The following is a 56,827-nucleotide window of genomic DNA, read 5'->3' as shown; positions in this document are numbered from 1 at the left end:
GCGCCGCACGTTTTCCAGTTCACACAGCTGTTCATACACCGTATCGATCGTCTCAAGCGAATGGAAAGGATACATCTGCCGCCATTGCTGTTCAAGTTGCCGCCGCTCTTCCTCCAGCCGCTGCTTTTCAACTTGCAGCGCTTCGATGTCCGCCGCTATCCATTGGCACGCTTTCTCCGCTTCGCGCCGCGCTGACTCGGCTTCATTCCATTGGGCAAGCACCCGGTAGGCCGCTTCTTTCAATTCAATGACATCTTGCGCAAGCGCCCGCACTTCCACAGTGAGGTCGACGACCTCCTCCACCGATCGGCTTTCGGCAAACACAGGCGGCGCTTCATGGCCTGCCGCCAGCTCGGCAAGCTGCTCGAGCTGCGCCTTGAACGAAATGATCATTTGCCAATCTTGTTCATACCGCTGCCGCTCTGCCTCAAGCTCGGACAGACGCTCAAGTTGGACATCGTGCGGTGCGGCGGCCGGATGCGGATGCTCGCGCGATCCGCACACTGGACACGGCTCGCCGGGACGGAGCCGCTCAGCCAAGGCGGAGGCGAGTTGCGCCGTCCGCGCTTCTTCGGCTCGCTGTCGCTCCGCCTCCATGGTTTTCTGCAACGTATACAATTGTTTTTCAGCGTCCTGCTGCCGCCAGCAGACGAAACGATACGTCCGCTCCACACGCCGGAACAGCTCTTGAAGCCGGGAGCCGACAGCGGCTGATCGGCGTTCCCGCTCCAACTTTTCCTCTTTCGCCCGACGCCAAACGGCCTCCTTTTGCTGAAGTTGGGCATCGACGCGAGCGATGGCTGACGCCGCTTGCTCAATATGCTGCTTCTGCCTGTACGCCCGCTCTGCCTCATCTTTTCCATCCAGCGCCTCTTCATGCTGTTTCAGTTCTTCTTTCAACTCCCGCTGCCGCTTCGCGCCGCGCTCATACCAGACCGACGCCTCTTCAAACCGGCGTGCAGCTGCCTTCTCCTGGGCAATGAGTCGCTTCCTCTCTTCACGAAGAGCTGCGAGCTCCTGTCCAAGCACTTCCATTTGCTGCTCAAGCTGCGCCGCCTGCCGCAGCCGTTCCATCTGGACGAGCAATTCCGGTTCGCGCTGCGCCTTTTCTTGGCGCGCCCGTTCATAACGCCGCGCCGCTTCTTCATAGCTCAATTGGGCTTCTTCTAACCGACGCGCCAGTCCTTCATACCGACGAAACGCCTCTGCCCGCAAGCGACATGCCTGCTCGCACTGCTCCCAATACGGCCAGATGCGCTCTGCTTGCTCGGCGCGCTCCTTTTTCGCCTCAAGCTCGCGGATGGAGGATTCATGTTGGCGCAGCGCGGCGAGCTCTTGTTCGACCGCTTCTTTTTCTTGCTGCCATGCCCATCGTTGTTTTGTTCGTTCCACATCTGCTTCGACTTCCTCAAGCTCTTTTTTTCGCTTGGCAAACAGCCCCGCGAGCTCCCGCACATCCGCCTCTGCCTGCTCGAGCGCTGCTTTTGAAGCATCGCCAAGCCCCGCTTTTTCCGCTTCGATTTTTTCCCATTCTTGCCGAGCGGCGGCAAGCCGGTCTTTCAACTTTTTATTCAACTGATCGCCATACCGCTCAAGATGGAAGAGGCGCTGCAGCATTTGCCGCCGCTCCGACCCTTTGAGCGATAAAAATTCGGCAAATTTTCCTTGCGGCAAGACGACCGCCCGGGTGAAATCCTCCATCGTCAAGCCGAGCAATTGCTCGATCGCCTTGTCCACCTCCGACAGTTTATCGGCGAGCACGACCGGCTCGGACCGATGCTCGATCAGGCGGCAAACGGCGCTGCGCGTCCGCCATTCGTCCACTTTTTTTAAGCTTCGTTCGACTGTATACCGTTTCGCTCCTGCCGCATTTTCCAGCTCAAACGTAAACGAGACAAACAACTCTTGCTCCGCGTGGTTGATGATCGCCTGCGTGCGGTTGGCCGCCCGCTCGACGCTGCCGAACAAGGCGAGCGTCATGGCGTCTAAAATCGTTGATTTGCCGCTTCCAGTCGGCCCGAAAATGCCGAACACACCGCCCTCACACAGTGCGGTGAAATCGATCGTCTGCTTTTCACGAAAGCTATGAAGCCCGGCGATCGTCAGCGAGATCGGCTTCATTCTCCCTCCCCTTCCTTCTCTTCTTCCGCCGCCAGCTCCAAAAAGAGGCGGACGAGCTCTTCATCCGGCGTTTGTCCCCCAGTCTGCCGTTCGTAAAAGCGGTGAAACATTTCTTCAAGTGAAAGCGGCTCGCGGCTCATTTCCATCATCTCTTCCACCCGATTGGGAAGCACCGGGCGAATGTGGACAAATCCGGGATGAAGCTTACGCAGCCGATCAATTTCTTCCATTGTCAACGACTCGGTCACATGAATCTCCAAATCGATCCAGCTTGATCGGTCTCTTCCTTCCTCACACCAGCGGTATACTTGAGCGAGCCCCTCTGTCGCCTTCCAACGGATGAGCGGTTTGCCGGCAACGAGCGGTATCTCCGCCACCTTGGCCGCCCCGCCTGGATGCACGTCAACGACCGTGACCGATTTGGCTTGACCGGCTTCGGAAAAGCTGTACGCCAACGGCGAGCCGGAATAGCGCGCCGCCGTCTTTGCCTGCTTGACATCCTGCGGCCGGTGCAGATGGCCAAGCGCCACATATTGCGCGGCTTTCGGCAAGCTCTCAGCCGCCACCGTATAAGCGCCGCCGACTTCAATCGGCCGCTCGGAATCGGACGTACGTCCGCCGGCAACGTAAAGATGGCTCATCGCGATATTGACGGTCTCCGCCGTGAACGAGGCGGCCATCGCCGCTAATAGGGCGCGGATGCGGTCATCGTACCGATCGCGCATCGTCGTCTCTTTACAGTCGGATGACAACAGCTCGGCGAGGCGCGATTCGGACGGATAGGCCAACGGAGCAAGCATCATCGTTTCGCCGCACGATGGAACGTCAATCCGGCAAACAGCCGCTTGCGGGCGGCCGAAAAGAAAAATGTTGTGCGCACACATCAACGTCCGGGCAGCGCTGATCCGGTCGGGGTGGTCGTGGTTGCCGCTGATGACTGCCACCGGGCGGCGTCCTTTGTCGGACAGGCGGGCGAGGCTTTCATAAAACAGTTGTTCCGCAGCCGCCGGCGGATTGACGGAGTCGAATACATCGCCGGCCACAAGGATGATGTCGATTTGTTCTTTCTTGACAATCTCCACAAGCTCATCAACAAATGCCTCTTGCTCGGCCATCCGACTCCGCCCCTCGAGCGTTCTCCCAAAATGCCAGTCCGCGGTATGCAAAATCCGCATTCTCTCTTTCCCCCCTTGCATCACTCAACAGCCACAACAAACCCGCCGTCAAACGAATACAAATAGCATTCCGCCACCGGCGCACGCCAAATTTGCTCGATGGCCCGCCGGTACAAGCGCATTTGCGTCCCGTAGCGGCCGAGCAGAAAACGAGCCGCTTCTTCCTTTTGCCCAGCAAAACGGTGGACGACTTCATCCGTTTTATAGTCAATCATCACATAGCCGCATTCGTCGGCAAACACGCAGTCGATCACCCCTTGCACGAGGACGCGCCGGCCGCTTTCCGTCCCTTCGCCGCCGTACAGTTCAGCCGCTTTAAGCCCCAAGCTGAACGGCACTTCACGGTGCACTTCGCGGGCGGCGCAAAGGCGGCGGCCAAGATCTGCAGTGAAAAAGGCAGCGATGGCCGCTGGATCGACCGCCTCTGCTTGTTCTGCCGACAGCAGCTCTTTTTCGACAAGGCGGACGATCTGACTGCGGATCCACGATTCATCAAGCGGCGCTTGCAAATCGAGATGGCGCATGACGACATGGAGCGCCGTCCCTTTTTCGGCCGGCGTCAACGTTTTCTCCTGCATAAAACGCGGCCGGGAAAACACCGGAGCCGTCCCTTGGCGCGGCCGCCATTCGTCCGCTTGCTCGCCAAAGAGCGCGCGCTGTTCTTTGAGTTCTGACACCGATTGCTTGGCGCGCACGGCCGTTTCTTTCTCATACGAATACCGCCACAACAAGCGGCGTTTGACCTCCTTCTGCCACCCTCCTTCTACGGGAACGGGTCGGCCTTGTTCGAGGGCAAGAAGCACGCCGCCATCCATCTCCTCCCTCGCAGCCTCTGCGCCGCGCAAATCGGCGGCCGGCACGATGGCGACACGCCATACAGACGGGTGAGAGGCGACCTCTTCAGGCGCCTTCGTTCCCGCAAGCGCCCCCCCATCCCGATGACGGATGAGCGCCCGGCCGATCCAATCCAAGTAGGAGCGGGCCGAAGCCCGCACATCGTCGGGGAGAAGCCAGCCGCGTTCCGAAGCAGCGCTTTTCCATTTTTCAATCTCCTTGGCCGCATCGTTGACCGACGCCAACAAATACAGCTTCTCTTTTGCCCTTGTGAGCGCGACATACAAAATGCGCATCTCCTCAGCGAGCAGTTCAAGCCGCTTTTTCGTTTGGATGGAAAGCAGCGGCAGCGTCGGATAACTGATGCGCAGCCGCGGGTGGACAAAGCGGGCGGCAAAGCCCAGCTCTTTATCGAGCAAATATGGGTGGTGCAAATCACGTGTATGAAACGGACGAGCCAGCCCAGCGAGAAACACGATCGGAAATTCCAATCCTTTGCTGCTGTGAATCGTCATGATGCGCACGACGTCTTCCTGCTCGCCGAGCGGCCGGGCCGCCCCTAAATCGTCGCCGCGCTCTTGCAGCCGCTCGATGAAGCGAAGAAAGCGAAACAAGCCGCGAAACGACGTCGACTCGTACTGCCGCGCGCGGTCGTACAAAGCGCGCAAGTTCGCCTGCCGTTGCCTGCCGCCCGGCAGTGCGCCGACAAAATCGTAAAATTGCGTATCGCGGTACAGCTGCCAAATGAGATCAGCTAATGAGCGGCGGCGCGCCATCGTACGCCAGCCCTCGAGCCGCTCTAAGAAAGCCGCCGCTTTCCTTTGGGCGTTGGCCTCCTCTTTTGTTTCCGCCGGCTTTTGCCGAAACGAACAGAGCGCTTCATAAAACGTGCCCTTTGGATCGGCGAGGCGAATCATGGCGAGCTCATTCTCGTCAAAACGAAAGAGCGGCGACCGGAGCACCGCGGCGAGCGGAATGTCTTGGTGCGGGTTGTCGATCACTTTTAACAGTGAGAGCATGATCGAAATTTCCGTCGCCTGAAAATAGCCGGATGACAAATCCGCGGCCGCCGGGATGCCTTGCGCCTGCAACTGCTCGATCATCTGCGGCGCATTCGTCATCGAGCGGACAAGGATGACGATGTCACGGTACATGGCGCGCCGCGGCTGCCCGCTCGAACGATCGTATACATAAAACGGAGCGGAAACGATCTCTTTGATTTTTTTCGCCATCAGCCGCGCCTCGAGCTCCGCCGCTTCCCATTCAGCCGCTTCCTCTTCGTCCTCTTCCGCCGCACGCTGCCGGTTGATGATCATGACTTCCGGCGCCGCATCCTCCCCTTCCGGGTAATCGGCGCCGTATTTCAGCTGCGCCGCTTCGTCGTAAACCATTTCGCCGACGGTTTCCCCCATGAGTTGCGCAAACAGAAAATTCGTCCCGTCAAGCACTTCGCGGCGGCTGCGGAAGTTGCTCGCGAGGTCGATTTTCATCCCCCCTTCTTCCCCGTCGGCGGTGAATCGTTTGTATTTGTCCAAAAACAGCATCGGCTCGGCAAGGCGGAATCGGTAAATCGACTGTTTCACGTCGCCGACCATAAACAAATTGCCTGTTCGTTCACTTCCTTTTTTTACCATCCGCAAAATCGCTTCTTGAACGAGGTTCGTATCTTGATACTCGTCAACAAGCACTTCATCAAACTGCGCCTGGTATTCCAAGGCGGCGGAGGAAGGCTGCCATTCGCCCGTTTCCGGATCGCGCCGCCGCAAAATATGCAAACAATAATGTTCCAAGTCAGAAAAATCAACGATTCCTTTTTCCCGTTTCGCCGCTTGGAACATGACGGCAAAACGGCGGACAAGGTTAGCGATCGTTTCAACGATCGGCTTCATTTCCCTCATATGGCGGAGCCAAACGGATGGATCGAGCGAAAACACATTGTCGCGCAGCGCCTCCACTTTCTTTTTCGCCTGATCGCGCAGCGATTTGGCTTCGTCGATCAGCCGCTCGTCATAGTCCTTGCCGCGGCAGGCCGGCAGCCGCCCAAACGACAGCGCCTTTAGCGCGCGATGCAGCTCGGCCCACGGCCCGGAAAGTTGCGCCTCTAACTTGACGATCATCTCCAGATCTTCGCGCAGCCGCTCGGCATACGGCCGCGGCCCGCTCGGTTCTTCGGCGAGCTCAAGCGCCCTTCGGATCAGCCGTTTGGCCGCCGCCAGCTCCATCGCGGCATGTTGCGCGATATAGCGGGCTGCTGGCAGCGTCTTGATATCCGTCCGTTCATCGACGTCATACATCGAGGCCAAACCGGCCAACCATTCATCTGGTTCCGGATGGGAGCGGGAAAATTCATAAAGGGCGACAATCATCTCCTGCAGCTCGGCGTCGCTCCGGTCGCCCGTATAGGCATCCACGACGGCGAAAAACCGCTCGTTGTCCGGCTTTCCGTATTCCTCCTCAAGCAGCTCTTCAAGGACATCCTCTTTCAACAGCTCGATTTCCGTTTCATCCGCGATGCGAAACGACGGATCCAAATCGAGCAAATAGTAATATTTGCGAATGACATCCAAGCAAAAGGAATGGAGCGTCGAGATCGCGGCGCGGGGAAGCAGGCTGAGCTGGCGCCGCAAATGGAGCGAATGCGGACGCTTGGCCAATTCCCGCTCGAGCGCCTCACCGATTCTTGCTTTCATCTCCGCGGCTGCCGCATTGGTAAAGGTAACGACAAGCAGCCGGTCGATATCGACCGCTCCTTCTTCCGCCGTCACTTTTTGAATGATCCGCTCGACAAGAACGGCCGTTTTCCCGGATCCGGCCGCCGCGGCGACAAGAATGTCTCGGCCGCCCGCGGCGATCGCCTTCCATTGTTCATCCGTCCATCGGCTCCCAGCCGGCTTCGGGCGAATCGTGGCGTTCATTTATCCTTCCTTCCCTTCCGCTAGTTTTTCGATGACCGCTTCCTTCGTTTGCGGGGCAAGCTTCCGGTATTCGTTGCCGGAGAGTGCCTCATCAAATTGGCAGACCGGTTTGAAGACGCAAAACTCGCACGCTGTTTTATCTTTCAACTTGTACGGGGCGATCGACACGACGCCGTCGGCGATTTGCCCGCCGATGTCGATGAACAAACGGCGGACATGCTGGCGGAGCGCGGCAAAGTCGGATGGACTCGCCACCGACGAACGCGAATGGATCGATCCGCTTTTCGTAAGCTGAGCGGGCACAATCAGCGACCATTGTCCGTCTTCCGTTCGGTTGTCCATCAACCGGATCGCCTCGACGTCAGCGAGCAACAGTCCGCGCATCCGAAACGGTTCAAGCAACTTTTTCGCCATTTCCACCTCATCATCCACCCATTGCTTCGCTTGAACGATCGGATTGTGGATGTGAAAATAAAGCACCCCGGCTGGCAAGGCCGGCTGGCCGACGAGCTGTTCGGCATATGTCAGCACGATGTCCAGGTAGGTGAACATTTGCAGCGCCAGGCCGTAATATACTTCCGTCAAATCGAGCGTTTTCGCGCTCGATTTGTAATCGATAATGCGCAGAAGCACTCCTTGGCTGCTTTCCGCCTTATCGACGCGGTCGATCCGCCCAACAAGCTCCATCACTGTTCCGTCGGGCAGCCGAAACCGAAGCGGCGGCAGGTCGCCATTGGGGCCGAATGACAGCTCAAGTCCGATCGGAACGAAACCGCTCGCCCGCGCATGCTCACTTAACACATGGGTTGTACGGGCAACGACGTGTTTCAATTTTCGTTTCATATATTCATAGCGATGAGAGCTTGAGAGCACTTGCTGCTGGATGAGCGGGGCGATTCGCTCGACCGCTTCGGCCGACAGCCGTTCACAGTCTGGTCTTGACAGTTCGCGCCAATCAAGATGCTGTTCGCGCAGCCGGTCGGCGATTTGCTTGATGGCGGCATGGAACAATTGCCCAACATCCGGCGCCTCAAGTCGGAAAACGTTGCGCTCTTTCAACCGCAGCCCATGCGATGCGAAATGGGCGTACGGGCATTTTTGAAACTGCTCCATGCGCGAGACGCTCGCCTGAATTTTTTTGCCGTACAGCCGCTGGCTCCACTGTTTTTTGAGCGGCGTCGCTCCGTTTGTATAAAAGAGCGCGGAGACGGCATGCCGCACCTGCTCCTTCCAGTCCCGATGGCCGATGAACGTGTTATACACATCCCACCAAAGCGGATCGATGCCGTAGTTGCGCTTCCATGCTCGGAGCTGGCTGATCAAATACGTTTGCGTCGCCCGCGGCGCGGTCACGAACGCCTCTGCTTTTTCTGCCGGGGCGTCGAACGGGTCGTTGCCGCACAGATGCACCGGCGCATGCGGAAACAGTTCCGTAAGCTGCTTGATGAGCGGCGACGGCATCAACGCTTTCCCTTCTCCATCAGCAAGCGGATATGTAACATACAGCCGCCGGCTCGGACAAACAAGTGCCAAGTAGACAAAAAACGGGTCATAAAACAGCTGCTCCCGTCCCCCTGGGGCGAGCGCCACCCCCAACTCACGCAGCTGCTCGCGCTCCACTTCCGCCATCAGCCCGTCTTCCTTCACTTTCGCTGGAATAACGCCATCGTTGGCGCCGATGACGAACGCATACTTGATGTCAATTAAACGAGAGCGATCAAGCTGAGCGACGATCACCTGGTCCATCGCCGGCGGCACAAGGGAGAACTCCAACCGATCGAGCCCAGCCTCGATAATCTTGACAAACTCAGCGAGCGGCAGTGATTCTGTCCCGAGCATTTCTACATATTGGTCAAGCAAATCGACGACGGCGTTCCACGCCTGTTCATGCTGGCGCGCTTCAACGAGGCGGCCGTCCGCTTCCGCTTGCGCGCTCATTTTCTCTAGTTTTTTTGGAATCTGCAATTCTTCCAAAAACAGATATAATGCCATACAAAACCCGCGTCCGTCCTCCGCCCGGCGCAGACGGCGCTCCAACCGGCGAAGCGGAGCGGCCAACGCCTCGCGCCATTCATTGAGCATGTCCTCAAACTGCCGCTCTTCATCCGTTTGTGGTACGTTCAAACCGTCAAGCGCCTGATAGCGCCGATACGCCCAGCGCTCATTGTTTGTCCACTTATCCCCTTTGATTCCGTAAGCAAGCACATAGTTTTCGAGCTTGTCGGCCGCCTCGCGCCACATGTGCAGATCGCCGTCCGTTGGAAAAAGCAAATCCGTTTTCACCGCCCGAAACACCGCTTCATATCGCCAACGCGTCACGACCGTCTCTAAGGCAGCGCGCACGAGTTCAATGAGCGGGTGGTGGTGCATCGGTTCTTTTTCATCCATAAAATACGGGATCCCAAAATCAAAAAACACCGTTTTTACCAGATCGCGGTACGCCTCCGTCTGGCGGATGATCAGCGCAATGTCGCGATAGCGCGCCCCTTCATCGCGGACAAGGCGGATGATTTCGCGTGCGACCGCTTCGATTTCCGCTCGGCGATTGGACGCCTCATAAAGATGGACGGCATCGGTCTTTGCACCATATGGAAGCAACGGGCGTCGGTGAAATTGCGCCTCAAGATGAACGAGCGCCCTGTCTTCATGGCGTCGGTTGGCCGAAAGCACGATCGGCTCTTCGATCGCAATGTCATTGCTTAGCGCCAACTCCCTCAGCTGGCGGTACGTTTGCGCCGGCAAATAAAAGAGATGAAGTTCGTCCGGCATTCCGTCGTCATACGGGCGGTCGATCGTCAAACAAACGGTGACGCGCCGGCAATGGCGAAGAAGCTGTTCGATGATCATATATTCTTGCGGCGCGAAATGATGAAAGCCGTCGATGTAAATATCGGCATCCCGCAAATAACTTGAGCGCGGAATATGCTCAGCGAGCAAGCGCAAATAATCTTCCGAATCAAGATAGTGGCCGGAAAGACTTTTCTCAAGTTCCTCATACACAAGCGCGACATCGCTCAACTTGTCAGCGAGCAAGCGGCGGCCCGGTTGATCAGGCCCATCCTCGAACGCCTCAGCATGTCGGCGGAGTTCGCCCGGCGTCAGGCAATACCGTTTGCATTCGGTGATCATTTCGTTCAGCTGCTCGATAAACCCATGTTTGTCCGCCGCGCGGCCAAACAGTTTCAGCTCTTGTTTGCGTTGCTCAATAATTTTGCGGATCATCATCTGCACGCCAACATCATGAATGTGGTACCGGGTCATGCCGCCTGTTTCCTGCAGCACGCGCCAAGCGAGACGGGTGAAGCTGAACACTTGGGCGCGAATCATCCCGTCCACTCCCTCGGTATGTATCAACGCGTATTCGCATTGAAATGTCATTTGCTCCGGAACGAGATAGACGATCACCCTTCCTTTTGGATCCTCTTGCAACTGGCGGCGAATTTCTTCGAGGCAGACAGCCGTTTTCCCACTTCCTGACCGTCCGAGCAAAAACCGCAGCGACATTGTATCCACCACCATTCGTTTCCTTTATTTGTTTTATTTTAGCACGTATGTTCGCTTTTGGGAAGAAAAAAACGCCCTTCCGGCCGCGGGTTATATAGAGGCAATCTGAAACGTTAACGTTTGTTTCTTTTTGTGGATCCAGCCGACATGTCAGCGACTGTCGGACGACTGAACAACCTCGCTTCGAAGGATCCATTTATTGGTCTCTGAAGCTTCACTTCGTTATAGAAGCGGAAGACTTCTTTCGAGATTAAGGTTAAAATTGAAAGGCGAACTGTTTAAACGGCCAGTAGCGAAAGTCCACCTTGCCGACAATTTGGTTGATTTTGACAAACCCAAAATGGCGGCTGTCCCAGCTGCTAAGCCGGTTGTCGCCAAGAACGAAAATGCAGCCGGGAGGCACCCGTGTTTTCCCGGTCACCTCCTCAAGCGTAAAATCCCCGGTCAGCCTGCCGTCAAGCAGCTTTTGCTTATACGGGCGCAAATACGGTTCGTCAACTTTTTTTCCGTTGACATACAAGATGTCATTTTTGTACGCGATCCGATCGCCAGGCAGGCCGATAACCCGCTTGACGTAATCTTCCTTTTTGTTGGCGTGAAAAACGATAATGTCGAACCGGCGAATAGGCCCGATGTCGTAGGAAAGCTTATTGACGATCAGCAAATTGCCGCTCTCTAGCGTCGGCATCATCGATTTTCCTTCCACCACGTAATTGCTGAACACGAACAACCGAAGCGTGGCGACAACACAAACGGCAACAAACCATGGCCATCGGCGGCCTCGTTTTTCTTTTTGCTTGGTCACTCCCCGCCCTCCTCGCCGCCTTGTTCTTCCGTCAACGAAAATCGCGCTTCCACCCGTTTTCCGGCGTACCAAAGCAACAGAACGACTGCGGCGATCATCGCCGTGCGCAACGGCTGACGGATGAGCGCCTTCAAGTCATAGCCGATAAAACTGATGGTAAACACCATGATCATCTTTCCTAGCAGCACCGCCAATACAAACTGCTGGCGGCTGATGCGCGACAGTCCGGCAACAATATTGACAAGCGCCGATGGGGTGAACGGAAAGCAATACAACAAAAACAGCGGACCAAATCCGTGTCGCTCAATCCAATGCATAAACTGCCGCACTTTCGGGTGGCGGCGGACAAAGTGAAAAAAACGCTTCTGCCCCACTTTCCGCGTCAGCCAAAACACGATGAGCGAGCCAAGTGAAGCGCCTAGCCAAGAGATCAGAAACCCTTTCCATAGTCCAAACGCCGCTGCGTTCGCCATCACGAAGACGAACATGGGCAAAATGGGAAAAAACGACTCAAGCAACGTCGCTGCGATGCCGGGAAGCACGCCGAAAGAGCGGTATTGTTCGAGCAGGGAAAGGATGCTGTCGAGCGTGAACCATTGTTTGATTGTTTCCATATCCATGTCTATTCCCCATTCAAATGCCGTTTATATCTTTATTTTACACGTCCAGGCGCCTAATTTGAACTCATCTTTAGGAAAAACCATTTTTATCAATTTATTCAGCTAACTCTGTTTTTCTTGCTGCATGCGAAATATGTATTGGAGTTTGCGCTCCCTCGCTTCCATCCGCTCGGATAATTTTGTCCGCAGTTGAGCCGTTCGGTATAACTGGTTGATGAACGATTTGCAGGAAACATCGAGGGATATGCTTTTTCCGTTGCGGAAATAAACGATGGTCCGCTCATATTTGGCAGGCTCATACCGATAAACGTGCATGTGCGAGAGCCAAACGCAGCGGGAGTCACGCGGAGAGGCGGTTGGAAATACGTAAATTTCATTGGCTGGTTCAATGGCGATCGGCGCTTTATGGGTGATGCCAATGACGGCTTTTGTTCCTTCTTTTCTCCCTTGAAAGCTGCTTCCATAGTAATCGCAACTATGTTTAATAATGTCCATCGGCGTTTGTTTGATGATATATTCGCCGTCCTCCTCAATGACTTTCGCATACACATCGCTGTTTAAAAAGTATGGGAGAATCGCCATCGTATAACGGCTTACGATGAATTGCTCCAAGACAATGAATTCATTGACTTTCATCCGTTCGTCTCCTCTCTTAATCAACTCACCCACTACTCCTATCATACCATCAGAAGTTATATTTTTCTATATTTTGCAAAAAATCTATTAAAAAAACCCATGACAATCGTCATGGGTGTTCTAAGAGTTTTCAAACGTTTGACCGATTTCTTTGGACGCTAAATATTCATTCGCCTGTTCCAACGCGGTATGCTCGCCGACCGAGTCGCCAGCATACGTCTCTTCATCCATCAACCATTGCTCAACATGAAGATCCGTGCTGACGCGAAACTCAGCGGGCATCAGCTCCGGCAGGTCGCCTTGATTCTTTTCCATCACATCGCCTCCCTATGTCTTATAGGATGCTCCATCTTTTTCCTTTTTATACACGAAAAAAGCCCGGCCACGCCGGGCTTTCGTCTTCGTTTGTGATCGGTTTGCATTAAGCTGTCGTAAACTGTTCTTCTTCGGTCGATCCTTTCAAAGCGACTGTTGACGATTGGCCGCCAGAGATCACTTGGGCGACTTCGTCGAAATAGCCCGTGCCGACTTCGCGCTGATGGCGCGTCGCCGTGTAGCCGTACTTCTCGGCGGCAAATTCCGCTTGCTGCAGCTCGGCATACGCCGCCATGCCTCGCTCTTTGTAGCCGCGCGCCAGTTCGAACATGCTGTAGTTGAGCGCATGGAAGCCAGCCAAAGTGACAAATTGGAACTTGTATCCCATTTTGCCGAGCTCTTGCTGGAATTTGGCGATCGTTTCGTCGTCCAATTTTTTCTTCCAGTTGAACGACGGTGAGCAGTTGTACGCCAGCAGCTTGCCTGGGAATTTTTCATGAATCGCTTCGGCAAACCGGCGCGCCTCATCCAAATTCGGCTCGCTCGTCTCACACCAAATGAGGTCGGCATACGGCGCATAGGCAAGCCCGCGGGCGATCGCTTGATCCAAACCGGCTCTTGTGCGATAGAATCCTTCCGGTGTCCGTTCTCCAGTGATAAACGCTTGATCGCGCGGGTCGATGTCGCTTGTGATCAAGTCAGCAGCGTTCGCGTCGGTGCGTGCGATGAGCACCGTCGGAACCCCCATGACATCGGCGGCCAACCGCGCCGCAATCAAGTTGCGAATCGCCGTTTGCGTCGGCAAAAGCACTTTGCCGCCTAAATGGCCGCATTTTTTCTCCGATGACAGCTGGTCTTCAAAATGGACGCCAGCCGCTCCGGCTTCAATCATTGCCTTCATGAGCTCAAAGACGTTCAGTTGGCCGCCGAACCCCGCCTCAGCGTCAGCGACGATCGGCACAAAGTAGTCCACGTCCCCGCTGCCTTCTAAGTATTGAATTTGATCCGCGCGCTGCAACGCTTGATTGATTCGCTTGACGACATGCGGAACGCTGTTGGACGGATACAGGCTTTGGTCCGGATACATCTGTCCAGCGAGGTTGGCGTCGGCCGCCACTTGCCAGCCGCTTAAATAAATCGCCTTCAAGCCTGCTTTCACTTGCTGCACCGCCTGATTTCCGGTCAGCGCGCCAAGGGCCGCGACGTAATCCTCTGTATGAAGCAGCTTCCATAATTTTTCCGCCCCGCGTCGAGCGAGCGTATACTCGATGTCAAGCGAGCCGCGCAGTTTAATGACATCCTCCGCGCTGTACGGACGGACGATCCCTTTCCAGCGCTCCTCATTTTTCCAACTTTCTTCTAATTGCCGGACACGTTCAGCAAATGACGCCATTTTTCCTTCCCCCATCTCTCTATTGTTATATTACATTGTTTATATTTACGATTTTATTATATAACAGAAAAACAAAAGTGCAAGCCTTTTTTTGAAACTTTTTTTAATTGGGAAAATAGTCGCATATTGTTCATAAACATCGCGATTTTTTCGCTAATCTTTTTGATATGATCATATTGAGGAGTGATGAATAGTGAAAAAATGGTATACGTTAGCTGCCTCTCTTGTCATCATCGGCATCAGCGTCGGCATCCTGTACTTTGCTGTCTACCAGCCATCGACGATGCGGCTTCCAAATGACGTGACGATGGAAACAGCATGGGGAAAATCATACGAGTTTGGCGACCTTCCGCCGAAAGTGCGGCTTGTCGAGTTTATTTATACAAACTGTCCGGATCTTTGTCCGAATACGACAGCACAAATGGCAAAACTGCGCGATCGCCTAAAAAAAGCCGGGGTATTTGGGAGCAAGGTGGAATTCATCACGATCACGATCGACCCGGCGCGCGATACGAATGAAAAGCTGCAGACATATGCCAATGCGTTTGGAGTCATGAGCGACGGACAAGGTTGGGTGTTTTTGCGCGGCAGCGAAGCAGACACGAAAAAAGTAGCGGACGCCTTCCACTTTCAATACCGCGACCCGGGCAACGGCATGATCGTACACACGACGCTCGCCTACTTGCTTGGCCGCAACGGGCGTGTCGTCAAACAAATCGGCATGGGGACATCTCGATTTCATGTCGATGAGGTATACGAGGCGATTATGGAGGAATTGTCATAACCATGCAGCAAGTTTGCATACCTGTCGCAAAAGGAAAAGAGGAAGCGATGTCCGCTTCCCTTTTTAAACAAATAACGAATACAGGCTGAGCGCCGCAACCGCCGCAAGCACGACGATCATGACATTGGCCCCAAGCCAAGCTGTGATGACGGCCGCTACAAAACCGATGACACCGAACGAAAGATCATCTTGGATGAAAAAAACGTCCGGAATAATGAGCGCCCCAAGCACCGCATACGGCACATTTTTCAGCACTCCTTGCCAAAACGACGGCAGCTCGACGCCGCCGAGCAACACAAACGGCAACAGGCGCGGCAAATACGTCACGATCCCCATGCCGATGATCATCCATACGATCGCGCTATTCACCGCCGTTTCCCCCTTCCTTCGTCAGCCATTGAACGATGATGGCCGACAACAATGTAGCCAACACGATCGACCAGCCTTTCGACAAGTGAAGGGCAAACGTGCCGATCGAGTTGAATAAAGCCGACAGCCCCGCCAGCCAGACGATTTTCCGCTGCTTTTTCAACGCTGGAACGAGCAAGCCGATAAACATGGCATACAAGGCAATGGACATACTTTCTTGCAAACTTTCCGGCAAACCGGACCCAGCGGCATAACCAATGCCCGAGTTGACGACCCAGCTGCCATACGCCATGGCAATGAGCCCAAACATATACGAGGCGTTGATCGTTCCTTCTTTCATCGCCGCCACCGAAAACGTCTCATCGGTAATGCCAAAGGCGTACAGCGCTTTTTTCCAAAGTGCGTCCGGCTCAGCCTTTTCATTAAGGGACGCCGACATTAAAAAATGGCGAATGTTCAATACGAATGTCGTCAACACGATTTCAAACACCCCGGTGCCAGCGGCAAGCAGACTTAATGAGATATATTGCGAGGCGCCGGCGAAGACGACGATGCTCATGAGCACGGTCTCGGCGAACGTCAGTCCGGTTGTCTTGGCGAGCAGCCCAAACGCCAGCGCGATCGGCATGTAGCCGATGGCAATCGCTGCTCCTGCTTGCACCCCTTGGCGAAACGGCGCCATCTTGCCGGCTGCCCATGTCGTTTCCATTCATTCATCCCCCCATTTGACCATATAAGTTGAAACTTTGTTTTACATCCAGTAGAGCGCCCGCTGCATTCTATCAAAATGACTTGTTATGAAGGAAAACAGAATCGAACAATCGGAAAATCTTTATTGCAACTTATATAGATTGATAACTTTATTATCTAAAAATTCGTCTCATTTCGCAACCCGAACGTCCATCCATTGTTTCTGCTCACGCCAAACACGAGACAAACGCAGAGAGAGGCCAATCTATGATATAATCAAACTGATTCATGATTGACGGCAACAGAAAGGGAGTGCACGTCCATGTCAGTGAAACCGTATGTATTAACCGACCGCGGCATTTTCCGTTATGAACAAGTCACGTATCCGATGGAAGAGCGCGGCTTGCAATTCGGCGATGGCGTCTACGAAGTCGTCCGTTTATATAGAGGAACATACGTTTGGCTTCGCGAGCATCTTGACCGGCTGTACCGTTCAGCGGCCGCCATTCGCCTATCCGTTCCGTTTGGCTGCGAAGAGCTCATCGAACAGCTTGAGGAGCTTCGCCGCCTCAACGATGTGCAGGAAGATGCGATTTTGTATTTGCAAATGACGCGCGGCAGCTTCCCGCGCAACCATGCGTTTCCGGCGGAAAACCGGCCGAACTTGTACGCCTACATCCAGCCGATGGCGCGGAAAACCGAGGAAATGACACATGGGGTGCGCACGATTTTGACGAAAGATGTCCGCTGGGAATACTGTTACATTAAAAGCTTGAACTTATTGCCCAACGTATTGGCGAAACAAGAAGCGGTTGAGCGCGGAGCGTTTGAAGCGATTTTGCATCGCGACGGCGTCGTAACCGAAGGCAGCTCGTCAAACATTTTCCTTGTCAAAAATGAAACGGTGTACACCCATCCGGCCACCGCACGGATTTTAAACGGCATCGTCCGCACGAAAGTGAAGCAGTTTTGCGCTGAGCTTGGCATTCCATTTGTCGAAGAAGCGTTTTCCACCAACGACCTTAGGGAGGCGGACGAACTGTTTTTAACGAGCACGACGTCAGCGATTATCCCGATTATTCAAGTCGACGAAACGGTGATCCGAAGCGGCGCGCCGGGGGCGGTGACGAAGGCGCTGCAAGCCGCCTACCGACAAGCGACGCAGCGAGAAACCCAAAATATCTGACCGGCCGGCCGAACAGAAGAGGTGTCCCCCAGCCAAAGAAGGACACCTCATTTCCTTTATGAGCTGAGCACGGCGCGGTCGCTCGCAAACTGGCTGCCGCGGATGCGTTGGAATGCCTCAAGCAGCCGCTCGACCGTCAGCTCTTCTTTCTCCTTTCCTTCTGCGGCAAAAATGATTTGCCCGCCATCCATCATGATCAACCGGTTGCCAAGGCGAATCGCCTGCTCCATGTTGTGCGTCACCATGAGCGTCGTCAGGCGGTGCTGCTCAACAATTTGCTTCGTCAACTCCGTGACCAACTCCGCCCGCGCCGGATCAAGGGCGGCGGTATGTTCATCGAGCAACAGCACATCCGGTTTTGTAAACGTCGCCATCAACAGGGAAAGCGCCTGCCGCTCCCCGCCGGAAAGAAGTCCGACTTTGGCGGCGAGCCGGTCTTCAAGCCCTAAATGAAGCGTTCGCAGCGTCTCCCGAAACCACTCGCGCTTTTGCTTCGTGACGCCAAGGCTTAACGTGCGCCGCTTTGTCCGGTTGTAGGCGAGCGCCAAATTTTCCTCAATCGTCATATGCGGGGCGGTGCCGGCCATCGGGTCTTGAAAGACGCGGCCGATGTAGCGGGCGCGCGCATGCTCCTTGAGCGCGGTTACATCGCGGCCGTTGATCCACACTTCGCCGGTATCAGGAGACAGCCGTCCGGAAATGATGTTCATGAGCGTGGACTTGCCGGCGCCGTTGCTGCCGATGACGGTGACGAAATCGCCGGGGGCAAGCGTCAGATCAATGCCGCGCAAAGCGATTTTCTCGTCAGCCGTTCCTTCGTTAAACACTTTTGTAATTCGTTTCAGCTCCAGCAACGGTTTCCCCCCTCTCCAACTGCCGCACCCTCCGCTTTTTCCTCTGCCGTTCTTTTTGCGCCGCCAACGTGTTGGGCACGACGAGCGCCATCATCACAATGAGCGCAGTAATCAATTTCACATCGCCCGTCTCCAAAAACTCGACGCGCAACGCAAGCGCCAAAATGAGGCGATAGACGATGGCGCCGCCGATGACCGCCCACGTCGCGCGTGCGACCGAACGGGCGCCAAACAAAGCCTCCCCGATGATGACGGAAGCGAGCCCAATAACGATCATCCCGATTCCCATCCCGACGTCGCTGAATCCGCCGTACTGGGCGACGAGCGCTCCGGAAAGCGCCACAAGTGCGTTCGACAGCCCAAGGCCAAACACGATCAACCAATCGGTGTTGGCGGAAAAGCTCGCCACCATCGGCTTGTTGTCTCCAGTTGCCCGCAAGGCGATCCCCACTTCTGTTTTCAGCAGCCAATCCAACAGCCCTTTGACCATTAGCGCGACAATCGCCATTGACACAAGCACCGCCCATGTCCGCGGCGCAAAGCCGGTGAAGGAAACAAGTCGGTTGAGCGCCGCATCCAATCCGGCTTGCCGCCAGGCGGCGGTGATTTTTGTGATGACCGTTTCCTGCTGCAACAGCGGAACGTTCGATTTGCCCATAATGCGCAAATTGATCGAATACAAAGCGATCATCATTAAAATGCCGGATAACAGTGGATTGATTTTCCCTTTCGTATGCAAAAGCCCAGTCAACACCCCGGCGGCAAAGCCGGCCAAAAGCGCCGCGGCTGAGGCGGCAAACGGGTTGGCTCCATTGACAATGAGCACGGCGGCGACAGACGCGCCGGTGACGAAGCTGCCGTCAACCGTCAGATCGGGAAAATCCAAAATGCGAAACGATAGATAGACGCCGAGCGCCATCACGGCGTAAATCAAGCCGGCTTCGACGGAACTGAACATCGCTGTCCACACAGCTTTTCACCTACCTTTTCGGAAACACACCGAAGGCGCATGTGGCACGTTGCGCGCCAAAACGCACTTTCCCTGCTTTTTTGGCCCCCTCCTTCATCGAAGGAGGGACGGCCGCTTATTCAATATATTCCGCAATGGAATCCCATTCTGGATTGAGCTTGATGCCCATTTCTTGCGCTGCTTTTTTATTGATGACAAGCTTCAATTTTTGTGGATATTGCACCGGCAAATCGGCTGGCTTTTTGCCGTCTTGCAAAATTTGCGCCGCCATTTCCCCCGCTTCGTAGCCGATGTCATAATAGTCAAACCCGTACGCCGCAAAACCGCCGCGCTTGACGGAATCGAGTTCACCGACAAAAAGCGGAATGTCGTGCTCATTCGCCACCTGGATCACCGACTCGAGCGCCGAGACGACCGTGTTGTCGGTGATGATGTACAGACAATCGACTTTGCCGACGAGCGACTCGGTCGCCTGCTTCACCTCTGCTGATGTCGATACTGATGCAGGAACGATTTGCAAGTCCGTTCCTTGCATCGCCTTTTTCACCTGTTCGATTTGAGCGACGGAGTTTTGTTCGCCGGCGTTATATACCATGCCGACGCGGTTGCCTTTGATATATTTGTCAATAAATTGCACCGTTTTTGGAATGGCCTCCGGGTGGGTATCGGTCGTTCCCGTCACATTGCCGCCCGGCTTTTCCATCGATTGGACAAGCTGCGCGCCGACTGGGTCAGTCACCGAAGTGAACACGATCGGAATGTCTTTTGTCGCATTGAGCGCCGCCTGCGCGCTTGGCGTTGAGTTGGCAAAAATCAAGTCGACGCCGTCCGAAACAAAATTATTGGCGATCGTTTGGTTGTTGCTTTGGTCGCCTTGGGCGATTTGCACGTCATACTCAACGGACAGCCCTTTGTCTTTTAACGCCTGCTGGAATCCTTTGCGCGCCGCATCGAGCGATGGATGCTCGACAATTTGCGTCACGCCGATTTTGTAAGTCTTTTCGCTCCCACTCTTCCCGCCGCTCCCTTGGCTGCTTCCCGTCTCTTTCGCGCCGCCGCAGCCGCCAAGCAACAAAAAGCTGGCCGCACACACCGCGGCGAACTGCCGAATCGATTGACCCACGATCCCATCCCCCTATGTAGAAAAGTTTATTCCTTTTAAACTTTTATGTGTTAAATTATATAAATTTCTCTACTTGTTTTCAATATAATATTCAAAAAAAAGAAAAGGTGCTGAAAATTCAGCACCATCAAGCGTGGGAAGACACGAGCCGCTCTTTTAACGCTCTTCGCAAAATTTTCCCTGTCGCATTTTTCGGCAGCTCGTCCAAAAAGTCAATCGCGCTCGGCACTTTATATTTTGCCAACCGCTCACGGCAGTAAGCAATGAGCTCTTCCTCCGTCAATTCCGGATTTTTCGCGACGACATACGCCCGCACGGCCTCTCCGTAGTCTGGATCCGGCACGCCGATCACCGCAGCTTCCACGACATCTGGATGGCTGTACAGCACTTCTTCGACTTCGCGCGGATACACGTTGTAGCCGCCGACGATAATCATCTCTTTCTTTCGGTCGACGATATAGAAATAACCGTCCTCGTCCATGCGCGCCAAATCGCCGGTGTGCAGCCAGCCGTCGCGCAAGGCGGCCGCCGTTTCTTCCGGCATTTTGTAGTACCCTTTCATGACGTTCGGCCCCCGGACGACAAGCTCGCCAACCTCACCGATGGGCACTTCTTCTCCATATTCGTTTACGACTTTATTTTCAACATTCTTAATGCTTGTTCCAATCGAGCCGGGTTTGCGCGGCCGGTCGAGAGGATTGAAGCAGGTGACAGGGGATGCCTCCGAAAGCCCGTACCCTTCCGAAATAATGACGTTGAACTTTTTCTCAAAGTTTTTAAGCAAGGCGACCGGCATCGAAGCGCCTCCTGAGATGCAAAGGCGGAGCGTCCGCAAATCGTCCGCACTTCCACCTTCATATTGATAAAGGAAATTGTACATCGTCGGCACGCCGGCAAAAATCGTCGCCTTTTCCTCGCGAGCTAGCTGAAACAACTTCGCCGGGCTGAACTTTGGCATAATGAGCACCGTTCCGCCGTTCATTAATGGGGCGTTGAGCGCCACGGTCAAGCAAAACACATGAAACATCGGCAAGGCGGCAATGACGCGATCGTTTTCATTGATGCCTAAATAATCAGCCGTATCTTGCGCATTGCTGTATATGTTTTGATGAGTGAGCATCGCCCCTTTCGGCTTGCCGGTCGTCCCCGATGTGTACAAAATGACGGCGACATCGTCATCACCCAGTTCAGGGCCGGTAAAATCCCGGCTGCCGTCCGCCAACACTTCTGCAAACGATTTCATTCCTTCCGACAGGGAAATGCCTTTTTCCTTCCCTTCCGGTGTTTCACAAACGATCGCATGCTCGAGCAGCGGAAGCCGCTTCTTCGCCTCCACAAACAACGGAGCGAGCAAGTCAAGGCCGATCACCGCCTTGACGTCGCCGTTGTGCAAAATATAAGAAATTTCCTCGGGCGTGTAGATGGGATTGATCGGAATGACGGTCGCCCCAAGCCGCAGCGCCCCGTACAAGCCGATGACGAACTGCGGCGAATTGCCAAGCAACAAGGCAATATGGTCGCCTCGGCGAATGCCAAGCCGCGCCAATCCGTCGGCAAATCGGGAAATGGCTTCATCCAATTGTTGATACGTGCACCGCTCTTCCCTAAACACATACGCTTCCTTGTCCGGCAACTGCTTCGCGATTTGCGCCAACCGCGCCGTGACGTTCATATACGCTCCTCCCCCCAAAATGAATGAATGACCATTCATTTTATAAATAAAAAAATTCGAACTATATCCATTATAAAAAAAAGAACAGCAAAGGGCAAGGGAAAGCGTTTCCTTGAGTCAGTCAAGACTTTGTGGAGAACATTTTTTCGGTTCACTACGGGCGTTGTCAATCACTAGTTAGCGAACCATTTTCAGGAATTCATATCGTAAGCGCTTTCGGACTCTCATCCCTCATCTTGAGGCGATGATACGATATTCCATTTTTTTACACCCAACCACCATCCCGGAGCGCCGACAACGCTTGATGGATCGGTGTCCCGGATGACCGCTGCAGACACGGTAGATTCTGACGCACCACATCTGCCCATAACCGTCCGGCCTTCCGTTTGGCCTGTTCGATCCGCTTGGACTTTGTTGAGGCCGAGGCCGCCGTTCGGGTCTCTTCTTCCTCCACCAACTGCCCATTTCTCCGCCAAATCCCGTCGATTCGGGCCGCCATCGCCCTCAGAAACGCCCGAAGCCCTTGGTCTTTCCAGCTGCGGCGGGATTTCACCCGATGCGCAAACCGGCTCATCACGCTCTCGGCGTGGCCCATCGGACGCATGCCGGTCGTCTCCACCCCTTGCTCCGACAGCCACTCCCGATAGTCCCGGATGCATCCCGGCATCGACTCGATCCGGCGGATCATGGCAGCCATCTGCTTCTCTTTCGCTTCGTCCTCCAACGTGCCGACCGCGCTGTTCAGCTCCACGAGAAGCCCCTCTTCGTCTTGTTTCGCCAGCTTCTTCCGCACCTCCCGCCAACGCGGATGGCCGGACAGACACTGACGCAGCTCCCGCGCCACATGAAATCGATCCAGCTGAAAGCACGCCCGCTTCCCAAAATACTCCCGGCAGGCCGTGATCCACGACGCCGCGTCGCCGTTGATGATCAACAGGTCCCGGCACGGATCATAGGCATATTCGTTCATCAGCCACTCTTCGAACCGTTCCCACACGTCTCCCTCCCCTTCATGGAGGTAGTGGCGCCGGTTCACGAGCTCGAGCTGCGAACCGTTTCGTTTCCATCCCTCGTGAACCGCCAGGATTTTCTCTTCTTTCGCCCGTTTCCCTTTCCCCTGGCGGGAAATAAACAGTCCATCCGCCTCCACAAACAGCACCCGGCCGTGCCGTTGGGAAACAGGGCGGTGCAGCGAGACAGGGGCCTCCAGCACCAGTTGGCGAATCGCCTCGTGGCTCATGACCGCATACCCCACGATCGACTCCAACGTACGGGCCGCTTTGCGGTAGGAAGAGCACTCGACGGCCAACTCGACCGCCGTTTCCTCGAGGCAAGGACTGATCGATCGGGCCCCATCAAAGCCTAATTCGGCATCCAGCAAGAAGGTATAGTTCCCCGTTTGCCGGTCATAGTAGTAGTTCCGTCGAAACGTCACTTCTCCAAACAGCGTTTGGATCGTAGTCGGCCGTTTGTCTTTCAGCTGATACCGGCGCTTGTCCCGCGCTTCCGCCAGTTGTTGATCAATCTCCTCCAAAAGGGCCGCCAACAAGACAGCGAACACCTTTTGAAGAGTTCTGACTAATTGTTCCTCCAGCTCTTTTAATAAAGGCCATTCTGTGGTAAGATGTTTCATGGACTCTCTCCCTCCTGTTTTCGGTTGATGTTGACAATCACCATCATAGCAGGGAGAGAGTCCTTTTTGCATGACATTTGCTTTTTTCTACCGCGCTTCGCTTGGTGGCCCCGACGAGCGTCGCGAACAAAAGTTCGCAACCCTCGTCGGGGATCATTTCGGAATGTCACCCACAAATATTTTACTCACACCGTTTCCTTTGCTGCTCTCTCTTATTTTGGCCTATTGCGCCCATGTTAGGCCGGTGCGGGCGAGGCGGATGACACCGCGGAACGTCCGGCCAGCCTCCTCAACCAGCTGCTCGTGCCGGCCAACGTGTGGCAAATGCGTCAACCATAATTCTCCGACACGTGCTCCCTCTGCGATGGCCGCCGCCTCCTCGCTCGTCATATGCCCAGCCGGCGCCGCGTTTTGCCCAGCGTAAAAGTTGCACTCGCAAATGAGCAAGTCGGCTCCTTTGGCAAACGGAAGAAACTCCGGTATATAGCTTGAATCGGCCGTATAAACAACCGTCTTGCCGCCGGCAGTAATGCGCATCGCGTAGCATGGCACCGGATGGACTGTTTTCATAAATGTGATCGAAAACGGTCCAACAGCCAGCGTCCCATTCGGGTCATAGGCAATTCCTTCCGTAATGCCGCTGTGCGTCAAGCGGGAAAACGCCGCCTCGTCTTCCACATGGCCGTAAATCGGCAAGACGGGAAGGTCAGCTCCCAAATTTTTATGAATGAGACGCGCGTATTGGAGCGGGCCGATGTCGGCGATATGGTCGTAATGGTAATGGGAGATGATGACCGCATCTAAGTTTTCCACAGCCGTATAGTTTTGCAGCTTGGCAAGCGCCCCGCTGCCGCAATCAACGAGCAGGCAAAATCCGTCATGCTCGAACAAATACGCCGATGTCGCTTCATTGGAGGCCGGGAACCCTCCCCAATAGCCGATGACCGTCACTTTCATTTTCGGTTCTCTCCTTCCATTCGTTTTGTCTTCATCATACACAACCGCGCCTATTTTTTCATCTTTGTTGATTTTTGTTTTAAAACACATATTGACATTTTGTTATGTGTTATAATACAATAAAATTACCAAGACAACGGAGGGGATCGGAATGTTGATGAAAGTGTTGGAATTTTTCAGAAACTTGCCACCTAAAAAATGTACGCACTGCGGCAAAGAGATTGACGAGCAGCATGAATGCTACGGCAACACATGTTCTGATTGCCTTGGCGCCGCTTACCGCCACTAGGTAAGCGGAATACCTTCTTGCGTCACGACGTCGGCTGCCCCGCCGGCGTTTGGCTGTTCCCTAATGCAGCCTGCCTTTTCTTTTGACTGCCTCCAGCTAAGAGGCATTTTTTTTTTTTTGCCAATCTCAGGGGCGCCATCACACACAACGTTCTAATGGCGGCCCATCCGCAAAAAGCAATCCCTCGTCCTAGAAAATGGTTTTAATTCCATCTGTTGTTTGATTCCGATATTGGCCAATGCAAAAAGGCGTCCCAATCTTTTTAGGACGCCTTCGAGACGGCATGGTTCAATCATCACGTTTGAGCCGCTGTTTCCGTCCATACCGCATAACGGCGGCGATACCGAAGGAGAAAATACACGAGCGTCGCCAAGGCAAAGACCGCGGCTGTCGCAAGCAATATCGCAGCTTCCTTCCACATGACCAAGAAATCGCCGCTTGAAATGACGGCTCGCAACCCACGGATCGCATGGGTCATCGGCAGCCACGGATGAAGCGACTGCAACGCACCCGGAACGAGCTCAATCGGATACGTGCCGGCGCTTCCGACCAGCTGGGCAATCAATAGCAAAATGGCAAGAAACCGGCCCGGGTTGTCAAACACGGTGACAAGGAATTGAACAATCATCATAAATGTTATGCTGATGATCCAAGTGAACAAATGCCAAGCAAATTCGGGCGGAGCACGATGGCCCGCAGCTCTTTTCGCAGCATATGGCGCTCCCTCCTTTGTACAGATGACCAAATTGTCCGCATGGTCAATTTCCAACAAAAAAAGAGGATCATCTATCTCGACAATCCTTGCAAAAAATAGAGCGTAAACAATTCAGCAATTTGTTCTTTTGTCAACGGTTCATGATCTTTTTCCCAATCGACGATCAAGGCGATGTACGTCTTGAGCATCAAAAATGCCGTAATTTCCGAATTGCACGGACGAATCTCCCCTTTTTCCACCGCCGCATCAATTTTTTGCCGAATGAACTCGACCATTGCCCGGTCCAGTTTGGCAAGCACTTCTTGCACCGCCGCCGTACCGATATTGCGCACTTCTTGAAGCAGCTTCGCCGTCAGCTGATGGCGCTGGCGAAATTCCAAAATGCGGTACAAGGCGCGGTGGACGTTTTCGGAAAACGGCAGCGACGAGTCCATCGCCAGCTCCGCTTCCGCCTTGATTTCCATAATCAATCCGGAGACGATTTCATCAAGCAGTTCCTCTTTGCTTTTAAAAAACGTATAGATCGTCCCCTTGCCGACGTTGGCGAGCTTGGCGATCTGCTCCATCGTCGTCGCCTTGTAGCCAAAGGCAGCAAACGATTGGGCCGCCGCTTCGATGATTTGCCGTTTGCGGTCGCTTGCCATACTCCTCATCCTTCAAACTGACTAAATGAACAATTTGGTCAATCCGTATCCATTATACTATCAAACAACATGGATGTAAAGGGCCGTCGCATTGGGGACGGAATTTCTTCCTGCTCCCTCATCCTTTCCAAGCAAATGGGTAGAAGCGCCGTTGAAGCTTCTCCCACGTTCTTTTCACATCCCTTTTGCAGCGGAAACCACTTCCACGAACCAAAAGAGACAAACAGCCATCCGCTGCTTTTCGCTTCAAACGGCGGGCGGCCGCACCGACGTCCAAATGTGAGCGGCGAACGGACCAGGGCGTTGGAAAACCGTTGGTTAACGGACGCTGCTGTACAGATCGGACGTCTGTTGAACTGGCGCTTGCTGCAAATACAGAAGCACGTCACGCACCGCTTTTTCGCCTTGGTCAATGCAATCCGGCAATCCGAGCCCTTCGTATGAGCTGCCGGCCAAAAACACCCCCGGCAACTCGGACGCCATCTGCTCCTTAATCTTCGCCAGCCGCTCGCGGTGCCCGACCGTGTATTGCGGCATGGCCCGCTTCCAGCGCGAGATGACGGCGAACTCCGGTTGGCCGGCGATGTTCATCACTTTATTTAAATCATCCAATACAACACGGACGATCTCATCATCAGGTTGGTCGACGATCTCCTCATCGCCCGGGCGCCCGACGTAGCAACGCAAGAGCGCCTTGCCAGGCGGCGCGGTGTGCGGCCATTTTTTATGCGTCCATGTGCACGCTGTCATCGTGTAATCGCTGCGGCGCGAAACGACAAACCCGGTGCCGTCAATGTCTTGGCGGATCGCCTCCTCCGGAAATGCGAGCGCCACCGTCGCCACCGACGTCAGCGGCACTGAACGGAACGGGGCGAAAAACGGATAGTCAGCGAACATGTCGGGCACAACATGATGCGGCGTTGTCACGATGATGCCGTCTGCCCCCCACACCTCTCCTGTGCTCAGTTGCAGCCGATACGCCGAATCGGTGCGAACGATCCGCTCGACACGCACCCCTTTGATGACGCTGCCCGGCTCAAGCCGTTTTTCCACTTCATCAACGAGCGACTGCAAGCCCGTTTTTAACGTCTGGAACGCCCCTTTCCGCTCTTTTTGCTCTTTCGGCGTCGTTCGTCTCGCTCCACGGACAAGGCTTCCGTATTTTTGCTCAAGCTGAAAAAACTGTGGAAACGTCGCCATTAGGCTCATCTCATCAATGTCGCCGGCGTAAATGCCGGAAAGTAGCGGTTCGATGAGATTGTCCACCACCTCATCGCCGAGGCGGCGGCGGAAGAAGCGGCCAAGCGGCATATCACCATCGACTTTCACCGGCGGCAGCACAAAGTCAAGCGCCGCCCGCAGCTTGCCGGCCGGGGAAAACAGTCCGGTCGTTAAAAACGGGGCGATGCGCGTCGGAATGCCCATCACCGCTCCGCCCGGAATGGGATAGAGTTTGCCGTTGACCAAAATGTACGATGTTCCGGTCGCGTTATGAACGATCTCATGTTCAAGGCCGACTTCCTTCACAAGGCGAAACGCGCTCGTTTTCCGCGCCAAAAACGAGTCTGGACCGCGTTCAATGACAAAACCGTCGCGGACGACCGTCTGCACTTTTCCGCCGAGCCGGTGCGTCGCCTCGACAAGTTTGCATGCAAGTGGGAGGCGTTGCTCTCGAATCGCTTTTTGCAAGTAGTAAGCAGCCGTCAAGCCGGTAATGCCACCGCCGATGATGACGACCGTCCGTTGCCCTTCATTCATGTCGATCGCCTTCTTCCGCCCACCGCTTTAACACAACCGACGCCAATGCATCAATAAACAATGGATTCGTGTTGGGCATCTCCGGTCGGTAATAGCGGGCGCCGATCTCTTCCGTCACCTGTTTGCACTCAATGTCGTTGTCATACAACACTTCCAAATGGTCGGCGACAAAACCGACCGGCGCGTAAACGAACGACGTATAGCCGCGCTCTTCGTAAAGCTGGCGCGTCAAGTCTTGCACGTCCGGCCCAAGCCATGGTTCCGGCGTCTGACCGGCGCTTTGCCAGCCGACGGCATAGTGGGCGACGCCGGCTTGATCAGCAATTCGTTTCGCTGTATCTTCGAGCTGCGTTGGATACGGGTCACCGGCTTGAATAATTTTTTCCGGCAAACTATGTGCGGATACGATCAGCACAGCTCGCTCCCGCTCACGTTCCGGCATGGCGGCAAAAATCGCCCGCACTTGTTCTGCCCAATATTGCAAAAACTTCGGCTCGTCATACCATTGATCAATCGTGTAAATGGTCGGTCCGCCGAGCTTTTTTGCTGCCGCTTTCGCCCGCTCATTGTACGAGCGAATGCTGAATGTGGAATAATGAGGGGCTAGGACGATCCCAACCGCTTCTTTGATGCCGTCATCATGCATGCGCTCGACGGCATCCTCAATGAACGGCTCAATATGTTTGAGCCCTAAATACATGCGAAACTCGACTTCATCTTGCACTTCGTTCAGCCGCTCCTCGAGCCGTTTCGCCTGCTCTTCCGTAATTTTCGCAAGGGGCGACAACCCGCCGATCGCCCGGTAACGCGCTTTTAAATCGTCGATTTGTTCCTGCGGCGGCTTGCGCCCATGGCGAATGTGCGTATAATACCGTTCAATATCATCTTCCCGGTACGGCGTTCCGTACGCCATCACGAGCAGCCCCACTGTTTTTTTCACCATTGTGCCACCCCCTCGTTTAGTTCGTTGACGTATATTCGTGGATAAAAGCGGTCAGACGCTTCAGTGTCGCCGGCTGAACATCCGGAAAAATGCCGTGGCCTAAGTTGAAGATGTAGCCCGGCCGTTCCATCCCTTCGTCCAAAATGCGCTTCACCCGTTCTTCGATCACGTCCCACGGCGCAAGAAGCACCGCCGGATCCAAGTTGCCTTGAATCGCTTTCGCAATGCCTTGGCGGCGCGCTTCGCGAATCGACAGCCGCCAGTCAAGGCCGATGACATCAAGCGGCAAATCGTTCCACTCATGCACTAAGTGGCTGGCGCCGACGCCAAACATAATGAGCGGAGCCCCTTCTTCCCGCAAAGCGGCAAAAATGCGCGCCATCGCCGGCTTGATAAACGTCCGGTAATCGTCAGCACTAACGGCGCCAACCCAAGAATCAAAAATTTGCACAGCGCTTGCCCCTGCCCGAATTTGCGCCCGCACATAACGGATCGTCATCTCAGCGAGCTTGTCCATTAAGGCGAACCACGCTTTCGGTTCAGCATACATGAACGCTTTCGTCTTATGATAATTTTTTGACGGACCGCCTTCAATCATGTAGCTCGCCAACGTAAACGGCGCCCCGGCAAACCCGATGAGCGGCACATCCAACTGTTCGTTGACAAGGAGCCGAATCGTTTCAAACACATACGGCACATCATGTTCTGGATCAATCTCCCCAAGCCGCTCGACGTCTTGAAGCGAGCGAATCGGATTTGCGATCACCGGCCCGATGCCGCCCTGAATCTCGACGTTCACGCCAATGGCCGGCAGCGGTGTCATAATGTCTTTATATAAAATGGCGGCATCGACGCCATATTGCTCAACTGGAAGTCTCGTGACGTACGCGCAAAGCTCCGGTTGATGCGTAATTTCAAACAGCGAATATTTTTCTTTCAGCGCCCGATACTCCGGCTGCGACCGTCCGGCTTGCCGCATATACCAAACCGGCACGTACGATGTTTGTTCGCCGCGGCAGGCGCGCAAAAATGTATCATTGATCTGTCTAGCCATCTCCATCCGCCTTTCTTTCCTCACAATCCCGTCAATGGTTTCGCCTTTTTTTGCCTTCAAACATTGCCTATCTCCTTTTCACTATACAGCTTTCCGTACCCAATGTATAGAGAAGAAGGCGAACTGTCAAAAAATCGACCGATTTTTAAGTCCATGCCCATTATAGCAAAAAAGCTGCCCCGGCCGCACGGGACAGCTTTCTGTTCAGATGAGAAACATGGCGACAACGGTCGTAACCACCAAGCCGACAGCAACAGGAATGAGGTTGCGGCGCGCCAGCTCAAACGGGTCAACCCCGCAGATCGCTGCGGCTGGAATGAGCGCCCACGGAACGAGCGTGCCGCCGCCGACCCAAATGGCGGCGATTTGGCCGAGCGCCGTCAACGTTGCCGCTCCGCCGCCGATCGCTACAGAAAACAAATGGGCGATCGAACCGGCGAGCGAGATGCCGGAAAACCCGGAGCCGTCAAGACCAGTAATCGCCCCGACGATCGTAAGTGTAACCGCTCCCACCTCATTGTTCAGCGGCATCGCATGAGCCAAGGCAACCCCTAAATCGTTGACGATGCCTTGCGATGCCTGCGGCAAATAGTCGCCGATGATTTTCACAAACCCCGCATCGCCAAGATAGAAAAACGCGGCGATCGGAATAACAGGGCCGAACACTTTAAACCCGAACTGAAACCCTTCAATAAAGTAATGGGTCACTTCCGCAAAACTTTCTTGCCGATGGGCGAGAACGGAGATGAGAATCAAAATGAAAATCGCCGTCCCACCGACCAAGGCGGTCGCTTCCCCGCCTTGCAACCGCAAATAAAACATCGCGATGACATCAAGGGCGAACAAAATCGGAATCAACAGCGCAAGCCATTTTTTCGTTTGTCCCGTCAGGAAATGACTTGTTTTTTCCAGCGTCGAATCGACCGTTGCAGCCATTTCCGCCTCCCCGCTTGCCAGTCGCCCTCGCTTCATGTCACGGCGCAGCAAGTAAAACGCCGTGACCGTTGTGACGGCCCCCATGACAAAAACAAGCGGCACACTGGCAGCGATGACATCGCCGACCGGCAGCCCGGCGGCATCGGCCGTTAATTTCGGCGCCCCTTGGATGATAAAATCGCCGGAAAGCGCGATGCCATGCCCGAACAAGTTCATCGCCATCGCCACTCCCAACGCCGGCAAGCCCACTCGGACCGCTGCCGGCAACAGAACTGCCCCCATGAGAGCAACAGCCGGAGACGGCCAGAAAAACCAAGAAATGATCATCATCAAAATTCCGATCGTCCAATACGCCCAAGCCGGCGTACGGATGAAACGGACAAACGGCGAAACCATGACATCATTGATGCCGGTGGCCGACAACACTTTGCTCATCGCCACAATAATAGAGATGACTAAAATCGTCGGCAATAGCTCCGTAATCGCGTAAATAAAGCTGTTAAACACTCCGCTGACCGCCGCGCTCAACGAATGGGTAGCGACCGCCGCCAATAAAAAGATGCCGGCAATGCAAATGAGCGATGTATCTTTGCGGGCGACCATAAACCCAATAATGAGCACGATGAACAGCAAGTAAATCCAGTGCAACGCTACAAGCTCTACACCCATGATTCATTCCCCTTTCTTCCCGACTTCCAGCCTGACCGCCGGACATGCGCCCAGGCCAGTGTACTACAGCATATGAAGCGGGAAAAAAGGTGTGAAAGCTTTGGCCATCCATTGAAGAATGAAAAACGCCGGCGCCAGCGCAAACAGCGCTAGCGTCCGGCTTTCTGCCCACGCTGCAGGCGCACGTACCGCCCTGCCGTCCAAAGCCCCCATATATTTCCGCCAAGCCAAGTGGCGAGCCAAAGAAGGCGCGGGGAAACAGCCAACAGTACGAGATGGAATATCGTATTTTGCCCAATCAGCAGAATGGAAAGCAACCGAACCGCCGCAGCATCCGGTTGCGCCTGCGGCAACGGGTACAGCCGCGGCCATAGCAAATAGCGATGATGGGAAGGCAGCGCGGCCAATTGAACAGCGGTCGCGTAAAGAAACAAAAATGCGATGCCCGCCCGCCCGTATTGGTGATCGATCACAGCCAGCATGACGCCTCCGATCGCAGTGAGGCGGACATATAGACCAGCATACCCGCCGGCGCGCAAAAACGTGCGGGCATACAAATGAAAAAACACATGCCGCTCGTCGTACGGTATCAAAGCGAGCAGCGGATCAAGCCAGCGCCGCCGCTTCGCCGCCTCCCGCCATTCCGGAACGTCGGTAAACAAGTTGGCCAACCGGTAAAACGCCGTGGCCGCTCGCTGTTCTTCCGCGATGATCCGTTCCCATTTCCATGTTTTACCTCTGACCAATCTTGACAAACAGATGGACAGAACAACCATCAAACCGACCAAAACGACGAAAAATGGCCATGGGGCCGCAACCAGCACCAAATAAACGAACACCGCCGCTAGGCTGAAACGGGTAAATGCGCCAAAGCGATGAAAAGACGGATCGGCGATGTAGCTTCCTTGCCAACTGGCCCATAAGCTCCATCCTTTGAAGCAGAAAAGACCGAACAAAAAAAGCGGCCATGACACCGGGGAAAAGCGAGCATGCAGTGGACCCGCCAACAGCAAAAGCAAAGAAAGGCCGTACGCCTGCCATAACCATGAGACGAAAAACGCCCGCTGAATATACGGACCCAGCCGTTCTTCCGCCGGCAACAAAAACACCGCATCCGCCTCGCGGAACAAGGTGCGCACTGATCCAGCAGCCGCCGCCCAGCCGAACACGACCGCCGCAATAGCCGGATACGGAAACGAGTCAGGAAGCGCCGCCGCAAAGCGCTCGTACATCACCGCTATGCCGCCAAGCACAATGATCAAACCGACGAGCAAATGGTCGTTGAACATATAGCGCAAGTAGCGGATCCGTTTTCGCCATTCCGCTTGGAAACGCTGCTTCCAAAGACGGCGGGCGTCAATCATGGCGCATCGTCCTTTGTCAATTCGACGTACAGTTCATCAAGCGACGCCCCCCAGAGCCCGAACTGGCGGCGAATGTCATCGAGCGTCCCTTTGGCTTTGACGCGGCCGTTGTGCAAAATCACAAATGAGTCGCAATACCGCTCTGCCGTCGCTAAAATGTGCGTCGACAGCAAAATGCCCGCCCCCTTCTCTTTCTGTTCATTCATTCGCTCAAGCAGGGCGTGAATGGCAAGCGGATCGAGGCCGAGAAACGGCTCATCGATGATATAAAGCGGCGGTTCAAGCAAAAAGGCGCATACAATCATGACTTTTTGCTTCATTCCTTTCGAAAAATGAGCCGGAAACGAGGAAAGCCGCCGCTCCAATCGAAACTCGCGAAGCAGCGGCGGAAGGCGGCGTTCATACTCTGCTTCGCTCAACCCGTACGCCATCGCCGCTAGACGCAAATGTTCCTCAAGCGTCAATTCTTCATACAACACCGGCGTTTCCGGGATATAAGCAAACTGCCTTCGATACGTTTCCCGCCCGTCCGCAAGCCGATAGCCGTTAATGGAAATCGCGCCGCGGCGCGGTTCCATCAAGCCGATAATATGTTTGATCGTCGTGCTTTTGCCGGCTCCATTCAGGCCGATCAAGGCGACCATTTCGCCGCGGTCGACCGCAAACGTCACGTCTTCAAGCACGTTTTGCGCCGTGTAGCCTCCGGATAGATCCTTCACTTCTAAAAGCGTCATCGTCCGCTCCCTTTCCGTTCTGGCCTTTGTCCCCATTGTACCAAACGATAGCCTCGCTTACCAAAAAAGATCACACCGTTCTTTTGCATAAACTCACTCAAGCCGGGCATGATAAATAGCGAAGAGGGGATGAGGAATCAAAAAGTTGATGAACGATCCATCCGAAATGGGGTGTTCGTCAAAGACACCGTTGTGAGCCGCAAAACGTTGTAAACGTTCCTAGGAAGCGACCATCGCATTCGTTGCTGGGAAGCAACGAGCCTGTCCAAAGGGGATGGTCACGTTGAACAAAGGAAGCGCTCACGCCGAACCAATTTTTGCTGCAAATGGGGTGTTCATCAAACGCACATTTGCTTGAATCATCCTCTCCCCTTTTCACCAACTGGGATGTAACCTGCGTTGCGGGATTACATCCCGGTTTTTTTATGGTAAAATGAAGAAAATAGGAAGGAAAGGGTGACCACAGTGAGCGATTGCATTTTTTGCAAAATCATTAACGGCGAATTGCCTGCGGCGAAAGTGTACGAAGACGACCATGTGCTCGCGTTTTTGGACATCAGCCAAGTGACAAAAGGGCATACGCTTGTCATCCCGAAAGTACATACGGAAAACATTTTCACCCTCACGTCGGAGGCGGCCGGCCAACTGTTTCGCGCAGTGCCGACGATTGCCAATGCACTCAGGCGAGCATTTTCCCCGGTCGGGCTCAACTTACTGAACAACAATGGCGAGCAAGCGGGGCAGACGGTGTTCCATTACCATCTTCACCTCATTCCACGCTACGGCAAAGGGGATGGGTTTGGCGCGGTCTGGAAGTCGCATGCAAGCGACTATACGCCCGCTGACCTGCAGGCGATCGCGGCCGCCATTCGCGAGCAGCTCGGCTGATCTCCCGTTGTTGAACAGCAGAAAGGTCAAGCCCACAAATAAAAAAACGGAAGCAGGGATGTTCTGCTTCCGTTTTTTACTGTTTTCCTTGCTGCTCGATCACATCTTGCAAATCTTTGTCTTTGATCTCAACACCGGCATCTTTCACCAATTTGTCCACTTTTGACTGCATCGTCGTAGGATCAAGCTTGTTCCGTTTGACTTCAAACGCAATTTCGTCTTTCATTTCGTTGAACGACTTTTTCTTTTCTTTGTCCGTCACTTTAATGATATGGTAGCCGTAATCCGTTTTCACCGGATCGCTCACTTCGCCGACTTTCAGCTTATAGGCGGCTTCTTCAAACTCCTTGACCATTTTCCCTGGGCCAAACCAGCCTAAATCGCCGCCGTTGGACGCCGAGCCTGGATCTTGGGAGTATTCTTTGGCCAACTTGGCGAAATCCTCGCCTTTATCAAGCTTCGCCTTTACTTCTTTTGCTGTTTTTTCATCTTTGACCAAAATATGGCTGGCACGAATTTTCGGTTTGTAGTTGTCATAATACTCCTTCAGCTCTTTCTCCGTCACTTTTATGTCTTCAACGGCCGCTTTCGTCCGCAGCAAATCGAGCTTGACCATTTCGCGGATCACTTTTTCTCCGTTCTGCTGCACGGCCAAATCATATTGCGTTCCATACGCCTCCTTGATTCGTTCGATTTCGCGGTCGATCTCTTCATCGGTTACCTTGTATTTTTTGCTCAACACTTTTTCGTCAATCAAATCACGAAGGACGGATTTGCCGACGCGCTCTTTCATCTCATTATAAAATTCGTCTTTCGTAATATTGCCGTTTTTCGTTTCCACAATCGCTTCCGAACCGTCGTTGCTGCAGGCCGACAAAGCCATGAGCGAAACGACGGCAGCGGCCATCATCCATTTTTTCATTCGCTTCACAACTCCTACATCTTTTTTCGATTGAATGTTCCCACGCTTTCAAGCGGCGCAGATCGAATGGCGCCCAAGCGCGCCCAAGAAACAACATGCTCGCCTCTTCAGCCACGACAATAACTATACCATATTTCCAACGAAAAAAAAACCTCTTTCCGCTTTAGTCATCCGCCCATAACATGCACGCTTGCCATACATATGATGAGGATGAAGCGCTCGACAGGCTTCTTCTTGCCGAAAGGGGGTGTTACGATGAGCGCACCTTATTCCGGAGGCTTTGCGTTGATTGTTGTGCTGTTTATTTTGCTAATCATTGTCGGCTGCGCCTGCGTCATCTACTAAACGAAAGAGGGTGCTCCCGCAAAAGGAGCACCCTTTTTTTGCCGCCTTCCTTGAAACGAAGGGAGAGGCAACGACAATGGAACTCGCTCCATCAAAAGGAAAACATAACAATCCCCGCATCAACCGTTAGAAGAGAGAAAAGTTATGTAAACAACACTTCAAAGTAAGAAGAGATTAATAAAATCGTAATAAGGACATTGATCGTGCGAAAAACCGCCGGCTGCTGCTCCTCCGGGATGTCACGCTGCGCGCAAAGCGAGTGTGTGAGCTGGTTGATAAAAAATAAGACCGTAACCGCCAGGAGGATGAAATAAAGCACCAAAACTGTTCCCCTCCTCTTTGATTCTTCGCCAAACGCCGCCCATGGCTTTAACTTTACATCGTTCATGGCGGGAAATCAATCATTTTTCTTTTTCCGGACACAAACCGATTTTTCTATTGGTGAATGCGCACAAATTCGGTAAAATATACGTAAAAACGGTCACATTTTCGTCACCAAAAGGAGCACGATATATGGAATCGTTGGAAAAGCGAGTGGCCAAGCTGGAATTTCACCAGTCTCTGCTGATGGAAATGATCGACGAAACGAAAAAACCATTTTATTCCCTCATCATCCGCGCGGATTTGACCAAAGAAGAAGTCGACGCCTTCTTGGCGTTTTGCCAAGAGCTTGCCGACCAATACGAACAGCAAAAAGCGGAAGGGTTGACGATTTTCACTCCCCTGCTCGTGCAGTTTGCTGGGATGCTTCATCCGAACCTTCCGCTGGAACAGACAGTTGACGCTCTTTTGGCCCAACAAATGTTTGTCCCGCTGATGACCGAGCTGAAAACGCTCATTCGCACCATCAGTTAGCCTGGCTGGCCAATTCTTTCTCGTGCTCTTCCGTTTTCGGCTTTCGCTTGACAAGTTTGCCGTCCTGCTCGATAAAGTCTTCTTTAATGTTTTCAAACGCCCGCTCAAAAATTTCCATGAAATCATCGCCATAAATATTGCGGACGATGCACATCATTTCTAAAATTTCTGGAAACTTTCCGTACAACTCGCGCAACGGCAACGCCCCATTGAAAACGGCATTTTTCGTCGGGTCATACGTCTCCATCAGCTTCATCAACACTTCTTCGCCTTTTTCCGTCAACTCAATGTACGTATTGCGCTTGTCATCCTGTTTTTTGGAAAACGAAAGCAATCCTTTTTCTTCTAATTTCTTTGAGAAGTTGAACGCCGTCGACACATGCATCACACCGAACTTGGCGATTTCCGAAATCGAGGCCCCTTTGAAGTGGTAGGCGATCCATAAAATGTGATGTTCGTTAATGTTCAAGTCAAACGGCTTGATCCACCGTTGCCAATCTTTTTCAATGGATTTCCATAGCGCTTTGCTCAGCTGGGCAATTCGTTGGCTGAATAACATCGCCTCTTTGATGGAATAATGCTGTTCTGTCGCTTTCATCGTTCCACCCACTCTTCCCTCACCGTATTTTTTACTCTCCATTATATCAATAAAACAAAAAGGAATAAAGACAAAAGTATTTATTTTTATGATTTTTTTTGCATATTCATAGTAGTAAGCATAAGGCGCTTAGCGCATACAGGAGGAGAATGCCATGGTGTATATACAATGGCTGCTTATCGCTGTCGGATTCTTATTTTTCTGTCTTTTTATAAACGCATTTTTCGCCTTATGGAAAGCGCGGGCGTACCCGCCGAAAGCATTGCTGAAAGAACGGACTTTGCGCTATATTGGAATAGCGTTCATTTGCTTGCTCACCGCTTGGCTTCTCAGCTATGTCTAATACGCGTTAAAAACAAATGGAGCATAACACGAGTGTTGATGATCCATTATTTTACTAAAAGCACAGAATCATTTGACTGAACACAAGCTTTTCTGCCTCTTCCCTCGAACAAGAACGCCGGCGGGCAAATGTCATTTGCCCGCAAAGCGTTCATTGTTCGAGGAAGGCATGCGTACAGCATGCCCAGTCGGCAAGCGGTTCGCTTGCCGACTACGGCAGAAAAAGCTGATAATAGAGCGATTTCAACTGGTTTTTAATGGTTAATCAACACGCCTGAGAGCATAAGTATTTTTTTCCTACTCTCTCTTTGATAGCAAAAAACCCGACCAGCCATGATCGGGTTTTTTGCCGTTTACACGTGTGCTGTGACGTTCATCCGCCGGAAAATGGACGCCGCAATCGGATAGATAATGGCCATGGCCACCGCATTTAACGCCGCGGTTGGCAGCACAATCGTGACAAACAGCGCAGAAAAGGTCGTTCCACCCGGCAACCCAACAATAAGGAGCGCCGCGGTTAAAAACACCGCCCCGGAAATGACGGTGCCGACAGCCGCCAGCACTGAAGCCCCAATGACCGTTTGGCTGTATGCTTTCATCAAAGTCGCTAGGGCAAACACGACAAAGGCGGTGATGATCTTATCGATCATATTCGGCAGCTGTCCGCCCGGGAACGTCGTCGTCATGGCTGAGATCAAGCCAGTGACGACGCCGACAAGGCCGACCGCTTTGACGTTCGGAAAAAGCAAAATCGCCAAAAACATCATCGCCAGCATCATATCCGGCTTCATTCCGAAAAACAACCCCGGAATGACCGCGTGCAACACGGCTCCGATTCCGACTAACAGCGCCATCGATACTAATGCTCTCACATTCATGCTCATCTCTCCTCATCTCTCCTCGTCTATATCTTTTGCTCGAGAATTTTTCTATCATTATATCACTTTGCAGTGTAAAAGTGAAGAAGAAATTTTCAGGCAAAACGGCGGCGGAACTCGTTCATGAACGACGCGAGCGCTTCGCACGCCTCAAGCGGCACCGCGTTGTAAATCGACGCCCTGCAGCCGCCGACCGATCGGTGCCCGCCGAGCCCGACAAACCCGCGTTCTTTCGCCTCGGCGAGGAACGTTCTCGTCAGCTCCTCATTTGGAAGCGTAAAGGTGACGTTCATGAGCGAACGGCTCCCCTTTTCGGCGTGCGGTTTGTAAAAGCCGCCGCTTTCATCAATCGCCTCATACAGCACGGCTGCCTTTTGCTGGCTGCGCTCTTCCATCGCCGCCACACCGCCTTGCTCTTCGACCCATTCGAGCACGAGCGACAGCATGTAAATCGCAAACGTCGGCGGCGTGTTGTACAGCGAATTGCTCTTCTGGTGCGTCCGGTAATCAAGCATCGTCGGCAGCCCGTCCGGAATGCGCTCAAGCAAATCGTTGCGGAGAATGACAACCGTGACTCCTGACGGGCCGAGATTTTTCTGCGCCCCGGCGTAAATGAGGGCAAATTGACTGACATCGAACGGACGGCTTAAAATATCGCTCGACATATCCGCGACCAAGTCAACCGGCGTGTTCGGAAATTCCTTCCATTGAGTGCCGAAGATCGTGTTGTTTGACGTAATATGGACATAGGCGGCGTTTTTCGGCCATTGGACGTCATCAAGCGGCGGAATGTATGTGTAGTTCGCTTCTTTGCTCGAAGCGACGACCGTTGTCAAACCGATTTTTTGCGCTTCTTTCAGCGCTTTCTCCGACCACGCCCCGGTCAGCACATAACAGCCGATTTTCCCTTCCGTGAGGAGGTTCATCGGCACCATGGAAAACTGCAGGCTCGCCCCGCCTTGCAAAAATAAAATGTCATATCCGTCCGGCACATTTAGAAGCCGCTTGAGCCGCTCTTTCGCCGCATTATGGACAGCCTCGTATTCCTTGCTTCGGTGGCTTAATTCCATCACCGACATGCCGGTGTTTTGAAAATTAAGGAGCTCTTTTTGCGCCCGCTCAAGCACCGGAAGCGGCAGCGCTGACGGGCCGGCGTTGAAGTTGTACGCGCGTTTCATTGTCATCCCTCACTTTGCCTCCTGGTAGTCCATTGATATTATTATCCTAACACGATTCGCAAAAAAAGAAAGAGAATTTTTCGAAAAAAACGCTTTCAAATGAAATCTTCCAAAAAAAGAAAGTCCCTGCTATTGCAAGGACTTCGCTTGTTTCCGCCGCTCGCGCTCCTTTCGGATGCGCTCCATGTAAATCTCCCCTTCTTTTTCAATAAATGCTTCGTCAATTTCCCGCTCGCGCGCCGCCGTTTTTACGGTCATATAGCCGCTGAAAATAATACCGGCAACAACCAAATACACCCACCAAGGCAAACTGAGCATCGCCATTCCCCCTTGTATGCTTGTCTTGTCTTAGTACACTATACGCGCAACAAGGGGGCAGTATGCATGGAGAAAGAGGCGGGAAAGCCGCCTCTTTCTTAGGGACAACGCTTATGCTTCGTTTCGCTTCTTCTTTGTTTTCTTCTTCGCTTTCTTCCACTGTCGGCGCAGCTCGTTCAACTCTTCTTTCGCCTGTTCATACTGAGCCGTCGGGACGATTTCAATGATCGGTTCGATCATGATCCATCCCTCCCTTGGTCCGCCCCTTACTCTTTACTACCCGCGTTTTTTGGCTTTGAAACAGACAAAAACGCCGGTTTGTAAAACGAGCGGTTGTCAAGGGCAAAGACGCGTTCAGTGAATTCACCTGGTTTCACTTTCTCAAGCGCGCGGTCGATCATCGTAATTTTCGCATCCAAATTGTCAATGTAATGAAGCACCTCGGCTTCTTTGACAAGCGGCGGCTTCGGGCTGCCCCATTCCGCCTTGCCATGATGCGCGAGCACAAGATGCTGCAAAATGACAACTTCTTCACCTTGAATGCCGAGCTGTTCCGCCGCCTTGCTGATCTCGCTCACCATGATCGAAATGTGTCCGAGCAAATTCCCTTCAAGCGTATACGCCGTCGATACCGGACCAGATAATTCCATCACTTTGCCAAGGTCATGCAAAATGACGCCGGCATAAAGCAAGTCTTTATTGAGCGACGGATAGAGATGGACGAGCGCCTTGGCGAGTTCAAGCATCGACACGACATGATACGCCAGTCCGGAGATGAATTCATGATGGTTTTTCGTCGCCGCTGGGTACTCAAAAAACGCCTTTTCGTATTTTTTCAACAAATAGCGGGTAATGCGCTGGATGTTTGGATTTTCCATCGCAAATATGTATTCCATCACTTTCGCCTTCATTTCCTCGCGCCCGAGCGGAGCCGTCTCCAAAAAGTCATCGATGCGCACCGCATCGCCCGGATGAGCAGGACGGATCGAACGGATGCGCAACTGCAATTTGCCGCGGTAGTTATGGATGTCTCCCGCCACTTTGACGATGCACTCCGGCACATACCGCTCTTCGTCATCCGGCGAGACATCCCACAGTTTGGCTTCAATGTCGCCGCTTTTATCTTGCAAAATCAACGTCAAGAACGGCTTGCCGTTGCTGGCGATGCCTTTCGTTGCGGATTTGATGAGCAAAAAGAGATCAACTTGTTCCCCAACCTCATAATGGATGATGCCTTTCGCCACTTCGTTCTCCTCCGTTTCTCTGTACGTACTTTCTAGTATATCATAACGGGCAAAGGGCAAAAAGAAAGCCTTGCCGAAACGGCAAGGGAACATTAGCCCAAACGTCCCGTCACGCTGTTTATTTTTTTGTCAGCTGGATGGCCTGTTTTATATCCTTGAAAATGTTCATTCGTCCATACATCAGCACGCCGCCTCGATACACTTTGGCGCCAAAATAGATCAGCAAAACAATCGTCGCCACCAAAAGCACAAGGCAAAGCGCCACTTCCCACCCCGGCACGGACACGAGGCCGATGCGCAAAAACATGAGCATCGGCGCGAAAAAAGGAACGAACGAAGCGCCGGTCACGAACGCCGACTCTGGGGCATTCAAGCCAAACATCGCGATCATAAAGGCAGCGACAACCAACATCATGACCGGCGTAATCGCCGGCTGCACGTCCTCAACCCGGCTGACGAGCGAACCGAGCACGGCAAACAGCACCGCGTACAAGAGGTAACCGAGCAAGAAAAAAACGAGTGCATACACAAAGATCGAGGCCGGCAGGTGGTCCAATCCGAGGAAACGCCACACTTCCTGCCCGCTCGTTTTTAACGCGGCGAACGCAACGGCGAAAAACACGAAAAATTGCGTCAAGCTGACAAGCGCAACGCCGATGATTTTGCCAAACAGCTGTTGGACCGGCGGGACGCTTGACACTAAAATTTCCATCACGCGCGACGATTTTTCCGTCGCCACCTCCGTCGCGATCATGCCGCCATACATCAAAACGAACATATACATCGCGAAAAGAAGGACATAAACAAGAGCGCGCGCTTGGTTCAACTCCTCTTCCGTCTTCGCGTTTTTTTCCAATGCCACCTTTTGGAACGGAACAGGTTTGTAAAGCTCCGCCATTTGTTCATCCGTCAGGCCAAGCTTAGCGGCTGAAAGCGCTGTTTTCAGCTGGCTCAGCGCTCGTTCCAGCTCCTCAGGCGTCTGATTGTCCACAATCGTATTGGCATAATACACCGCTTCCGGCAATCCTTCCGCATCCCTGGACAATACGAGCAATCCGTCCCATTTGCCTTCTTTGACTGCTTCTTTCGCTTCGTTTTCCATATCCGTAATTTTTGTCAACGCGATTTGATTATGGTTTGCCTGCTTCTCAAGCGGACCGTACAAAGATCCCGTGCGGTCAATGACCGCGACATGAGGCTTTTCATCACCGGTGAAAAACTCAATGATCGGCTGAATGTTGGCCACCCCGATGATCAACAGGCAAGTGATGGCAGTGGTCACCAAAAATGCTTTCGCCTTCAGCTTCGTCTGATACGTATGTACCGCCACAAGGAAAAACTTATTCATACGCCGCACCTACTTTTTCAATAAAGATATCATTCAGAGACGGTTCCTCCAAGGCAAACAGACGAACCGCGAATTTTCCTGCTATATGACCGAGTATCGCTTGTGCCGTCTCCTCATTGGCGATTTGCAGCCGCACCCCTTCCGCCGTCCTCTTCCACTGCAAAACGCCAGGAAACCGCGCCAATTCTTCAAACGGCCCGTCGCCTTGAATAACAAGTATTTGTTTGCCAAACGAGCGTTTCAGTTCACGCAGCGCTCCAGCCACCACCGCGCGGCCGCGGCGCAAAATGCAGACATGTTCGCACAGCTCTTCCACATGTTCCATCCGATGACTCGAGAAGACAATGGTCGTGCCGTTCCGTTTTAAATCAAGCACCGCTTCTTTCAACAGTTCAACATTCACCGGATCAAGACCGCTGAATGGCTCATCCAAGATTAATAGCTTCGGTCGATGAAGCACAGCAGCGATAAACTGGATTTTTTGCTGGTTGCCTTTCGACAGCTCCTCCACCCGCTTGTGGGCGTAATCGCGGATATGGAAGCGCTCGAGCCAGCGGTCGATTTCCGGAAGAAGATCCGTCTTTTTCATTCCGCGCAACCGCCCTAAATACAGAAGCTGCTCTTGCACTTTCAGCTTCGGGTACAACCCGCGCTCTTCCGGCAAATAGCCGATCAGATGGCTTTTCGAGTCATCAATTGGTTCGCCTTGCCAACGGATCACCCCTTCCGTCGGGAGCAGAAGGCCTAAAATCATGCGAAAGGTCGTCGTTTTTCCCGCTCCGTTCGCCCCAAGCAATCCGAACATCTCCCCTTCTGGAACCGTCAACGTTAAATGGTCGACGGCCGTCGCCTGACCAAACCGTTTCGTCACCTCAATGATCTCTAAACTCATCCACATTCCCCCAACGTAAAACAAATTTTCCACCCACATTATTAAAACGTACAATCTTAAAAAAAGTTTCAGATAAAAGCAGGAATTTGTCGATTCAACCTCTAAATGAAAGAGAAATGAATGATGATTCAGCGAAAGGAGATGGTGACATGCCGACGTATACGTTGACCGCGTTTGAGCGCGACGGGGAAAAATTGCTCGATGAAACGTTTGAAGCCGCCAATGATGAAGAAGCGAAAAAAATCGGTGAACAAAAGCTGCGCGAGCGCGGCTGTTGGGACAAAACACACCGTTGCGTCAATGCCAGCGGCAAGCTCATTTTATTTCACCGCTAATCAAAACACCCCGGGGTTGTTCCCGGGATGTTGTTATTTATCCAAATATTTCCTTTAATATATTGATTTTCTCTTCCGTATATTCGGCGAAATGCTCGTTGTACACTTTCGGCTCTTTTGGGTTCGCCTGGCGGGTGATTTTCCGCGTTTTCGGATCAACGAATTTGCTTGATGCCCCGCAGCCAAGGCCGATGATCGACTGTTGCTCTTCCATAATCATGATGTTGTAGATGCTCTCATTCCCCGGCAGCGCGTAGCCGACGTTTTCAAGGTTGCCGAGAATGTTTTTTTGTCGATACAAATAGTAAGGGACATAACCGTGTTCCTTTGTCCATTCTTGGGCCGCCTTCATCATCGCCTGCACTTCCTCGCGGCTGGCGACTTTGTACTTTTGTTTGTTCTTTGTCATTTCCGACGCCCGCTTGAACGACAGCGTATGAACGGTCAGCGACTCGGGCAGAAGCCGTTCCGTCTGTTCAAGCGTATACACAAACTCCGGCAGCCCCTCGCCCGGCAGTCCGATGATTAAGTCCATGTTGATGTTGTTCATCCCCATCTGCCGCGCCAAGTGGAACTTCTCAATCGTTTCTTCAACGGTATGATGGCGCCCGATCGCTTTTAACGTCTCCTGAATGTAGGATTGCGGGTTAATGCTGATGCGGTCGATCCGCCATTTTTTCAACACTTCGAGCTTCTCCGGCGTAATCGTATCCGGACGCCCGGCTTCGACCGTGATTTCGCGGACGCGGTCGACGTCTGGAAATACGTCATACATATGAGCGTACAGCCGGTCCATCTCGTCGGCCGTAATGCTCGTCGGCGTCCCGCCGCCGTAGTAAATCGTTGTGATGCGGATGCCGCGCTCGCGCAAAAAGCGGCCGACCGCCTCCATTTCGTAATGAAGGCCGGCCAAAAAGGCGTCGACCGACCCTTGGCGGCCGTTGATGGCGTACGCCGGAAATGTGCAATAGGCGCATTTCGTTGGGCAAAATGGAATGCCGATATAGATGCTCACTTCGTGGGCCAAATCGTACAAATCCGGCACGACCGTGAGCTGGCGGTCCACGATCGCTTGCATCAATTCGATTTTTTCGTTTGTCACTAAATACTCTTCAGCCAGCTTCCGGTGCGCCTCTTCTTTCGAAAGGCCTGAGCGCAAAAGCTGATGAAGCAGCTTGACCGGACGCACGCCGGTCAGCACGCCCCACGGCTGAATGAGGCCGGTAGAACGCTCAAGCAACGTCAAATAGACATGCAAAACGGCGTTTTTCAGCTGTTTTTCGTACGTTTTCCCGTCAGCATCCGCCGGCGTGCTGCATTCATGACGCGCTTCCTCCACGCGCCCGGACGTCTTGTCGAGAAGCGTCCCAGAAACAGCGATGCACCCGTCTTCCTTGACGGAAAACATAGCGGCCATATCGGCCTCGGGAAGCGGCGCGAACGACAGCTCCGGCGCTTCGAAGAACAGCTCGGTCATCACTTCGAGCGGGCGCTGAAACCGTTCCGGATGCGGCAGTCCTTGAATTTCGATCCGCACGTTCATCACCTTTTCTTTCAAACTTCTTTCAGTGTACTGAACGGCTGTTTCCTTCGTCAAGCGGAAGAATGCACCTTTGCCACCGACTTTATGGAAATGACTCCCGCCCGGCCAACTAGATTAAAAAAGCCGGGCATTCGCTCCGGCCTCATTTTTATGATTTTCGTGAAAACGGCAAGCGCCAGTTGTCCGCTCACGGTTCGCTCCCCGCTCAAGCTTCTTACTGTTTCGTTTTGAGTTTTTGCAAAAACTCGATCCGTTGCTGTTTGCGGAAATGTTCTTTCACCATGTAGGCGACGCCGAGCTGTTCGTTCGAACGCGTCACCCAGTCGGCCGCCCGCTTCACCTCAAGCGGCGCGTTCCCCATGGCGACGCCGAGCCCAGCCGCTTCAATCGCCGGCAAATCGTCAAGGCCGTCACCGATCATCACCGTTTCTTTCAACGATACGCCGATATGTTGAGCCAACCGGCGCAACCCCGCTAGTTTAGACACTCCTTGCGGGACAATTTCCATTTTTCCGTTTGGCTGCATAATCATATCAATGGACGGAATCGATTTCGTCAATAAAGCGGCCGCTGCATCCCTCTCTTCGTCTGTAGCAAAATATACATCAATTTTCGGCACAGCGATCGGTTCGTCCATCAACACGTCGCCAAGCGAGTCGACAAATTGGGTCGGATAGAAAAACGGGTCGCTTGAGGAGAGAACCGTTTGCACGACAAGGTTTTTCTTCACTTTCTTCCGATTGCCGAGCGAATACCGCTCATGCATGAGGCGGATGTTGCAGTTGAAGTTTTCCAAAATTTGCACGATATTAAACGTCCGCTCCTCAGGGATCACGGCGTCAAACAGCCTATCATCAAGCGTTCTGGCAATCATCGCTCCTTGGAATGCAATGAGCATCCCATCAAGCCGCAGCGCTTTCGCCACTTTGCGGGCGGAAAGCAAATTGCGGCTCGTGATTAACGTAACATAAACTCCTTTTTTCTTCACATAGTCGACCGCCTCTTTCGTTTCGCGCGGCAGGCGGCCGTTGTTTTTTAAAATCGTTCCGTCAATGTTGAGCGCCAACAGCTTATACACGGCTGTCTCCCCCTTTTGTCCGTCTCAACCTCTCTTGCCGCCGCCAGCAAGCTGGCGGCGGCTTTGCATTCCTTATCATTTTCATGACTATGACGAAACGGACAAAAAAAGAACACCCGACCGGGTGTTTTTCCTATCTTCCTTCCATGAATGAACGGTGCAACTCCTCAAGCGGCTTCATGGCGATTTGCTGAACCTCGGCAATGGTTATGCTCATTTGCTGCTCGAGCGCCATCAGGCGGGCGAGTTTCTCGTTTTGCTGGGCGAGCGCCATCGCCTTTTGCGCCTGTTCGATTTCATCAGGCAAAATGGCCGCCCCGCGCATCTGTTTTTCATGGAGCCGAAGCTGGATGTCGCGGACATTCGCGAACATTCGATAGGCGATTTCATCTCGGCGGACATCTTCGTATGCCCGTTTCAGCTGCTGAAACGGCTCGCTCGCCCGAATCGCCTGCTCAAGCTGTCTAGCGAGCGCATGAAGGGGTTCAGACATAAAAAGAGCCTCCTATACGAATATCGTTCACGTTCTAACGTATGCGCCATCTGACGGCGATATGCCACAGCCTACAGCCATAAGCCAATGACGCCTTGAACGGCGCCGATCAGCCCGCCAAGCAAGGCGCCCAAATACGTAATCATCTTTAGTTCACGGCGGGCGATCGATAAAATGATCGCTTCCAACCGTTGCAACGAAAATGACTCTACTTGTTCACGGACGATATCTTCAAGCCCAAGCTGCGCCACGATTGCCTCAATCTTGCCGCTAAGCAGGCGGCTGGCTGCTTCCGCCGCCTGCGGGATGAGACGACCAAACAAGGGCTGTTCGTATGGGGCGAGCAGTTCGGCAAGCGGACGGTTCAGCCATCCGCCGCTTTGCACCAAGCGGCGGACAGCCGACCGCACCGCTTCATCGATGCGCCGGCGGCCGATCATCTCTTCCACGGTTGCGAGCGGATAGTCCAACCATTTGTTCCACTCCGTCCAAAGAAGGCGGGAGAGCACCTCTCTTGTGCCAGCATGGCGCAAAAATTTACCGAGCTCCGCCTGCACCTTATCGACGAAATGGACATTGCCAAGCAGCATCTGCAGCATATTTCCAACCATCCCGCGCTCTTGGAAAAAACGCTCGATCATGCTGGAAATCTGCTGCTTTCCCTCCTCGCTGCGAAAGTAGTCAAGCGTCCTGTCGGCCAAATAACCCGCTAGACTTTCGACGCGCGCTTCCATCGTCTGCTTCAACTCCGCTGGCAATACATCGCGTATCGGCCGCAGACGCCACGTTTCGCTCCACCGTTCGTACGCTCGCTCAGCTTGCTCGGCCGCCATCGCTTCGAGCCGCTCGGCGGGAGAGCGAATACCGAGGCGTTCAAGCAACTCAGCCGGCGTTTCTTTGCGCGCAAGCCACTTTCGAAGCCATTCCCGCCCCCACTCGGCCATCTCGGCCGTAAAGGACGGATCCATGAGTTTGCGCCGCAATCCTTCCGGCGTCACCAAATGCTCCACGACCGTTTTCCCGAGCTGTTCGGCCAGCTCCCGCCGCCGCTTTGGAATCAATCCCGGCGTAAACGGCAGCCGTTTGCCAAACACGTACATCGGCTCATATGGGCGAAACAGCATCACGATGGCGATCAAATTCGTCACCCCGCCAATGAGCGCCCCGACCGCCACCATAAACAGCAAATAAACGAACGTTTCCATCCTCTTCTCCTTCCGTCCCCGCCGCTGTCACCAAACGGCGTCCGTCATCATACGATGGCGATATAAACGTTTGCCTAATTGTTCATTATAGAGCTTGCCTGACGAATGCGCAAATGAGGGACTGCGATGAGCAAACAACGAACGATGGCTGTGCTGACGGAAATCAATGAAACAAGTGAACGGGCTGCCTTTGGATCCATCCATCATTTTTGCGAGGAATTGGCGGCATATGCTAGAAAGCGTGGTCTCTTTTTTTACGTATCCTCGCCGGCGCTTTACTTAGAGGGAGTCGGCTATCAGTGGACCGAAAGCGGATGGGGCAAGCGGGACGTGCCTCCAGCCGATGTCGTTTACAATCGCCTTCACTCGCGCAAGCTCGAACGCTCCCCTTTGTTTGCCGAGCTGCTCGCCCGGCTTGCCGAAGAAAACGGGATGATGTTCAACCATCGCTTTTTGCATAAATGGGAAGTGCACTGCCATTTTGAGCGGCACGAGTACTTGCACCCGCACTTGCCGAAAACGGCGCTCTGGAGCGGTCAACATACGCTTGAGGCGTTCCTTGACGCTTTCCCATCCGTCTTTCTCAAGCCGATCTATGGCAGCCAAGGGCGAGGGATTTTCTGCCTCCAACATTCGGACGACGGAATTTGTCTTCGCCATTCCACTTCCGCTTCAACGGCCGTATATCGTTCGATGGACGCTTTAGCTTCCGCTTTGCGGCAACAAATCCGAACGCCGATGATCATCCAACAAGGGCTTGAACTTCGCACCCTCGACGGCCGCCCGGTCGATTTTCGCCTGCTTTGTCATCGCGTCCGCCACCATGATTGGCGCGTCACTTCCGCCGTCGCCCGCATCGCGCCGCCCGGCCAATTCGTGGCCAACCTTGCCCGCGGCGGGGAGCTCATGGCGGTCAATGATGTCTTGCGGAAGTGGTACACGAGAGTTGACGCGTTCCAGCAAAAACAGCTTCTGAGAGAAATCGCACTGGAATCCGCTGCCGTTCTCGCCTCGGAAGCGGAAGGACTGTATGGAGAGTTTGGCGTTGATCTTGCCATTGACATCCATGGCCAGCCGTGGATCATCGAGGTGAATACGAAGCCGTCGAAACAGACGGATATGGCCGCTTCCTACCAATCGGTCCGCCCGTCGGCGAAGGCGATCATCGACTATAGTTTGACATTGATGGAAGAAAAGGAGTGAACCGTTTTGCTTTCACTCGGTTTTGTCACCCTTGACGAACAGCAAGACCACACGTATTGCACGGAGGTGGCGAAACGCGCCAGACGCTACGGCATTTCCGTCTGCCGCTTTTCACCGCTATCGATCGATCCGCAGACGGAAAACGTCCGCGGCTTTCTCTTTCAAAAGGAAACGAACGAATGGACAAACGCCGTCTTTGCCATTCCGCCATTTTTATATGACCGCTGCTTTTACGGCCATGATGAGCGGTCCAAAAAAGCAAAACCGATTATGAACTGGTTGAAGCAGCGACCTGACCTCACGTTTTTAGGCTATGGCCTGCCGGGCAAATGGGACGTATATGAAGCGCTCTCCTCTCACCCGCTCTTGTCCGCATACGTGCCTCCGACTGTCCGTCTTGAGCGCGCCGATGATGTGCTTGCGCTTCTCCGCCGCGAACAAGCCGCCATCGCCAAGCCGGTGCACGGCTCCGGGGGACGCGGTATTGGCATCTTTCAAAAGAAAGGGAAGGCGCTGTCCGTCCAAGACAGTCACGGTCAAGAACAGGCCGTCATTGCCCGCCGAAGCGAGCTGGAACAACTCCTCGCCTCTTGGAGCCGCCGCGGCGAGTATGTCCTGCAGCCATTGCTTCAGCTATCGACCCCGGAGGGTGAACCGTTTGACCTCCGCATTCTTTTGCAAAAGGATGAAAACGGACACTGGGTGGAGCGGGTGCGGGCCGTGCGAGTCGGCCGACCGGGGGCATGGGTGGCCAACGTCTGCGCCGGCGCGGACATTCGTCCGTTTTCCGAGTGGCTCGACCGCCTTTCCTCTTCAAAACGTCTCTTCGTGCTCGATGGCGTTGAGACGATCATCCGCACGCTGCCAGTTTATATAGATCACATGTTCGGACCTTTGTTTGAAATCGGCTTGGATCTTGGTGCGACCGACAACGGGGCGGTGTGGATTTTGGATGTCAATTCCAAGCCGGGGAGAAAAGTGGCGCATCTTCTGCCCCCGGAGCAACAAAACGAACTGTACGAAGCGCCGCTTCGGTATTGCTTGTTTTTGGCCAGAGGGGGAAAAAGCCAATGACCTACACGTTGATCATTGACGAAAAACAAACAAATACAGTGATTCTTCCCGCCACGCTCCAAGCATCTAGGCAAACATCAGCCGCGTTCGGCAGCCTTGTCACCCCATGCCGGGTCATTTCTTCCCCCCGTCTTGTCGACCGTGTGATTGTGTCGCATGACGTTGCCCGATGCTTGTCGATCCCATTTGCCGCTGACGTTCATGTCTTTTTGACCGATGAAGCTGTTCACTTCGGGCCGCTTGTCGGCATTTTGACCGCCGGATTCACAAAGTCGCTCCACCGCCCGGTCGGCAGCCGGAGCTTCTTTTTTGCCAAGCTGCTGGCGCAAGAAAAGCAAGTCGGCGGATTTGCCTTTTTGTTTGGCGCGCCCCATATTGACTGGGAAAACGGCATGACGAACGGCTATTTTTACACGGAGCGCGGCTGGGAACGCCATACGGTGCCGTTGCCGAATGTCGTTTACAACCGGCTGCCAAACCGGCGCGTCGAAAAGGAGGAAGCGTTTCAAACGATGACGAAGACGTTGCAAACCACCTACGGCATCCCGATCTTTAACGGGTGTTTTTTCAACAAATGGGACATTTACCGCCGGCTCGCTCTTCATCCGAAGGCGCAGCCGTATTTGCCGGCGACGTCCGCCCACGTGACGCAGCACACCATTGAGCAGTTTCTTGCCCGCTACCGTGAAGCGTACATCAAGCCGGCCGACGGCAGCCTCGGCCGCGGCATTTATCATGTAGCGAAAAAAAACGCCTATGAATGCCGGTTCCGCGATGAAAGCGGAGAAATCCAAACAGTGCTGTTTCCGACCGCCATGGCGGTGTGGCATCATTTGCTCGCCCATGCGCCGCTTCACCGCTATGTCATCCAACAAGCGGTTCCGCTTCTTGCCGTCAACGGCCGACCGGCTGATTTCCGCGTTCACGTTAACAAAAACGAACACGGCATATGGCAAGTGAGCGCCATCGCCGCCAAAATTGCTGGAAAACAAAGCATCACGACCCATATGAACAGCGGAGGCATCGTCAAAACGCTGGAAGAAATTTTCCCGGATGCCGTCGAGCGCGAAATCATGCTTGCCCGTCTTTCTGACGCCGCCCTTACGCTCAGCCGTTGCCTTGATGAAGCATCAGAAACGTTGATCGGCGAAATCGGTTTTGACCTTGGTGTTGACCAACAAGGAAGGATTTGGATGTTTGAAGCCAATTCCAAACCCGGACGGTCGATTTTTAAGCATCCAAAATTAAAGGACGCAGACGAACGAACAGCGCGGTTGCCGCTCGCTTACGCCGTCCACCTCAGCAAAACAGCCATCACCGAACCCGAGGCGCTTTGGCCATGCTGACGATCGGCTACCGTCCTGACATCGGGGAGTGGGTGTGCAACAGTCCGGGCAGCCCTTATCGATTCGGCAGCGGCTGGGTTGCTCCCGCCGCTGTCCTTCCCGATCTCGTCTTTCCCGTAAGCGAGCAATATGGACGGGTGGGACCGCTCGTCGGCGTGCTGGTCAGCGCCTCGTCCCTTTCCGCTTTGCTGGCTGGGAAAAAGCCGTGGCTTGAAACCGTCATCCGCTCCATCCACAAAGCCGGCGGCATCTCCGTCGTCAGTGCGGCCGCCGGCATCGGAGAGAAAACGGTCTCCGGATATGTATTCGTTCCGACGATTCATCGTTTCATCGAAGCGGCCGCTCCACTGCCCGATGTCGTCTACAATCGAGTAAAAAGCCGCGAAGAAGAAGAAAGCGAGCCGTTTCAAACGGCGGCTGCCCAGTTGAGCGCCCATGGCGTTCCACTTGTCAACCGCTCTTTTTTCCGCAAATCGGACGTTTATGACGCGCTGCGGTCCGACCGCCGGCTCTGGCCGCATCTATTGCCGACGGCGCCTGTCCAAACAGCGGCCGATCTTCGCGCTTGGCTCCGCCAATACAGCTGCATTTACTTGAAGCGGGATGACGGCGCCAGAGGAATGGGGCTGTTTCGTCTCACCGCCTTGTCGGAGACGGAAGCCATTTGCGAATATCCGGGCGGCCAAAAACGGTTCTGCTCGCTCGATGCGCTCGCATCACTCATTCAGTCCGGCCGCTACATCGCCCAAGCATTGGCTGAAACGGACGAGTGGAATGGACGCCGCTACGATTTGCGCGTGCTCGCCCATTGGCACAACGGCCGCCATACGATCACCGGCATCGGTGTTCGTTCGGCCGACGTCGAGTCAGTGACGACCCATGTGTTTCATGGCGGAACCATCCTCCCGTACAAAGAAGTCAAGGAACGCATCGATGAAGCGGCGCTCGAGCGGCTTATTGCCTTGAGCGGCGCACGCCTTGGCGAACGGTTTGGCTTTGTCGGCGAGTTTTCCGCCGACATCGGCGTCGGAAGCGAACGCGAGCTTTACATTTATGAAATCAACGCCAAGCCGATGGTGTTTGATGAGCCGGAGATCGAAACGCGGCGGCTCGAGAGGCTCAATCAGCTGTTTGCCGAGCTCGCTCATCGTACGCCATAGCGAGAAACTGGCCGCTGTAGCGAAGCGCCTGGCGGAACACAGCATCAACCGCTTGTTTGGCGGCTCCATTTAAGCTTTGGCAGACGTTCTGGCATAACATCGCTTTTTCCCACTCAGCCGCCGCCATGGCTTGCAAGAGATCACAACGAGGTGCGCCTGCTTTGCTTTGCTCTCTTTCCGCTCGACCGTCGGCGTTAGCCCCAGCAACTAAATAATGCACGTATTGCCAAAGTTTACGCTGCCGCTCGGCTTCAGCCAAATAGACCGCCCATGCCTCATCCGTTTCCATCTCAGCGAGCTGCCGGGCTTTTTCTTCCGCCGCGGCGGTTGTTTCGAGCAATTTTTTGATCAGCATGATCATCGCGTGCCGCCCCTTTCTTGCCGCTTGTCCTCTTTCATCCATATGAATGGCATGGATAGCGTATGCCTCTTTTGGACAAACTTTAGGAAAAACGATGAGAGGAAGGAGCGAGATGATGGAACGAAATGAAGCCAAGCGCCGGGATTCATTGTACGAAGGGCGCGATGAATACTATATGGACATCGACCGCATGATCAACGAAGGGATGGCCGGAGGTGCTGTGTACGGCCACGGCGATGACGTCAACATGGAGGAAGCGCGCGATCTTGTCAAAGAAGAGCCGCCGTACGAAGCCGGCCAGTAAACGGAGCCGATTTTCCCGCCTCGGGAAAGTCGGCCTTTTGTTTTATGAAGCCTCTCCGCCAATGCGTTAGGCAGGGATCGTTCGAAACGACCGCTGTTGGCCAAGCCGCCCGTTCATCCTGCGGCTTTCCCGCTTTCATCCATTGTCTTTCTTTCCATTCGCGGGGATTTGGTATAATGAAAACAACGCCGATTCCTCTTCGGCGTGACATCATCCTTGACGGAAAGTGGTGCGCCGCGATGCTAAAAGAGCTCGAATCGCTTTATGAAGGGGACATCGTCATCAACGGTCAGCCGGAACACCCCGAAGATTACGAATGGTTTTATACCGCCGATGGTGATGAGATCGGCATCGCCAAGCATCGATTGACAGAGCAGGAGCGGCGATTGCTGGCGCTTTTTTTCACCCCCGCCGAGCGCCGACGCGAACCGGAAAGCGAAGAGGAGCGGGCATGGAAACGATGGATGGCAACCGGCGACCCAGCCGCGCTCGCTCGGCTCGCTGCTCCGTATTGCCGGTTCATTCATTTTACAGCCAGCCGGCCGATCGCCAACAAAGAGGAGTTTGCTGACGCCGTTCGCGGCTTATTTTCCTCCCCGGTTGCCATCGTCTGGGAACAAGATCGGCGCGGGCTGATCGTCGAAGCGAAACAAAAGCGGACGACGGAGCCGCCTTCGTTAGCGGACATGGCTGAGGCGCTCGCCGCTGATTTTTATACTGCCCTTCATTTATTGATCGGCCCAATCCGCTCCGTCGATGAACGGCTATATGAATCGTTTCTCCTTGAAAAAGAGTGTTTTTCCGCCGCTCGGCGCTTTTGGCCGAAACGAACGGTGTACGAATGGGAAGACGTCATTCCGCTTCCGCTCTTTGAAGAAGGAGCAGTCAGTGAGAAAGCCCGCCGGACCCTCTCGTTTCTTGACGGATTCGACGAGGAGGAAGTGCGGGCGATGGAGACGTTTTTGCAATGCAACTTAAACGTCTCGATGGCAGCGAAAAAGCTGTATATGCACCGCAATAGTTTGCAATATCGAATCGATAAATGGACGGAGCAAACTGGTGTTGACATCAAACGGTTCAAAGGGGCGGCAGCCGTCTATTTGGCTATCTTGCACCGGCGCCGTTCGTAATCCCCCGCTTTTTTGTCATGTCGCCGAAAATCGGCGGCATTTTTTGTGCACCTCGTCCATTTACGAATGTTCCTATTTTTCTATACACTAATGGCAAGAAAACGATTTCGGCGATGAGGAGGATGGTTATGGCAGAACTCATTCTTGATCATATTTACAAAATTTACGACAACAATGTGGTCGCCGTCAAAGACTTCAATTTACATATTCAAGACAAAGAGTTTATCGTATTTGTCGGCCCGTCCGGCTGCGGCAAATCCACCACGTTGCGGATGATCGCCGGCCTTGAGGAAATTTCCAAAGGCGATCTTTACATCGACGGCAAACGAATGAACGATGTGCCGCCGAAAGACCGCGACATCGCCATGGTGTTCCAAAACTACGCCCTGTATCCACATATGAGCGTCTATGACAACATGGCGTTCGGTTTAAAACTGCGCAAATTCCCGAAAGCGGAAATTGAAAAACGCGTCCGCGAGGCGGCGCGCATTCTTGGGCTCGAGCAATATTTGGACCGCAAACCGAAAGCGCTCTCCGGCGGGCAGCGGCAGCGCGTGGCATTGGGACGGGCCATCGTCCGCGATGCAAAAGTGTTTTTAATGGACGAGCCGCTCTCGAACTTGGATGCGAAACTGCGGGTGCAAATGCGCTCGGAGATCGCGAAGCTCCATCAGCGCTTGGAAACGACGACCATTTACGTCACCCACGACCAAACGGAAGCCATGACAATGGCCACCCGTCTTGTCGTCATGAAAGACGGCGTCATCCAGCAAGTCGGAACGCCGCGCGAGGTATACGAAAAACCGGAAAACATTTTTGTCGGCGGCTTTATCGGTTCACCAGCCATGAACTTCCTTCGTGGAACGCTGCAAGACGGCAAGTTTGTCGTCGGCCAAACATCATTTGGCATTCCGGAAGGAAAAATGAAAGTGTTGCGTGAGCAAGGGTATGTCGGCAAGGAAGTGATTTTAGGCATTCGTCCGGAAGACATTCACGACGAACCGCTCTTCCTTGAAGCATCTCCGGCGACGAAAGTTACCGCTCTCGTCGAAGTCGCCGAGCTGCTTGGCGCTGAATCGATGATCTATTTTAGCATCGACAACCAAGAATTGGTCGCTCGCATCGACGCCCGCACGGAAATCAAGCCGGGCCACCGGATTGACCTGGCGCTTGATATGAACAAAGCGCATTTCTTTGACGTTGAAACGGAACGGCGCATCCGAGCGGCGGATGAAAAGTAACCCCCCATTGTTGTTCATATAGATTCATTCGAAGGCGTTCCGAAAAAAAACAAGGAACGCCTTTCTTTTCACTCCATCAACAGCCTTATTCCTTGATAAAACGCACTTCCTCCTCATGGCAAGTCGGACAGTAAAACAAATGAACACATTCATGATTCGTATACGTGCGCAAATAGCCGTCGACAAGCTTCATGACGTCGTCATCCATGTACGGGCTGTAGTCATCGAAATAATCTGTAACTTTCCCATGATCTTCCATTGGTTGCCGGCAGTAGCTACAATACACCGTCACCCGGCGCAGCCCGTTGCACAGCGGGCATACATTCATGTTGCTTCCTCCTCTAGGATGTTCCTTATCTTTACATATTCCCTAATGGTGACAGCGGTAAAACGTTAAAAATTCCCATATTCTCCCCATGCATAACAGGCAAAAAACGTCCCAAACTATGAGTACCGCCAGCGAAACCACCCATCCGTTGCAACAGTGACGCTGGCGAAGCCAAAAGCGGGTGGGCCGGTGGGTTCAGCCAAGCTTGGCACATGCCTTGCAGCGTGAAGTGTTGGTGCAAATCCAACCACCCCAACCATCAAAAATTTTTAAGAGGAGATGATCAACGATGGCACGCAACAATAACAACAACCAATTGTTAGTCGCTGGTGCTCAACAAGCCATTGATCAAATGAAGTACGAAATCGCCCAAGAATTTGGTGTGAACCTCGGCGCTGACACGACTTCTCGCGCGAACGGTTCGGTCGGCGGCGAAATTACGAAACGTCTTGTCGCCATGGCTCAGCAACAACTTGGCGGCCAATTCGGCAACATTCAATAACCGCCTTAACGAACAACTTCATATAGATGGCAAACGCCCCGGGCCGTCAGCCCG

General features: G+C 53.6%; 57 protein-coding genes (1 of these 57 cut by a window edge). 16 read left to right on the top strand and 41 right to left on the bottom strand.

Annotated elements, in window-relative coordinates:
- From QWV57_RS03260 to aceA, 9 genes are all read right to left on the bottom strand, one after another.
- Window positions 1–2,121, bottom strand: the 5' portion of a protein-coding gene (locus tag QWV57_RS03260) for an SbcC/MukB-like Walker B domain-containing protein (protein ID WP_129446783.1). The gene continues 1,224 nt to the left of window position 1, outside the view; 2,121 of the gene's 3,345 nt are visible here — the first part of the coding sequence; its start codon is at window positions 2,119–2,121; its stop codon lies beyond the left edge, outside the window.
- Window positions 2,118–3,296, bottom strand: a complete 1,179-nt coding sequence (locus tag QWV57_RS03255) for an exonuclease SbcCD subunit D (protein ID WP_011230186.1) — start codon at window positions 3,294–3,296, stop codon at window positions 2,118–2,120. Before QWV57_RS03255 ends, QWV57_RS03260 begins: the two co-directional genes overlap by 4 nt.
- 20 nt (window positions 3,297–3,316) lie before the next feature.
- Window positions 3,317–7,045: a helicase-exonuclease AddAB subunit AddA gene (gene addA / locus QWV57_RS03250; protein WP_129446782.1), complete on the bottom strand. Its 3,729-nt coding sequence runs from the start codon at window positions 7,043–7,045 to the stop codon at window positions 3,317–3,319.
- The gene (addB, locus tag QWV57_RS03245) at window positions 7,046–10,549 is read right to left on the bottom strand and encodes a helicase-exonuclease AddAB subunit AddB (RefSeq protein ID WP_278248157.1); all 3,504 of its coding nucleotides are present in this window, start codon (window positions 10,547–10,549) and stop codon (window positions 7,046–7,048) included.
- Window positions 10,550–10,805: 256 nt separating this feature from the next.
- Complete coding sequence (gene lepB, locus QWV57_RS03240) at window positions 10,806–11,354, bottom strand: signal peptidase I (RefSeq protein ID WP_011230183.1); 549 nt, start codon at window positions 11,352–11,354, stop codon at window positions 10,806–10,808.
- Window positions 11,351–11,974 (bottom strand): TVP38/TMEM64 family protein, encoded by a 624-nt coding sequence (locus QWV57_RS03235; protein WP_013146210.1) that lies wholly within the window; start codon window positions 11,972–11,974, stop codon window positions 11,351–11,353. The genes lepB and QWV57_RS03235 overlap by 4 nt, the downstream gene beginning before the upstream one ends.
- A 102-nt stretch (window positions 11,975–12,076) precedes the next feature.
- Window positions 12,077–12,610, bottom strand: a complete 534-nt coding sequence (locus QWV57_RS03230) for a competence protein ComK (RefSeq protein WP_013146211.1) — start codon at window positions 12,608–12,610, stop codon at window positions 12,077–12,079.
- Window positions 12,611–12,730: 120 nt separating this feature from the next.
- Window positions 12,731–12,925, bottom strand: coding sequence for a hypothetical protein (locus QWV57_RS03225; RefSeq protein ID WP_013146212.1), 195 nt, complete (start codon window positions 12,923–12,925; stop codon window positions 12,731–12,733).
- Window positions 12,926–13,031: 106 nt separating this feature from the next.
- Window positions 13,032–14,318: an isocitrate lyase gene (aceA, locus tag QWV57_RS03220; protein ID WP_033005585.1), complete on the bottom strand. Its 1,287-nt coding sequence runs from the start codon at window positions 14,316–14,318 to the stop codon at window positions 13,032–13,034.
- A 193-nt stretch (window positions 14,319–14,511) separates the two neighbouring features.
- On the opposite strand from aceA, the gene QWV57_RS03215 reads away from it, so the two are divergent.
- Window positions 14,512–15,102: an SCO family protein gene (locus QWV57_RS03215; protein WP_013523073.1), complete on the top strand. Its 591-nt coding sequence runs from the start codon at window positions 14,512–14,514 to the stop codon at window positions 15,100–15,102.
- A 63-nt stretch (window positions 15,103–15,165) separates the two neighbouring features.
- Here the strand turns inward: QWV57_RS03215 and QWV57_RS03210 are convergent, their stop codons facing one another.
- Complete coding sequence (locus QWV57_RS03210; RefSeq protein ID WP_060788462.1) at window positions 15,166–15,471, bottom strand: AzlD domain-containing protein; 306 nt, start codon at window positions 15,469–15,471, stop codon at window positions 15,166–15,168.
- The gene (locus QWV57_RS03205) at window positions 15,464–16,180 is read right to left on the bottom strand and encodes an AzlC family ABC transporter permease (RefSeq protein ID WP_020755018.1); all 717 of its coding nucleotides are present in this window, start codon (window positions 16,178–16,180) and stop codon (window positions 15,464–15,466) included. Before QWV57_RS03205 ends, QWV57_RS03210 begins: the two co-directional genes overlap by 8 nt.
- 303 nt (window positions 16,181–16,483) lie before the next feature.
- Here QWV57_RS03205 and dat point away from each other — a divergent pair, with 303 nt between their 5' ends.
- Window positions 16,484–17,347: a D-amino-acid transaminase gene (gene dat / locus QWV57_RS03200; RefSeq protein WP_033006388.1), complete on the top strand. Its 864-nt coding sequence runs from the start codon at window positions 16,484–16,486 to the stop codon at window positions 17,345–17,347.
- 56 nt (window positions 17,348–17,403) lie between these two features.
- Here the strand turns inward: dat and QWV57_RS03195 are convergent, their stop codons facing one another.
- From QWV57_RS03195 to QWV57_RS03170, 6 genes are all read right to left on the bottom strand, one after another.
- Window positions 17,404–18,201, bottom strand: a complete 798-nt coding sequence (locus QWV57_RS03195) for an ABC transporter ATP-binding protein (RefSeq protein ID WP_013146218.1) — start codon at window positions 18,199–18,201, stop codon at window positions 17,404–17,406.
- Window positions 18,167–19,159 carry an ABC transporter permease gene (locus QWV57_RS03190; RefSeq protein WP_033006390.1) on the bottom strand — a complete coding sequence of 331 codons (993 nt, stop codon included), beginning with the start codon at window positions 19,157–19,159 and terminating at the stop codon, window positions 18,167–18,169. Before QWV57_RS03190 ends, QWV57_RS03195 begins: the two co-directional genes overlap by 35 nt.
- Window positions 19,160–19,286: 127 nt before the next feature.
- Window positions 19,287–20,294 carry an ABC transporter substrate-binding protein gene (locus QWV57_RS03185; RefSeq protein WP_301100492.1) on the bottom strand — a complete coding sequence of 336 codons (1,008 nt, stop codon included), beginning with the start codon at window positions 20,292–20,294 and terminating at the stop codon, window positions 19,287–19,289.
- Between the two features lie 127 nt (window positions 20,295–20,421).
- The gene (locus QWV57_RS03180; protein WP_015374047.1) at window positions 20,422–21,966 is read right to left on the bottom strand and encodes a fatty acid--CoA ligase family protein; all 1,545 of its coding nucleotides are present in this window, start codon (window positions 21,964–21,966) and stop codon (window positions 20,422–20,424) included.
- 265 nt (window positions 21,967–22,231) lie between these two features.
- Entirely contained in the window at window positions 22,232–23,599 is a 1,368-nt protein-coding gene (locus QWV57_RS03175; RefSeq protein WP_015374689.1) for an ISLre2-like element ISGsp3 family transposase, read from the bottom strand.
- A gap of 222 nt (window positions 23,600–23,821) precedes the next feature.
- On the bottom strand, window positions 23,822–24,556 hold the full coding sequence (locus QWV57_RS03170) for an MBL fold metallo-hydrolase (RefSeq protein ID WP_033005982.1): 735 nt from the start codon (window positions 24,554–24,556) through the stop codon (window positions 23,822–23,824).
- A gap of 151 nt (window positions 24,557–24,707) precedes the next feature.
- Here QWV57_RS03170 and yhfH point away from each other — a divergent pair, with 151 nt between their 5' ends.
- Window positions 24,708–24,845 (top strand): protein YhfH, encoded by a 138-nt coding sequence (yhfH, locus tag QWV57_RS03165; RefSeq protein ID WP_013146223.1) that lies wholly within the window; start codon window positions 24,708–24,710, stop codon window positions 24,843–24,845.
- A gap of 295 nt (window positions 24,846–25,140) precedes the next feature.
- Here yhfH and QWV57_RS03160 read toward each other — a convergent pair whose 3' ends face one another.
- From QWV57_RS03160 to QWV57_RS03125, 8 genes are all read right to left on the bottom strand, one after another.
- Window positions 25,141–25,476 carry a YhgE/Pip family protein gene (locus QWV57_RS03160; protein WP_231847806.1) on the bottom strand — a complete coding sequence of 112 codons (336 nt, stop codon included), beginning with the start codon at window positions 25,474–25,476 and terminating at the stop codon, window positions 25,141–25,143.
- 155 nt (window positions 25,477–25,631) lie between these two features.
- Entirely contained in the window at window positions 25,632–26,204 is a 573-nt protein-coding gene (locus QWV57_RS03155) for a TetR/AcrR family transcriptional regulator (RefSeq protein ID WP_011230167.1), read from the bottom strand.
- A 318-nt stretch (window positions 26,205–26,522) separates the two neighbouring features.
- Complete coding sequence (gene hemY / locus QWV57_RS03150) at window positions 26,523–27,962, bottom strand: protoporphyrinogen oxidase (protein ID WP_014195002.1); 1,440 nt, start codon at window positions 27,960–27,962, stop codon at window positions 26,523–26,525.
- A complete protein-coding gene (gene hemH, locus QWV57_RS03145; RefSeq protein WP_020755633.1) occupies window positions 27,955–28,905 on the bottom strand; it encodes a ferrochelatase in 951 nt (316 codons plus the stop codon). The genes hemY and hemH overlap by 8 nt, the downstream gene beginning before the upstream one ends.
- A gap of 16 nt (window positions 28,906–28,921) precedes the next feature.
- A complete protein-coding gene (gene hemE / locus QWV57_RS03140) occupies window positions 28,922–29,959 on the bottom strand; it encodes a uroporphyrinogen decarboxylase (protein WP_025038854.1) in 1,038 nt (345 codons plus the stop codon).
- Window positions 29,960–30,163: 204 nt separating this feature from the next.
- Window positions 30,164–31,564: a hypothetical protein gene (locus tag QWV57_RS03135; protein WP_060788459.1), complete on the bottom strand. Its 1,401-nt coding sequence runs from the start codon at window positions 31,562–31,564 to the stop codon at window positions 30,164–30,166.
- A 149-nt stretch (window positions 31,565–31,713) separates the two neighbouring features.
- The gene (locus tag QWV57_RS03130) at window positions 31,714–32,928 is read right to left on the bottom strand and encodes an ABC transporter permease (protein ID WP_129446779.1); all 1,215 of its coding nucleotides are present in this window, start codon (window positions 32,926–32,928) and stop codon (window positions 31,714–31,716) included.
- Window positions 32,925–33,662 carry an ABC transporter ATP-binding protein gene (locus tag QWV57_RS03125; protein ID WP_015374041.1) on the bottom strand — a complete coding sequence of 246 codons (738 nt, stop codon included), beginning with the start codon at window positions 33,660–33,662 and terminating at the stop codon, window positions 32,925–32,927. The genes QWV57_RS03130 and QWV57_RS03125 overlap by 4 nt, the downstream gene beginning before the upstream one ends.
- Before the next feature lie 465 nt (window positions 33,663–34,127).
- Here QWV57_RS03125 and QWV57_RS03120 point away from each other — a divergent pair, with 465 nt between their 5' ends.
- Window positions 34,128–34,550, top strand: coding sequence for an HIT family protein (locus tag QWV57_RS03120; RefSeq protein WP_014194996.1), 423 nt, complete (start codon window positions 34,128–34,130; stop codon window positions 34,548–34,550).
- A 76-nt stretch (window positions 34,551–34,626) separates the two neighbouring features.
- Here the strand turns inward: QWV57_RS03120 and QWV57_RS03115 are convergent, their stop codons facing one another.
- Window positions 34,627–35,472 (bottom strand): peptidylprolyl isomerase, encoded by an 846-nt coding sequence (locus tag QWV57_RS03115; RefSeq protein WP_033006718.1) that lies wholly within the window; start codon window positions 35,470–35,472, stop codon window positions 34,627–34,629.
- 255 nt (window positions 35,473–35,727) lie between these two features.
- Between QWV57_RS03115 and QWV57_RS03110 the strand changes: the two genes are divergently transcribed.
- Entirely contained in the window at window positions 35,728–35,817 is a 90-nt protein-coding gene (locus QWV57_RS03110; RefSeq protein WP_021322511.1) for a YjcZ family sporulation protein, read from the top strand.
- A 142-nt stretch (window positions 35,818–35,959) separates the two neighbouring features.
- On the opposite strand, the gene QWV57_RS03105 is transcribed toward QWV57_RS03110, so the two are convergent.
- Window positions 35,960–36,139, bottom strand: coding sequence for a hypothetical protein (locus tag QWV57_RS03105; protein WP_011230158.1), 180 nt, complete (start codon window positions 36,137–36,139; stop codon window positions 35,960–35,962).
- 191 nt (window positions 36,140–36,330) lie between these two features.
- On the opposite strand from QWV57_RS03105, the gene QWV57_RS03100 reads away from it, so the two are divergent.
- Entirely contained in the window at window positions 36,331–36,672 is a 342-nt protein-coding gene (locus QWV57_RS03100) for a YhaI family protein (protein ID WP_011230157.1), read from the top strand.
- Here QWV57_RS03100 and QWV57_RS03095 read toward each other — a convergent pair.
- Window positions 36,665–37,270, bottom strand: a complete 606-nt coding sequence (locus QWV57_RS03095; protein ID WP_011230156.1) for an HTH-type transcriptional regulator Hpr — start codon at window positions 37,268–37,270, stop codon at window positions 36,665–36,667. The genes QWV57_RS03100 and QWV57_RS03095 overlap by 8 nt on opposite strands.
- 154 nt (window positions 37,271–37,424) lie before the next feature.
- Between QWV57_RS03095 and yhzF the strand changes: the two genes are divergently transcribed.
- The gene (gene yhzF, locus QWV57_RS03090; protein ID WP_013146234.1) at window positions 37,425–37,613 is read left to right on the top strand and encodes a membrane protein YhzF; all 189 of its coding nucleotides are present in this window, start codon (window positions 37,425–37,427) and stop codon (window positions 37,611–37,613) included.
- Between the two features lie 352 nt (window positions 37,614–37,965).
- Here yhzF and QWV57_RS03085 read toward each other — a convergent pair whose 3' ends face one another.
- The 7 genes from QWV57_RS03085 to QWV57_RS03055 all read right to left on the bottom strand — a co-directional run bounded on the left by QWV57_RS03085 (window position 37,966) and on the right by QWV57_RS03055 (window position 43,470).
- Window positions 37,966–38,490, bottom strand: coding sequence for a tryptophan transporter (locus tag QWV57_RS03085; protein WP_033005728.1), 525 nt, complete (start codon window positions 38,488–38,490; stop codon window positions 37,966–37,968).
- A gap of 95 nt (window positions 38,491–38,585) precedes the next feature.
- Window positions 38,586–39,668 (bottom strand): 3-phosphoserine/phosphohydroxythreonine transaminase, encoded by a 1,083-nt coding sequence (serC, locus tag QWV57_RS03080; protein ID WP_033024819.1) that lies wholly within the window; start codon window positions 39,666–39,668, stop codon window positions 38,586–38,588.
- Between the two features lie 129 nt (window positions 39,669–39,797).
- Window positions 39,798–39,986: a sporulation YhaL family protein gene (locus QWV57_RS03075; protein ID WP_011230152.1), complete on the bottom strand. Its 189-nt coding sequence runs from the start codon at window positions 39,984–39,986 to the stop codon at window positions 39,798–39,800.
- A gap of 111 nt (window positions 39,987–40,097) precedes the next feature.
- Window positions 40,098–40,226: a hypothetical protein gene (locus QWV57_RS03070; RefSeq protein WP_013523055.1), complete on the bottom strand. Its 129-nt coding sequence runs from the start codon at window positions 40,224–40,226 to the stop codon at window positions 40,098–40,100.
- Window positions 40,227–40,252: 26 nt separating this feature from the next.
- Window positions 40,253–41,230 (bottom strand): 3'-5' exoribonuclease YhaM, encoded by a 978-nt coding sequence (gene yhaM, locus QWV57_RS03065; protein ID WP_033005724.1) that lies wholly within the window; start codon window positions 41,228–41,230, stop codon window positions 40,253–40,255.
- A gap of 118 nt (window positions 41,231–41,348) precedes the next feature.
- Window positions 41,349–42,578 carry an ABC transporter permease gene (locus QWV57_RS03060; RefSeq protein WP_129446778.1) on the bottom strand — a complete coding sequence of 410 codons (1,230 nt, stop codon included), beginning with the start codon at window positions 42,576–42,578 and terminating at the stop codon, window positions 41,349–41,351.
- Window positions 42,571–43,470: an ABC transporter ATP-binding protein gene (locus tag QWV57_RS03055; RefSeq protein WP_060788464.1), complete on the bottom strand. Its 900-nt coding sequence runs from the start codon at window positions 43,468–43,470 to the stop codon at window positions 42,571–42,573. Before QWV57_RS03055 ends, QWV57_RS03060 begins: the two co-directional genes overlap by 8 nt.
- A 149-nt stretch (window positions 43,471–43,619) precedes the next feature.
- Here QWV57_RS03055 and QWV57_RS03050 point away from each other — a divergent pair, with 149 nt between their 5' ends.
- A complete protein-coding gene (locus tag QWV57_RS03050; RefSeq protein WP_015374028.1) occupies window positions 43,620–43,805 on the top strand; it encodes a YhzD family protein in 186 nt (61 codons plus the stop codon).
- Window positions 43,806–43,842: 37 nt separating this feature from the next.
- Here QWV57_RS03050 and QWV57_RS03045 read toward each other — a convergent pair whose 3' ends face one another.
- From QWV57_RS03045 to QWV57_RS03030, 4 genes are all read right to left on the bottom strand, one after another.
- Window positions 43,843–45,348, bottom strand: a complete 1,506-nt coding sequence (locus tag QWV57_RS03045; protein WP_129446777.1) for a coproporphyrinogen III oxidase — start codon at window positions 45,346–45,348, stop codon at window positions 43,843–43,845.
- 214 nt (window positions 45,349–45,562) lie between these two features.
- A complete protein-coding gene (locus tag QWV57_RS03040) occupies window positions 45,563–46,426 on the bottom strand; it encodes a Cof-type HAD-IIB family hydrolase (RefSeq protein ID WP_015374026.1) in 864 nt (287 codons plus the stop codon).
- A 133-nt stretch (window positions 46,427–46,559) separates the two neighbouring features.
- The gene (locus tag QWV57_RS03035) at window positions 46,560–46,919 is read right to left on the bottom strand and encodes a YlbF/YmcA family competence regulator (protein WP_013146245.1); all 360 of its coding nucleotides are present in this window, start codon (window positions 46,917–46,919) and stop codon (window positions 46,560–46,562) included.
- 71 nt (window positions 46,920–46,990) lie between these two features.
- Complete coding sequence (locus QWV57_RS03030) at window positions 46,991–48,124, bottom strand: DUF445 domain-containing protein (protein ID WP_015374025.1); 1,134 nt, start codon at window positions 48,122–48,124, stop codon at window positions 46,991–46,993.
- 126 nt (window positions 48,125–48,250) lie between these two features.
- Between QWV57_RS03030 and QWV57_RS03025 the strand changes: the two genes are divergently transcribed.
- From QWV57_RS03025 to QWV57_RS03010, 4 genes are read left to right on the top strand one after another with little or no spacing between them, the layout of a single operon-like run.
- On the top strand, window positions 48,251–49,327 hold the full coding sequence (locus tag QWV57_RS03025) for a YheC/YheD family endospore coat-associated protein (protein ID WP_015374024.1): 1,077 nt from the start codon (window positions 48,251–48,253) through the stop codon (window positions 49,325–49,327).
- A 6-nt stretch (window positions 49,328–49,333) separates the two neighbouring features.
- Window positions 49,334–50,401: a YheC/YheD family endospore coat-associated protein gene (locus QWV57_RS03020; RefSeq protein WP_129446776.1), complete on the top strand. Its 1,068-nt coding sequence runs from the start codon at window positions 49,334–49,336 to the stop codon at window positions 50,399–50,401.
- Entirely contained in the window at window positions 50,398–51,747 is a 1,350-nt protein-coding gene (locus tag QWV57_RS03015) for a YheC/YheD family endospore coat-associated protein (RefSeq protein ID WP_015374022.1), read from the top strand. Before QWV57_RS03020 ends, QWV57_RS03015 begins: the two co-directional genes overlap by 4 nt.
- Window positions 51,741–52,907: a YheC/YheD family endospore coat-associated protein gene (locus tag QWV57_RS03010; protein ID WP_081132734.1), complete on the top strand. Its 1,167-nt coding sequence runs from the start codon at window positions 51,741–51,743 to the stop codon at window positions 52,905–52,907. Before QWV57_RS03015 ends, QWV57_RS03010 begins: the two co-directional genes overlap by 7 nt.
- Here QWV57_RS03010 and QWV57_RS03005 read toward each other — a convergent pair.
- Window positions 52,867–53,268, bottom strand: a complete 402-nt coding sequence (locus QWV57_RS03005) for a hypothetical protein (RefSeq protein WP_011230138.1) — start codon at window positions 53,266–53,268, stop codon at window positions 52,867–52,869. The genes QWV57_RS03010 and QWV57_RS03005 overlap by 41 nt on opposite strands.
- 115 nt (window positions 53,269–53,383) lie before the next feature.
- On the opposite strand from QWV57_RS03005, the gene QWV57_RS03000 reads away from it, so the two are divergent.
- The 3 genes from QWV57_RS03000 (at window position 53,384) to QWV57_RS02990 (ending at window position 55,943) form a co-directional block, all read left to right on the top strand.
- Window positions 53,384–53,572: a hypothetical protein gene (locus tag QWV57_RS03000; protein WP_015374020.1), complete on the top strand. Its 189-nt coding sequence runs from the start codon at window positions 53,384–53,386 to the stop codon at window positions 53,570–53,572.
- A 239-nt stretch (window positions 53,573–53,811) separates the two neighbouring features.
- Window positions 53,812–54,702, top strand: a complete 891-nt coding sequence (locus QWV57_RS02995; protein WP_041470640.1) for a PucR family transcriptional regulator — start codon at window positions 53,812–53,814, stop codon at window positions 54,700–54,702.
- A gap of 128 nt (window positions 54,703–54,830) precedes the next feature.
- Window positions 54,831–55,943 carry an ABC transporter ATP-binding protein gene (locus QWV57_RS02990; protein WP_013146253.1) on the top strand — a complete coding sequence of 371 codons (1,113 nt, stop codon included), beginning with the start codon at window positions 54,831–54,833 and terminating at the stop codon, window positions 55,941–55,943.
- A gap of 85 nt (window positions 55,944–56,028) precedes the next feature.
- Here QWV57_RS02990 and QWV57_RS02985 read toward each other — a convergent pair whose 3' ends face one another.
- Window positions 56,029–56,271 (bottom strand): hypothetical protein, encoded by a 243-nt coding sequence (locus QWV57_RS02985; protein WP_081132733.1) that lies wholly within the window; start codon window positions 56,269–56,271, stop codon window positions 56,029–56,031.
- Between the two features lie 289 nt (window positions 56,272–56,560).
- Here QWV57_RS02985 and QWV57_RS02980 point away from each other — a divergent pair, with 289 nt between their 5' ends.
- Window positions 56,561–56,773 carry an alpha/beta-type small acid-soluble spore protein gene (locus QWV57_RS02980; RefSeq protein WP_011230133.1) on the top strand — a complete coding sequence of 71 codons (213 nt, stop codon included), beginning with the start codon at window positions 56,561–56,563 and terminating at the stop codon, window positions 56,771–56,773.
- Window positions 56,774–56,827 lie beyond the last annotated feature (54 nt).

It is taken from the genome of Geobacillus zalihae (genome assembly GCF_030414215.1).
GTDB lineage: Bacteria > Bacillota > Bacilli > Bacillales > Anoxybacillaceae > Geobacillus > Geobacillus zalihae.
Note: the sequence above shows the minus strand (reverse complement) of the source record. Positions and strands in the feature narration are given on the sequence as shown.

Coding starts and splice junctions, on each gene's coding strand:
- QWV57_RS03045 (WP_129446777.1), bottom strand. CDS start 45,348: ATGAACGTGCGGATCGAAATTCAAGGACTGCCGCATCCGGAACGGTTT.
- QWV57_RS03155 (WP_011230167.1), bottom strand. CDS start 26,204: ATGGCAAGCGACCGCAAACGGCAAATCATCGAAGCGGCGGCCCAATCG.
- QWV57_RS03125 (WP_015374041.1), bottom strand. CDS start 33,662: ATGACGCTTTTAGAAGTGAAGGATCTATCCGGAGGCTACACGGCGCAA.
- QWV57_RS03135 (WP_060788459.1), bottom strand. CDS start 31,564: ATGGGTGTAGAGCTTGTAGCGTTGCACTGGATTTACTTGCTGTTCATC.
- QWV57_RS03070 (WP_013523055.1), bottom strand. CDS start 40,226: ATGATCGAACCGATCATTGAAATCGTCCCGACGGCTCAGTATGAACAG.
- QWV57_RS03025 (WP_015374024.1), top strand. CDS start 48,251: ATGAGCAAACAACGAACGATGGCTGTGCTGACGGAAATCAATGAAACA.
- hemY (WP_014195002.1), bottom strand. CDS start 27,962: ATGAATGAAGGGCAACGGACGGTCGTCATCATCGGCGGTGGCATTACC.
- QWV57_RS03000 (WP_015374020.1), top strand. CDS start 53,384: ATGGAACGAAATGAAGCCAAGCGCCGGGATTCATTGTACGAAGGGCGC.
- QWV57_RS03110 (WP_021322511.1), top strand. CDS start 35,728: ATGAGCGCACCTTATTCCGGAGGCTTTGCGTTGATTGTTGTGCTGTTT.
- hemH (WP_020755633.1), bottom strand. CDS start 28,905: ATGGTGAAAAAAACAGTGGGGCTGCTCGTGATGGCGTACGGAACGCCG.
- aceA (WP_033005585.1), bottom strand. CDS start 14,318: ATGGCGTCATTTGCTGAACGTGTCCGGCAATTAGAAGAAAGTTGGAAA.
- QWV57_RS03160 (WP_231847806.1), bottom strand. CDS start 25,476: ATGATGATTGTTCAATTCCTTGTCACCGTGTTTGACAACCCGGGCCGG.
- QWV57_RS03190 (WP_033006390.1), bottom strand. CDS start 19,159: ATGTTCAGTTCCGTCGAAGCCGGCTTGATTTACGCCGTGATGGCGCTC.
- QWV57_RS02995 (WP_041470640.1), top strand. CDS start 53,812: ATGCTAAAAGAGCTCGAATCGCTTTATGAAGGGGACATCGTCATCAAC.
- QWV57_RS03100 (WP_011230157.1), top strand. CDS start 36,331: ATGGAATCGTTGGAAAAGCGAGTGGCCAAGCTGGAATTTCACCAGTCT.
- dat (WP_033006388.1), top strand. CDS start 16,484: ATGTCAGTGAAACCGTATGTATTAACCGACCGCGGCATTTTCCGTTAT.
- QWV57_RS03055 (WP_060788464.1), bottom strand. CDS start 43,470: ATGAGTTTAGAGATCATTGAGGTGACGAAACGGTTTGGTCAGGCGACG.
- QWV57_RS03170 (WP_033005982.1), bottom strand. CDS start 24,556: ATGAAAGTGACGGTCATCGGCTATTGGGGAGGGTTCCCGGCCTCCAAT.
- QWV57_RS03095 (WP_011230156.1), bottom strand. CDS start 37,270: ATGAAAGCGACAGAACAGCATTATTCCATCAAAGAGGCGATGTTATTC.
- QWV57_RS03235 (WP_013146210.1), bottom strand. CDS start 11,974: ATGGATATGGAAACAATCAAACAATGGTTCACGCTCGACAGCATCCTT.
- hemE (WP_025038854.1), bottom strand. CDS start 29,959: ATGGCTAGACAGATCAATGATACATTTTTGCGCGCCTGCCGCGGCGAA.
- QWV57_RS03050 (WP_015374028.1), top strand. CDS start 43,620: ATGCCGACGTATACGTTGACCGCGTTTGAGCGCGACGGGGAAAAATTG.
- QWV57_RS03225 (WP_013146212.1), bottom strand. CDS start 12,925: ATGGAAAAGAATCAAGGCGACCTGCCGGAGCTGATGCCCGCTGAGTTT.
- QWV57_RS03180 (WP_015374047.1), bottom strand. CDS start 21,966: ATGAACGTCACGGCGCGGTTGGCGCAAATCGCGAAGCAGTTGCCGGAC.
- QWV57_RS03075 (WP_011230152.1), bottom strand. CDS start 39,986: ATGCTCAGTTTGCCTTGGTGGGTGTATTTGGTTGTTGCCGGTATTATT.
- QWV57_RS03115 (WP_033006718.1), bottom strand. CDS start 35,472: ATGAAAAAATGGATGATGGCCGCTGCCGTCGTTTCGCTCATGGCTTTG.
- QWV57_RS03085 (WP_033005728.1), bottom strand. CDS start 38,490: ATGAATGTGAGAGCATTAGTATCGATGGCGCTGTTAGTCGGAATCGGA.
- yhzF (WP_013146234.1), top strand. CDS start 37,425: ATGGTGTATATACAATGGCTGCTTATCGCTGTCGGATTCTTATTTTTC.
- QWV57_RS02985 (WP_081132733.1), bottom strand. CDS start 56,271: ATGAATGTATGCCCGCTGTGCAACGGGCTGCGCCGGGTGACGGTGTAT.
- addB (WP_278248157.1), bottom strand. CDS start 10,549: ATGTCGCTGCGGTTTTTGCTCGGACGGTCAGGAAGTGGGAAAACGGCT.
- QWV57_RS03015 (WP_015374022.1), top strand. CDS start 50,398: ATGACCTACACGTTGATCATTGACGAAAAACAAACAAATACAGTGATT.
- QWV57_RS03230 (WP_013146211.1), bottom strand. CDS start 12,610: ATGAAAGTCAATGAATTCATTGTCTTGGAGCAATTCATCGTAAGCCGT.
- QWV57_RS03005 (WP_011230138.1), bottom strand. CDS start 53,268: ATGATCATGCTGATCAAAAAATTGCTCGAAACAACCGCCGCGGCGGAA.
- QWV57_RS03255 (WP_011230186.1), bottom strand. CDS start 3,296: ATGCGGATTTTGCATACCGCGGACTGGCATTTTGGGAGAACGCTCGAG.
- QWV57_RS03010 (WP_081132734.1), top strand. CDS start 51,741: ATGCTGACGATCGGCTACCGTCCTGACATCGGGGAGTGGGTGTGCAAC.
- QWV57_RS03035 (WP_013146245.1), bottom strand. CDS start 46,919: ATGTCTGAACCCCTTCATGCGCTCGCTAGACAGCTTGAGCAGGCGATT.
- serC (WP_033024819.1), bottom strand. CDS start 39,668: ATGAAACGCGCGTACAACTTCAACGCCGGCCCGTCAGCGCTGCCGCTT.
- QWV57_RS03130 (WP_129446779.1), bottom strand. CDS start 32,928: ATGATTGACGCCCGCCGTCTTTGGAAGCAGCGTTTCCAAGCGGAATGG.
- QWV57_RS02980 (WP_011230133.1), top strand. CDS start 56,561: ATGGCACGCAACAATAACAACAACCAATTGTTAGTCGCTGGTGCTCAA.
- QWV57_RS03060 (WP_129446778.1), bottom strand. CDS start 42,578: ATGAATAAGTTTTTCCTTGTGGCGGTACATACGTATCAGACGAAGCTG.
- addA (WP_129446782.1), bottom strand. CDS start 7,045: ATGAACGCCACGATTCGCCCGAAGCCGGCTGGGAGCCGATGGACGGAT.
- yhfH (WP_013146223.1), top strand. CDS start 24,708: ATGTTGATGAAAGTGTTGGAATTTTTCAGAAACTTGCCACCTAAAAAA.
- QWV57_RS02990 (WP_013146253.1), top strand. CDS start 54,831: ATGGCAGAACTCATTCTTGATCATATTTACAAAATTTACGACAACAAT.
- QWV57_RS03205 (WP_020755018.1), bottom strand. CDS start 16,180: ATGGAAACGACATGGGCAGCCGGCAAGATGGCGCCGTTTCGCCAAGGG.
- QWV57_RS03030 (WP_015374025.1), bottom strand. CDS start 48,124: ATGGAAACGTTCGTTTATTTGCTGTTTATGGTGGCGGTCGGGGCGCTC.
- QWV57_RS03175 (WP_015374689.1), bottom strand. CDS start 23,599: ATGAAACATCTTACCACAGAATGGCCTTTATTAAAAGAGCTGGAGGAA.